General features: G+C 43.6%; 47 protein-coding genes, 1 pseudogene and 1 riboswitch (2 of these 49 running past the window's edge). Of the genes and pseudogenes, 14 read left to right on the top strand and 34 right to left on the bottom strand.

The features are described 5' to 3' along the window. The 3 genes in view from EV146_RS19375 to EV146_RS19365 are tightly spaced (each overlapping or abutting the next) and all read right to left on the bottom strand, a layout consistent with a single transcriptional unit that may run on beyond the window. Positions 1–135 carry the 5' end (the start) of a FecCD family ABC transporter permease gene (locus EV146_RS19375; protein WP_132009693.1) on the bottom strand. Its footprint begins 897 nt before the window's first position, so 135 of the gene's 1,032 nt are visible here — the first part of the coding sequence; it begins with the start codon at positions 133–135; its stop codon lies off the left edge, out of view. Continuing rightward, the gene (locus EV146_RS19370; RefSeq protein ID WP_132009691.1) at positions 132–1,172 is read right to left on the bottom strand and encodes a FecCD family ABC transporter permease; all 1,041 of its coding nucleotides are present in this window, start codon (positions 1,170–1,172) and stop codon (positions 132–134) included. Before EV146_RS19370 ends, EV146_RS19375 begins: the two co-directional genes overlap by 4 nt. Continuing rightward, positions 1,165–2,241, bottom strand: coding sequence for an iron-siderophore ABC transporter substrate-binding protein (locus EV146_RS19365; protein WP_132009689.1), 1,077 nt, complete (start codon positions 2,239–2,241; stop codon positions 1,165–1,167). The genes EV146_RS19370 and EV146_RS19365 overlap by 8 nt, the downstream gene beginning before the upstream one ends. A 738-nt stretch (positions 2,242–2,979) precedes the next feature. Here EV146_RS19365 and EV146_RS19360 point away from each other — a divergent pair. Then, positions 2,980–3,390 (top strand): IDEAL domain-containing protein, encoded by a 411-nt coding sequence (locus EV146_RS19360; protein WP_132009687.1) that lies wholly within the window; start codon positions 2,980–2,982, stop codon positions 3,388–3,390. Positions 3,391–3,436: 46 nt separating this feature from the next. Next, positions 3,437–3,598 (top strand): Fur-regulated basic protein FbpA, encoded by a 162-nt coding sequence (locus EV146_RS19355; protein ID WP_132009685.1) that lies wholly within the window; start codon positions 3,437–3,439, stop codon positions 3,596–3,598. Positions 3,599–3,720: 122 nt separating this feature from the next. Here the strand turns inward: EV146_RS19355 and EV146_RS19350 are convergent, their stop codons facing one another. After that, positions 3,721–6,876 (bottom strand): glycosyl hydrolase, encoded by a 3,156-nt coding sequence (locus tag EV146_RS19350; RefSeq protein ID WP_132009684.1) that lies wholly within the window; start codon positions 6,874–6,876, stop codon positions 3,721–3,723. A gap of 918 nt (positions 6,877–7,794) precedes the next feature. On the opposite strand from EV146_RS19350, the gene EV146_RS19345 reads away from it, so the two are divergent. Then, the gene (locus EV146_RS19345) at positions 7,795–8,244 is read left to right on the top strand and encodes an OsmC family protein (protein WP_132009683.1); all 450 of its coding nucleotides are present in this window, start codon (positions 7,795–7,797) and stop codon (positions 8,242–8,244) included. 35 nt (positions 8,245–8,279) lie between these two features. On the opposite strand, the gene EV146_RS19340 is transcribed toward EV146_RS19345, so the two are convergent. The 3 genes from EV146_RS19340 to EV146_RS19330 form a co-directional block, all read right to left on the bottom strand. Beyond that, positions 8,280–9,248: an MBL fold metallo-hydrolase gene (locus EV146_RS19340; RefSeq protein ID WP_132009682.1), complete on the bottom strand. Its 969-nt coding sequence runs from the start codon at positions 9,246–9,248 to the stop codon at positions 8,280–8,282. 189 nt (positions 9,249–9,437) lie between these two features. Further along, positions 9,438–9,560: an FbpB family small basic protein gene (locus tag EV146_RS19335; protein ID WP_121613469.1), complete on the bottom strand. Its 123-nt coding sequence runs from the start codon at positions 9,558–9,560 to the stop codon at positions 9,438–9,440. 197 nt (positions 9,561–9,757) lie between these two features. Beyond that, a riboswitch (glycine riboswitch) is annotated at positions 9,758–9,859 on the bottom strand. Positions 9,860–9,948: 89 nt separating this feature from the next. After that, positions 9,949–10,797 (bottom strand): histidinol-phosphatase, encoded by an 849-nt coding sequence (locus tag EV146_RS19330; protein ID WP_241993970.1) that lies wholly within the window; start codon positions 10,795–10,797, stop codon positions 9,949–9,951. 178 nt (positions 10,798–10,975) lie between these two features. On the opposite strand from EV146_RS19330, the gene EV146_RS19325 reads away from it, so the two are divergent. Then, complete coding sequence (locus EV146_RS19325; RefSeq protein ID WP_132009680.1) at positions 10,976–12,289, top strand: DUF3238 domain-containing protein; 1,314 nt, start codon at positions 10,976–10,978, stop codon at positions 12,287–12,289. 38 nt (positions 12,290–12,327) lie between these two features. Here the strand turns inward: EV146_RS19325 and EV146_RS19320 are convergent, their stop codons facing one another. Further along, on the bottom strand, positions 12,328–13,476 hold the full coding sequence (locus tag EV146_RS19320) for an MGDG synthase family glycosyltransferase (RefSeq protein ID WP_132009679.1): 1,149 nt from the start codon (positions 13,474–13,476) through the stop codon (positions 12,328–12,330). A gap of 127 nt (positions 13,477–13,603) precedes the next feature. On the opposite strand from EV146_RS19320, the gene EV146_RS19315 reads away from it, so the two are divergent. After that, positions 13,604–14,455: a metallophosphoesterase gene (locus tag EV146_RS19315; protein ID WP_132009677.1), complete on the top strand. Its 852-nt coding sequence runs from the start codon at positions 13,604–13,606 to the stop codon at positions 14,453–14,455. Between the two features lie 57 nt (positions 14,456–14,512). Here the strand turns inward: EV146_RS19315 and EV146_RS19310 are convergent, their stop codons facing one another. From EV146_RS19310 to treP, 6 genes are all read right to left on the bottom strand, one after another. After that, on the bottom strand, positions 14,513–15,055 hold the full coding sequence (locus EV146_RS19310; protein WP_132009675.1) for a YkoP family protein: 543 nt from the start codon (positions 15,053–15,055) through the stop codon (positions 14,513–14,515). A gap of 182 nt (positions 15,056–15,237) precedes the next feature. After that, a complete protein-coding gene (gene treR / locus EV146_RS19305) occupies positions 15,238–15,954 on the bottom strand; it encodes a trehalose operon repressor (RefSeq protein WP_132009673.1) in 717 nt (238 codons plus the stop codon). Between the two features lie 144 nt (positions 15,955–16,098). Next, positions 16,099–17,784, bottom strand: coding sequence for an alpha,alpha-phosphotrehalase (gene treC, locus EV146_RS19300; protein WP_132009671.1), 1,686 nt, complete (start codon positions 17,782–17,784; stop codon positions 16,099–16,101). A gap of 180 nt (positions 17,785–17,964) precedes the next feature. Continuing rightward, on the bottom strand, positions 17,965–19,653 hold the full coding sequence (locus EV146_RS19295) for a glycoside hydrolase family 13 protein (protein WP_132009669.1): 1,689 nt from the start codon (positions 19,651–19,653) through the stop codon (positions 17,965–17,967). A 17-nt stretch (positions 19,654–19,670) separates the two neighbouring features. After that, complete coding sequence (locus tag EV146_RS27160) at positions 19,671–19,814, bottom strand: hypothetical protein (protein ID WP_158287145.1); 144 nt, start codon at positions 19,812–19,814, stop codon at positions 19,671–19,673. A gap of 102 nt (positions 19,815–19,916) precedes the next feature. Beyond that, on the bottom strand, positions 19,917–21,320 hold the full coding sequence (gene treP / locus EV146_RS19290) for a PTS system trehalose-specific EIIBC component (RefSeq protein WP_132009666.1): 1,404 nt from the start codon (positions 21,318–21,320) through the stop codon (positions 19,917–19,919). Positions 21,321–22,017: 697 nt separating this feature from the next. Between treP and EV146_RS27935 the strand changes: the two are divergent. Further along, positions 22,018–22,289 (top strand): annotated as a pseudogene (locus tag EV146_RS27935) (transposase); the annotation flags it as partial. Between the two features lie 190 nt (positions 22,290–22,479). Here EV146_RS27935 and EV146_RS19280 read toward each other — a convergent pair. Then, positions 22,480–23,853 carry an MDR family MFS transporter gene (locus tag EV146_RS19280; RefSeq protein WP_132009663.1) on the bottom strand — a complete coding sequence of 458 codons (1,374 nt, stop codon included), beginning with the start codon at positions 23,851–23,853 and terminating at the stop codon, positions 22,480–22,482. Positions 23,854–24,143: 290 nt separating this feature from the next. Between EV146_RS19280 and EV146_RS19275 the strand changes: the two genes are divergently transcribed. After that, a complete protein-coding gene (locus tag EV146_RS19275) occupies positions 24,144–24,608 on the top strand; it encodes a CBS domain-containing protein (RefSeq protein WP_121613479.1) in 465 nt (154 codons plus the stop codon). Between the two features lie 480 nt (positions 24,609–25,088). Here the strand turns inward: EV146_RS19275 and EV146_RS19265 are convergent, their stop codons facing one another. The 6 genes from EV146_RS19265 to EV146_RS19240 all read right to left on the bottom strand — a co-directional run bounded on the left by EV146_RS19265 (position 25,089) and on the right by EV146_RS19240 (position 32,562). Continuing rightward, positions 25,089–26,078 (bottom strand): pectinesterase family protein, encoded by a 990-nt coding sequence (locus EV146_RS19265; RefSeq protein WP_132009657.1) that lies wholly within the window; start codon positions 26,076–26,078, stop codon positions 25,089–25,091. Positions 26,079–26,087: 9 nt separating this feature from the next. Further along, positions 26,088–26,996: a dienelactone hydrolase family protein gene (locus EV146_RS19260; protein WP_132009654.1), complete on the bottom strand. Its 909-nt coding sequence runs from the start codon at positions 26,994–26,996 to the stop codon at positions 26,088–26,090. 21 nt (positions 26,997–27,017) lie between these two features. Next, complete coding sequence (locus EV146_RS19255; protein WP_132009651.1) at positions 27,018–28,382, bottom strand: glycoside hydrolase family 28 protein; 1,365 nt, start codon at positions 28,380–28,382, stop codon at positions 27,018–27,020. 1,033 nt (positions 28,383–29,415) lie between these two features. Further along, positions 29,416–30,936 (bottom strand): extracellular solute-binding protein, encoded by a 1,521-nt coding sequence (locus tag EV146_RS19250; protein WP_132009766.1) that lies wholly within the window; start codon positions 30,934–30,936, stop codon positions 29,416–29,418. 61 nt (positions 30,937–30,997) lie between these two features. Then, entirely contained in the window at positions 30,998–31,648 is a 651-nt protein-coding gene (locus EV146_RS19245) for a YesL family protein (protein ID WP_132009648.1), read from the bottom strand. 32 nt (positions 31,649–31,680) lie between these two features. Further along, positions 31,681–32,562, bottom strand: a complete 882-nt coding sequence (locus EV146_RS19240) for an ABC transporter permease (RefSeq protein ID WP_132009763.1) — start codon at positions 32,560–32,562, stop codon at positions 31,681–31,683. A 422-nt stretch (positions 32,563–32,984) separates the two neighbouring features. Here EV146_RS19240 and EV146_RS19235 point away from each other — a divergent pair, with 422 nt between their 5' ends. Further along, the gene (locus EV146_RS19235; RefSeq protein ID WP_121613484.1) at positions 32,985–33,854 is read left to right on the top strand and encodes a carbohydrate ABC transporter permease; all 870 of its coding nucleotides are present in this window, start codon (positions 32,985–32,987) and stop codon (positions 33,852–33,854) included. Between the two features lie 431 nt (positions 33,855–34,285). Beyond that, positions 34,286–34,936 carry a DUF1801 domain-containing protein gene (locus EV146_RS19230; RefSeq protein WP_132009645.1) on the top strand — a complete coding sequence of 217 codons (651 nt, stop codon included), beginning with the start codon at positions 34,286–34,288 and terminating at the stop codon, positions 34,934–34,936. A gap of 343 nt (positions 34,937–35,279) precedes the next feature. Here EV146_RS19230 and EV146_RS19225 read toward each other — a convergent pair whose 3' ends face one another. From EV146_RS19225 to EV146_RS19200, 6 genes are all read right to left on the bottom strand, one after another. Next, complete coding sequence (locus EV146_RS19225) at positions 35,280–37,562, bottom strand: helix-turn-helix domain-containing protein (protein ID WP_132009642.1); 2,283 nt, start codon at positions 37,560–37,562, stop codon at positions 35,280–35,282. Between the two features lie 306 nt (positions 37,563–37,868). Further along, positions 37,869–38,555 (bottom strand): rhamnogalacturonan acetylesterase, encoded by a 687-nt coding sequence (locus EV146_RS19220; RefSeq protein ID WP_132009639.1) that lies wholly within the window; start codon positions 38,553–38,555, stop codon positions 37,869–37,871. A gap of 99 nt (positions 38,556–38,654) precedes the next feature. Beyond that, positions 38,655–40,169, bottom strand: coding sequence for an extracellular solute-binding protein (locus EV146_RS19215; RefSeq protein ID WP_132009636.1), 1,515 nt, complete (start codon positions 40,167–40,169; stop codon positions 38,655–38,657). A 345-nt stretch (positions 40,170–40,514) separates the two neighbouring features. Further along, positions 40,515–42,800 (bottom strand): Ig-like domain-containing protein, encoded by a 2,286-nt coding sequence (locus EV146_RS19210; RefSeq protein ID WP_241993969.1) that lies wholly within the window; start codon positions 42,798–42,800, stop codon positions 40,515–40,517. 306 nt (positions 42,801–43,106) lie between these two features. Next, positions 43,107–44,234, bottom strand: a complete 1,128-nt coding sequence (locus EV146_RS19205) for a glycoside hydrolase family 88/105 protein (RefSeq protein WP_132009633.1) — start codon at positions 44,232–44,234, stop codon at positions 43,107–43,109. Positions 44,235–44,252: 18 nt separating this feature from the next. Then, positions 44,253–45,953 carry a glycoside hydrolase family 43 protein gene (locus EV146_RS19200; protein WP_338419222.1) on the bottom strand — a complete coding sequence of 567 codons (1,701 nt, stop codon included), beginning with the start codon at positions 45,951–45,953 and terminating at the stop codon, positions 44,253–44,255. 385 nt (positions 45,954–46,338) lie between these two features. Here EV146_RS19200 and EV146_RS19195 point away from each other — a divergent pair, with 385 nt between their 5' ends. The 3 genes from EV146_RS19195 (at position 46,339) to EV146_RS27150 (ending at position 48,162) form a co-directional block, all read left to right on the top strand. Beyond that, positions 46,339–47,124, top strand: a complete 786-nt coding sequence (locus EV146_RS19195; protein ID WP_132009757.1) for an alpha/beta hydrolase — start codon at positions 46,339–46,341, stop codon at positions 47,122–47,124. A gap of 161 nt (positions 47,125–47,285) precedes the next feature. After that, positions 47,286–47,531, top strand: a complete 246-nt coding sequence (locus EV146_RS27155) for a hypothetical protein (protein ID WP_158287144.1) — start codon at positions 47,286–47,288, stop codon at positions 47,529–47,531. Between the two features lie 364 nt (positions 47,532–47,895). Then, positions 47,896–48,162, top strand: coding sequence for a hypothetical protein (locus EV146_RS27150; RefSeq protein ID WP_158287143.1), 267 nt, complete (start codon positions 47,896–47,898; stop codon positions 48,160–48,162). Positions 48,163–48,233: 71 nt separating this feature from the next. Here the strand turns inward: EV146_RS27150 and EV146_RS19190 are convergent, their stop codons facing one another. The 3 genes from EV146_RS19190 to fdhD all read right to left on the bottom strand — a co-directional run bounded on the left by EV146_RS19190 (position 48,234) and on the right by fdhD (position 51,374). Then, the gene (locus tag EV146_RS19190; protein WP_132009630.1) at positions 48,234–48,998 is read right to left on the bottom strand and encodes an NAD-dependent epimerase/dehydratase family protein; all 765 of its coding nucleotides are present in this window, start codon (positions 48,996–48,998) and stop codon (positions 48,234–48,236) included. Positions 48,999–49,158: 160 nt separating this feature from the next. Next, positions 49,159–50,427: an erythromycin esterase family protein gene (locus tag EV146_RS19185; protein WP_132009627.1), complete on the bottom strand. Its 1,269-nt coding sequence runs from the start codon at positions 50,425–50,427 to the stop codon at positions 49,159–49,161. Between the two features lie 149 nt (positions 50,428–50,576). Beyond that, positions 50,577–51,374, bottom strand: coding sequence for a formate dehydrogenase accessory sulfurtransferase FdhD (gene fdhD / locus EV146_RS19180; RefSeq protein ID WP_132009624.1), 798 nt, complete (start codon positions 51,372–51,374; stop codon positions 50,577–50,579). 652 nt (positions 51,375–52,026) lie between these two features. On the opposite strand from fdhD, the gene fdhF reads away from it, so the two are divergent. After that, positions 52,027–54,951, top strand: coding sequence for a formate dehydrogenase subunit alpha (fdhF, locus tag EV146_RS19175; RefSeq protein WP_132009755.1), 2,925 nt, complete (start codon positions 52,027–52,029; stop codon positions 54,949–54,951). A 15-nt stretch (positions 54,952–54,966) separates the two neighbouring features. Further along, positions 54,967–55,452 (top strand): helical membrane plugin domain-containing protein, encoded by a 486-nt coding sequence (locus EV146_RS19170; protein WP_132009621.1) that lies wholly within the window; start codon positions 54,967–54,969, stop codon positions 55,450–55,452. 93 nt (positions 55,453–55,545) lie between these two features. Here EV146_RS19170 and EV146_RS19165 read toward each other — a convergent pair whose 3' ends face one another. The 4 genes from EV146_RS19165 to EV146_RS19150 form a co-directional block, all read right to left on the bottom strand. Then, positions 55,546–55,806 carry a hypothetical protein gene (locus EV146_RS19165; RefSeq protein WP_181215939.1) on the bottom strand — a complete coding sequence of 87 codons (261 nt, stop codon included), beginning with the start codon at positions 55,804–55,806 and terminating at the stop codon, positions 55,546–55,548. A 29-nt stretch (positions 55,807–55,835) separates the two neighbouring features. Then, the gene (locus tag EV146_RS19160) at positions 55,836–56,150 is read right to left on the bottom strand and encodes a DUF3892 domain-containing protein (RefSeq protein ID WP_132009615.1); all 315 of its coding nucleotides are present in this window, start codon (positions 56,148–56,150) and stop codon (positions 55,836–55,838) included. Positions 56,151–56,266: 116 nt separating this feature from the next. Further along, positions 56,267–57,169, bottom strand: a complete 903-nt coding sequence (locus EV146_RS19155; protein WP_241993968.1) for a superoxide dismutase — start codon at positions 57,167–57,169, stop codon at positions 56,267–56,269. A gap of 146 nt (positions 57,170–57,315) precedes the next feature. Then, positions 57,316–57,671 carry the 3' end of a rhamnogalacturonan acetylesterase gene (locus EV146_RS19150; RefSeq protein WP_132009752.1) on the bottom strand. It continues 364 nt past the right edge of the window, so the window shows 356 of its 720 coding nt (coding positions 365–720); its start codon lies beyond the right edge, outside the window — the gene reads right to left on this strand; the stop codon is at positions 57,316–57,318.

Here is a 57,671-nt window from a genome sequence, read left to right as displayed (position 1 = left end):
GATGGTGCTCCCCAGTAACAGCATGGCACCGCAAAGAATAAATGAAAGGACCGCAAGAAAGCCGGTGACCAGGACCCATCGGCGCTGCCTTTGACGTCTTCCTGCCATAATAAATTCAAGAGATTCATTTATCATAATGAACCTACTTTCGATCTCATCGCTAAGATTATGAGGATTGGAGCCCCAATGAACGCGGTCACTACGCCGACTTCAAGCTCTCCTGGGCTTCCGATGAGCCTGCCGCATACATCAGATACAGTTAATATCATGGCTCCTGAAATAGCTGACATCGGAATCACAAAACGCAAGTCGGGACCAAGAATAAGGCGTATTACATGCGTTGCCAAAAGCCCAACAAAACCAATTGGCCCTGCCAAAGCAGTAGTTGCACCACATAAAACCACAGCCCCAAGCGCCGCAAGAAGCCTTAAGATTCCTGTCCGAACGCCCAGTCCGGTCGCAACATCGTCTCCCAATGCCAGTGCATTTAGCGCTGGGGCTGTAATCACCGCGATCAGGATTCCGATGATCAGAAACGGAATGAACGTCGCAATTGCACTCCAGGTTCCCGAACCGACGCTTCCCACCTGCCAAAACCGGAATTGATCCATGACATAAGAGCGGGGAATCATGATGGCAGTCACCAGAGAAGCCAGGGCTGCACTTGTGGCCGCACCCGCTAAAACAAGCTTAATGGGGGTGGCACCACCACGCCCCATTGAGCCGATTCCAAAAACGAACACTGCCGTAACTGCAGCCCCGACTAAAGCTAGCCATATATACTCATTGCCAGTACTTATATTGAAAAACGCAATTCCGCAAACAACAAACAATGAAGCCCCGGTGTTAACGCCCAGGATACTCGGATCGGCAATAGGATTGCGCGTGACCGCTTGCATAAGTGCTCCGGATACTCCGAGTGCCGCTCCGCAAAATAAACTGAAAACGGTGCGTGGAATCCGGTTGCGCACCACATTTACCTCATAGGAGTCTATGTTTCTATGAAATAAACCGTCTATCAATCCATTAAACCCCACCACACGGGAACCCAAGGCCAGAGATGCAATCACACATATGCCGAGAAAGGCAAAACATATGACTAGTATCATCCTGAAATTTTTTGGAATATGCAGGCTCTGCTGACTGTTTTTAGTGACCGATGAACTATTCATTTAACTTGTCAATAGCTCCTCCTATTAATTCTAGGTATTCATCAATGGTATAAGCGATTGAAAGTGGATTTGGATTTCCAGAAGCGGCCAATGGTGTACCGTTACCGATAAACACAACAGACCCTCTCTCGATTGCAGGAATTTTACCAAGCAAAGGATCAGCTTTTACGGCCTGGTACAAGCTGTCATCCCCGTAGCCAATAATGATATCCGCATCATAAAGGCTGTCCGCATTCTCAGCACTTAATTCCATTGAATAGCTATTTGGATCGGTAATCTGATTTTTAATACTGTCTGGATAAATCATTCCCAGCTCGGTCAAAAATTCACCGCGAGGGTCTGCAGGTGTATAAATATTAAATTTAGACATATCTTTAGCTGAAAAGTTGACCCAGGCTACTTTTTTACCTTTTATTTCTGGATATTTACTAGCTTTATCCTGAATTAGTTTTTCCGTGTCCTTAATGAGCTGTTCTCCCTCCGCTTTCATGCCCATACCTGTTGCATTATAAAGGACTTGCTCACGCCATGTGGTTAACCAAGGACTAGTCTGATAGGGCACAACCGGAGCAATTTGACTAAGGACATCGTAATCTTCCTGAGTTATACCGGAGTATGCTGCAAGAATAACATCTGGGTTTGCATCGGAAATGGCCTCAAAATCAAGTCCATCCGTATCCTGGAATACATTCGGTTTATCTGCGCCAAGCTCCTTAAGCTTTTCTGCTGTCCAAGGCAAAAGTCCGCTGTCATCCTGAACGCCGTAATTAGCGGCCGAGAAGCCAACAGGTACAACTCCAAGAGCAAGAGCAACATCGTGATTCGCCCATTGAATGGTGGCCACCCGTTCAGGCTTGCTTTCAATTACCGTTTCGCCAAAAGCGTGATTAATTGTAATTGGAAACTCAGATGCTCCCTCTTTGGAATCACCACTTTCCGTTTTAGAAGGTTCTTTCGAAGTTGAGGCAGTTGTTGAATTTGACTGCTGGCCAGAACAACCAACTAGTGAAATCATAAGCACTGCCAAAATAAAAATTGCTAATAGTGAAAATTTTTGTTTTACAAGCATTTGTATGACCTTCCTTAATATGTATTTACTGATAATGATTATCAATATCATTAATTTACATTCTCATATACCGCGCTGTCAATAAAATAATTAATGTGATGCAGCAAAGGAAGTTGAGAGTGTATATTTAACTGCTCATTTTGAAGTTATAAAAATGGTGCCAGAACCATTGCTAGCTTCGTGGATGCCACCTGTCACCCAATTAAATCTAAACGATGTAATTCAGTAAAAAAACCTTTGCCCCATAAGGTTGGATTCCATTCTCCCAAATTTATCTCCCCTATCGTATGCTCTCACTCTCCCTGCCCTTTGCCATACCTTCTGTGTTCTAGCATTCTTATATATCCTTTCATCTATACAACTTCAATTGATAATCTTTTTCAATTAGACTTGACCGTGATAAACATTTTCAATTACAATCAGATTATTGATAATGATTCTCATTATTAATTGTTGATCGTCAACTGAACTTCATTTACATAAAGAAGACAAAAATATGGAGCGATACTTGAGATGACGATACTCGTGATATGTGACTGGTGTGGGTATATCAACGAAAAAAAGGTAGAGAATGATGATGAAAATTATCATTCCGCCTGCCCTTGCTGTAATTTGGACGTTGTAGAAATACATGAGAATTAGCGTTTGAGAAAAAAGGATAAGACGTTGGGGAGCTAAAAGTAATTAAATACAAACTCAAAAACATTGCATTACTCTTTTTTATGAGGAGGTAAAAGCGTGATTCAGTATTTCATCGCAAAAGAAACTTTTACACATCAAATTGACTGTTTTTGTCCAGGCAATATCCATACAACTGCCTTAACGATTAACAAAATGGATATAATTGAAGTCACTAATGAACAAAGCTTCACTTTTTATAATGGGTGGTATGTTCAAGCTATAATCAATAACCAGGGACATTTCTATATAGCTCTTGAAGATTTGGAACGATATTTTGCCATAGGAAGGCTTGTAACTGGCTTTGACTTAGAATTGAGATTAAACTATTTGCGATTTCAAATCGATCAAGCTCTAGAAATAAATGATGAAGAGTTATTTTTTAATACTACAAGCCAATTAAAAGAATCTAGTGAACTTAAGAAGAAATTAGAGGACTATTTAATGATCGCAGACATAAATCATGTTTAAACCATCCTCAGGTGCCCAACATCACATAATTGTAGGAGAGAAATAAATGAAGAATATTTCAGACAGAGTGACAGGTAACAAAAAACAGCTAATCATTCAGCAGCTACTAAACCTGGAATTTTATAAATCATCTGATGATCGTCAGTTATATGAGTTAACATTTCATGAATTAAGACAAGAATATAATAATTATATAAATAAAAAGTAAAGATGAATGAAGTTTCATTCGCAGGAAGTGTCGGTGTTTTTTTATTTGCATTAAACAAAAACTATATATAACAAAAGGAATCCCAAAAGAAAGTAGATTACGGGATTCCTTTTGTGGGATTATTAGTTATCGGTCAATGTTACCTCATCTACATATACCTCCGCAGTTCCGTTTCCGCTCGTTGGTTCTACTTTTATTCCAACCGAATTTACGGATCCTAAACTCCAGGCAGGATCTAGGGTAATCATGAGTGTTTTGAATTCTGAAGAGTCGACAGCTACCACGCCACTATCATGCCATTCCCAATTCGACCCTGTTTTAATGTAAAGGCGCACATTTGCAGTACCTGAAGATAACTTTACCTTTGCACTAATCCTGTCTACTGCTGAAAAATCAGCATCCTGTACTTTTGTGAGTTCGAAGCCGCCAGCCTTTGTTAAATCAAAACTGGATGCAAGCGACTTCGAACCGCTCGTTGCTGCAGAGCTTGTAACAGATGGAATAGCTGCATTTGCCTGATTCTGTTCAACTCCCCATCCTTGAACATCACTTTCGAAATCATATAGAATTCCAGGGTGTTCCGGGGTGCTTCCTGATCCTGTCCCTCCGTTTGGTACGCCTCCTGTCCCATCATTTATGGCTTTAATGTCATCGAGGTAAAGGCTGCTGCTCAATGTTGCTCCGTCCACGGAGTTCACATAAATAGCGAAATCCTGCACGTTTTTCAAAGAAATTTTGTTCAGTGTTTTGCCTATATTCGCAGTATCCCAAGGTGCAACCTTGAATTCGCTGAAATGGATTTCTTCCCAATGAGGTGTTGTTCCCTCCAAAGATGGATACGCTTCATAGGAAATGCCGTCTACACGCAGCTGCACAACCATTTTTTGCTTTTTCCCGTCTGGTACGAGCCAGAACTTCAGCTTGTTCGCTCCAGACCAGTCTACACCGCCAAGTGATTTTGTAATCCCGGCGTATCCTGATCCGCCGAGGGTATAGTCAAACTTCAGTCCATACATGCCGCCGCTCTCATTTGATCCGTTCAATGAAACAGCGGTTGCATCGCCGCCCGCATGTACCCATTTCGTGCCCAATGCTGCATTGTCGCCTTGATAAGCTTCAAAATCATCGACCAGTGAAGGATCCTGGGACGCTTCAGCATAAGTACTAAGGAATTCAATATTGTCTACATAAACTGCCCCATCAAAACCTAAACCATTTCCAACTAACGAAAGGGCAAAACTGGTTGCTGACGATGATTTAGCCGGGTCATTCAAATCAATTGTTACAGGGTATTTTACAAATTCAGCCCCTTCTAAAGTAACACTTTCAAGATCAGATAATTTTTCTTCAGTAGCTGCCAAACCATACTTTGTATCCCAGTCTGGAGGAAGCATCACAAGCCCGCGAATGGAGGCGTCAGTATTTTGACCGGCAGCTGACGCTGGCAGAAGGATATCAAATTTTACTCGTTTTACATCTGAAAGATTAACCGCTTCGGAAATCGCCGGCAACTCCAATTTTAATTCTTGCCAAGTATCTTCGTGGTTTAATCCCTGTACATTAATCTTAAGTTTTCCATCTTCTCCTAATACTGTGTGGCTAAGAGTTGATGTTATGGATTCCGGATACGTTCCATTATTTTTTGCGCCTTCCATATCACGGTCAAAGGTCAGTTTTTTAATAGATATTTCCGGAACCTTAACAAAGATTTTTACTGACTGCTCTTGTACAGCTCCATCAGCACTGTATGATTTTACCGTTATATCTGCTGATTTCCCGTTGAACTCAGCTGCCGGAAACCATTGAGCAGAGTAATAACCATCCGAATCCAGGGACATTGGTACTTCTTTTTGAGAAACAGGGTCAATATATACTACCTTGTCAGTCTTCTGGTTCAGCACCCTTGCCCTGATGGTTGTTTCAGCAGCCGTCACAGTTGAGCTTGCTGTTGGAGAAACCACATGCATGAAAGGAGATTCTTTATCTGCTTTAACCTTATAGTTGTATACTCCTTCTACTTCATTTAAGAAAGACGTATACGGATCATTGTAAAAATCTGCGAAATCCGGCAATAGTTCATGGTCACCTAATCCATTTGGCGCATCATTATAAGGAACAAATAGGTTTCCGTTTAATGCAAAGTTAGCCCAAGTCTGCATATAAGAAATTCGCTTGGCGTCTGGGTCTGCTTTGATTGCATCTATTAATCTTGTAAACCATTTAAGATCTCCGTTGCCCGTTGTCTTCATCCCCTGCGGACTATAGCCAAACTCAGAAAAAGTGGCGATCTTCCCTTTGCTGTCTGCCAGACGTGAAATCATGCCTAAATCATTAACTAAGTTTTTCAGGAATGATTCTGTGCCTGGATTGGCTTGGTTATCATATTGGTCCATTCCGAGAATATCCACATAATCATCGCCAGGGTAAGTAGTTAGATAGCTATCTTCATTTCCTCCAAAGGTTCCATTTGGTGAATACACATACAGGAAGTTATGGACATTCTTTTTGTCTCTTAAATACTCTACAGTGTAGCGGTAAAGTTCAACATACTGGCTCGTAGTGGTTGTTTTGGCGCCCCACCAGAACCAGCCTCCATTTTGTTCATGGAATGGCCTAAAAAGAACCGGGATCAACTCTCCATCATCGTCTTTTAAACCGTTCGCAAAGTTAGCGATATGATCGAGGAACGCATTGAACTCAGCATGTTTAGACCCGCCTGGCAGGATATTCTCAACAACAGATCCACCAGTATCATTAAAGCTGCCGCCTGTTACGAAGTTTGGAAAATGAGTGCTGAGGGCTATTATACCGCCATGTTCATGTGCCTCTTTCATCGACTTTGCGAGATTGGCACTGCTTTGAACCGGGTCATTGGCAACGCCAGGCTTTTCCTTCCCTTCCAGGCTTAAGGTATCCCAGCCAAACACAGCTGGATAGTCCCCAACGGAGTTTTTCACTTCTGACTCAAATGCTCCGGAACCGGTAAGCGTCAGCCCTTCATCCGTCGCGTGCTGATGGCCAAACAAAACATGTTTTCCGCGAATGTCCTGGAGATACGCAAATAGTGATTTTGTGTTTTTAGTCGCCTTAGCATCAACAAAGTTTTCCAGACGTTTTTTAGCTTGTCCTTTAGCAACTGGCTTAGTTTTATTAACATGACTAGAGCCATTAGACTTTGCATTTTCCGAAGGTGCCGCCTGTGCAGGTATCACAGGGAGTAAAGGCAAGACTAGAGTTGAAGCCATAATAGAATGTAATAGAATACGATTTTTCTTCATAGGTTCCTCCTCATGAAATGATCAAAATATATACTTAATCGTTAAATAAAAATAATATAACTTTTCATCACCTCATTAATGAATATAAATATTTAAAAACGCTTACATTTTGCTATATTTTTATTATATAGACAATCAACCTGGAAAATATCAGTCTAATTACCCAATTTTAGTTAATAAAATTTATTTTATTAACTAAGATACTAATTTATATTAGGTAAATATTTTATAACCTTAGTTAATAAAAGTTTGCAGGTTAGCATTAGGTTATAATTCCCAAACTCAACCCTCGGCTTAATACTTAAATTTAGCAATGTAATTATTTAATGTCTTAAATAAAAGCTGACAAATATTAAATACTTTAGTAGGGATGCAAGGGAAATAGCAGTTGAAGGTACTAAAAGAGGCGGCTGTCTCTGTCTGATAAAAGTCTTCTCTGTTGGGAACATTTGTTATGACAAAAGCCAACACATTGAAAGACCAGCTTTGCCAGCTGATTTTTATGTGTCCGGCAGTGCTGTCTTACACGCGGAAATCCCTATTATCTTGGGCACTGAGAAGCTTAACTTCCGTATTCGGCATGTAAAAGGGAATGACTTCCCACCATCTCCTCTCCAGACTGTTGTGAGGTTTGTACCCTCAGAACTAAATAATGTATGTAAGAAGTAACGTTTCGAACTTCTGCTTCTACTCCTTTCGAGTGTCTTCAATCTAGGTGCTAAAGTTAAAGTACATATCCCTTGCGTCATAGCTGCCAGGCACGCCTTTGACAAGACAATAGTTCTCTAGCACCACGTCCATCCCGGTCATCTTGTACCAAAGACAGTTTCTGCTATCAACGTTGTAGAAGAGCTGTTCATTTGAACTCTGTCTAAAATCCATTAAACTGGAGTGGACAATAAAAAAGGAGGAGCTAATTTGGCAGAACATCATTTTCACCTTAAAGCAAACTGGCCCGGTCTTCGAAATGACGTGGGCGAGATTTCAGCCGGCAATTTAAAAACGAAAATCTCGATACCGCCGGAAATGGATGGGCCAGGGATTGGAACCAATCCTGACGAGATGCTCCTTGGAGCGGCCGCAACCTGCTATATTATTACATTGGCGGCCATGATGGAACGAAGCGGTTTGGAGAAGGACGCTCTGACCATGGAATCTGTTGGCATTGTCGATGTAACAAATGGCGTGATTACCTATAAAAGGATTATCCATAGCCCCCACATCCTTCTTAAATCAAACGCAACAGAACGCGACAAGAACCTTGCAAAAAGACTGGCGGAAAAAGCTGAAGCATCCTGCATGATCAGCCGCGCTGTAAAAGGAAATGTAGACATTGAGCTGCAATGCAGGATTGAAATCAGTTCATAAAAAAATAAATGGGGCGGACCCGCTCCATTTATCGGTTAATTTGCTCGGTAATATAGGATTCCGTCGTGGTTTTCTGCAGTAATTTCATTCCTGTCCAGGAGCAGATCCAGCAGCCCGATGGCATCAGAGATAAACACCCCCATCGCTGTCTCCGCTTTCTTCCCATATAATTCATTTATCAGTTCATACCCGGTTTTTTTATTCCTTTGGAGCTTCCCTTTTACTCTGGCTGCCCGCTTATTTATTTTATTCAATGTCTCGTGAATCTTCAGGGGTAATTGCAGAATTGGCTCACCATGGCCTGAAAGGGTGACATCAACAGGAAGCTTGAGCAGTTTTTTGAGGCTTTCTATATACTGAATCAAGGGTTTTGACCGTTCCTCCCCGGAATGCTGAGGAGCTTCCAGAAAAACTCCTGCCGGTGAATGACCGATCAGATGATCGCCGCAAATCAAAACCCTTTCCTCACTATGATAAAGGGAGATATGGCTTTGTGCATGGCCTTTCGTCTCGACAGCCTGCCACCCTTTTAATCCTTCAACCATATCCCCATCTTTCAATTCTTTTTCGATATTGATTCTTCGCAGGCGCGACTTATCATAGTCTTTCATTGCAGCCAGCCTGCAAGCTTCCTCTTCAGGCAGGCCGAACTCTTTATAAAAATGTTCAAAGAACTTCCTGCTGTTTTTAAAAAATGTTTGATCCTGTGACAAAAATGCCCTGCAATTCCCATGAGCGTAGACGGGGACAGGATGGTTATCAAGAATATAGTCCAGCAAACCGATATGATCTCCATGGTGATGGGTCAGGATGATTTGTTCGATATCCCGGATGGATAACCCTTCTTTTCTTAAAGTCTCCCTAAACTCAGTCCAGGATTTTTCTAATTTCCTGCCAGCATCAATCAAGGTGAGCTTATCTCCAAAAATGAGATAGACATTTACGGGGCCCACAGGCCAATCGGTGGGCAGTTCAATTCTCTTTATTTTTTTATGAAAGTCCATCTATTTTCCACTCCGTTCCAAATCGACCCTAAAAATTGATGAATGAATACTCATTCAAATCCATGCACATCACTTGCCTAGTTATTATTGAATTCGATGAGCGTTTGATAAAACCCTTCTGTCAAGAAGCAGGCTGCAGTTGAAGTCCACAAAAAAAAGAAGCTAATATGATTAGCTCCTTTTACACGTTTATTTCGCCTTTTCGTATTTTGCTTCCAGACGCCTTTCAATTTTATCCAGCTGATCTTTGTCTCTAAGAAGCTCTTCTTTATTCTTTCTAATTAAGTCTGCAAATGATACTTTCTTCTTCATGGCTATTTCATCCTTCTCCCAGTTGTATTTTTACAAGTCTGCGATTGCTGGACTGCACCTGAGTTATCAATAAAAAGGACAGGCAACGGCAGCTTGCATGGCTACCCGTCCCTGTCCTTTACCTGTGAGTTTTTACTCTAAGAATTGTTAGAGATTTCCCGTTGGTGTCGTATTTCCATACGCTCTTTCCAGAGATGCGTCCGGCTGTAGTCTGTTTACCTGAAAGATTGATTCCAAGGGTTTTTTTGAAATGTGCTCCATCGGTGGCCTGCTACTGTGCTCTCTCCTACAACCATCAAACGCTTTTTAAAAAATTTATATTTTTAGAATAATCTTTAAAGACAGAAATGTCAATTATTAAATTCTGGCAGCTCCTGATTCTCCACCTTTAAAGAGGCACAATCACTCGTTCTTTGTTCCTGAAGTAGCACCACTCTTTGAAGCCAATTTCCTTCAAACGTTTTTTAACGAGATTGAATTCGTCCCCCACCCGGTATGGGTCATGTGCGTCCGAACCGAATGTAAGCTTGACTCCGTAATGTTTCGCCAATTCCAGGATATCATCTGAAGGGTACCAACCCCCTACATCCTTCGTCTTCCCGGAAGTATTAATCTCAATGGCCAGCTCATTTTCCCCAATGATCTTCAACGTTTGCTCGACCGCTTTTGTCTGAATGCTGGAGAAGGACGGATAGAAGCCTTTCATCGCGTCTATATGGCCCAGGATCTGAAACATGCCGCTCCTTGCTGATTCCTCAATCAGTTGATAATAGGTTTCCTTGGTTTTCACCTTTTGCTCTTCTGTCATTCCTTTCCAGCGCCTTTTGTTAAAAATGCTGACACCATCCACCTGATGGACAGAACCGATAATATAGTCAAACGGGTAACGTTCAAAACAGGTTCGATACTTATCAACGTGCTCAGGGAAAAAATCGGACTCGATTCCAAGCAGGACTTCAATTTTCCCGCTGTAAGCCTGCTTGAGCTCCAGAACTTCCTTTACATATAAAGGAAACTCGCTTTTCGCCATAGCTATTTTGGGGAAGGCCTGATCTTCTTCATAGGAAAAATACGGGGAGTGGTCCGCGATTCCAATCACACTCAATCCGTTTTCAATGGCAGCCTCAATATAATCACGAATTTTTCCCCGCGCATGACCGCAGCGTTCATGATGAGTATGCAAGTCAAACTTTACTCCATTCTGATCTCTCGTCATCCAATCACCTCTATGTTTCATTCTTCCCTTAAGATAACCGTTCCTGCCCAAATAAATCACCTAAAAGGCCTCCGTAGGCAAGGGACTTTTTCAAATTCTCCATGGATAAAAGGAAAATAATGCGTGTGTGCCCTCTCAACAAACTGGGTATAGCAAAAGAAACACGATTGGAAAGCTGGCAAAGAAAGAGGTGTCGAGATTGGAGAAATCATTTACATTTCCAGCCATTCAGCGAAAAAAGCTTGCCCGATTCTCCCTGGTTACGCTGTTCGCGGGAGCCGCTGTTGTAAAATTTGCGAAACATAAGCGACGGACAGCCTTGCCTGCCCCATCGTTTGTCATGGAAAAGGTTGAGCAAAATACGAAGCAAATTGCTCTAGCATGGCCTGATGCTGGGGGACCTTACCAAGTATTCAGAGGGCATAAACTAGTTTATTCGGGCATGGAGCCCGGAATGATTGATCAGGACCTTACACCCGGGACACTTTATACGTATACAATTGAAAGATTAGGAATGGATTCAGAGGTTCTTGAAAGGATGAAGGTTCAGACATCGACCGCTGTTGAGGAGAAAAGAGCGGAAAACATTCTTCTCGACTTAATTACGACCACCATCATCACAATAAACCAAGTGATTCTGGAATGGGAACCTATAGAGGGAATAAAGGAATATACGATTTTCCGCAATGGAATTCCCATTGGAAAAGTGAATCGGTGTACTTTCATCGATCAAAGCATCGAAGATCATGTGGAATATACCTATTCGATAAAAGCCAAAAGGCCCTTGCAGGATTCTGAGCAGGAAGTGAGCGAGGGAAAGTCACTGGTAGCCGGACTGGTTGGCACGCTAAAAAAGGGTTCTTCCAGAGACCAGGCTGCTAAAGAAGAGTTTTGGATCAGCAAGAAAATCCCCCCTATAAACCAGCTTCTGCATCCTTCCAGTGAGACAAAGCAGGAGACATCAAAACAGCTCCGCTATACGACATTCCTTCCGGAAAAGTGGATTAAAAATCCAAATGTCGTTTCAGCGGATCATTATTTTCAAGGAGACGACCGGGAATTTGATCCAGAATCGGACACTTTCCGAACACGTGCGGATGTTTATTTGAAGATAGGCGAAGATGAAAATACAGTGGAATTGCAAAAGCATGTAGGGGAAACAAAAGCCTACAACTGGTACAGGGAATTTATCGAAAGCGACAAGGCCTCTGATGAACTCATCAGGCTTGATAAGGTCCTCACAACCGAGGAAAGTACATCGTTCGTGCTGTCCCACTCTGTTAAGAATCCGGTTGTGCTGTCACCAGCGATTGATTACGAGGTTCACGTGACCTTTTATCATAATGGAGCAGTGGATATCGCAGGGATTCATGACCAGTCACCCAATCACGAGGTTTATTTAAAAGAAGGAAACCAAGACTGGGAGATCCTGCATCAGGCAGAAAGCAAGGGGCTGGAAATGCTTGCTCCGCCTACTGCCAACCAGCTATGGCGTTACACCACCCTTGTTTAATTAAACGGAAAAGCGGTCTACCGCTTTTCCGTTTTTATTTAACCGTTATCCGGCGTATGAAACTCTCGGTTCAATAAGCCCCCAAGGATTTCTGCGGGCTCTTCCCGGCACAGCTGACTGTGGAAGTTTGAGACTTGGCTTTGATACCGCTCCATCTCATTTTCATTTTGCAGGATGGATTGAATTTGTTCATGAATGTTCTCTTTATTCAGCTGAAAAACCACTCCTAATTCATTTAGCTGCTGGAGATTGATGACCTCCTGCCCCGGCAGGGCTTCGTGGATGAAGATCGGTTTCCGCTTACAAAGGCACTCGCTAATGGTCACTCCCCCCGGCTTGGTGACCACGGCATCGATTTCATCATAGAGCTTGTTCATTTCGTCTTTGCAGCTGATATAGGCTAATGGGGTGATATTTTCATGTTTCAGCTTTTTCAGCTGGTCATATAGCCCTCTGTTTTTCCCGCAGAGTATGTAATAATGCAATTTTCCTTCTGTTGGTGTTTCCGTAATTTTTCGGACGAGATTCCCTACTCCGCCAGCCCCCATGCTTCCTCCTGCAACCAGAACGGAAAACGAAGTGGAAGTTTTATTCTTTGGAGGCTCCATCAGTTTGGTGATTTTGGAGTGAACCGGAATTCCGGTGATATAAATATTCTGTTCACTGACTCCTTTATTTTTCAGGAATGTTTTCATGCCTTCGGTAGGCACAAAATGGAAATCGATTTGATCTACTCCCCAAAAACGATGGATAAAGTAATCGGTATAGACATTGATGGCAGGTACCTTTAATTCATTCCTTTTTTTCAGGACATTAACCATATAGGCTGGCAATGCATGTGTACAGATGATTAAATCAGGGTTTTTCTCGGAAATCAGTTTTCTCATGAATGGCAGGAATAAAAACTCATATAGATAGAACCGTTTGTCTTCCTGAGGGTTTTTATAAACAGAATGTTGATAAAGTGCATGATAAATACCCGGTAAAGCATGTATCCATTTAAGGTAAATCCTTGAAACGAAGGATTCCATTCTCCCATAGCTATAACCAAGAATATCGACCTTCTCGCACTGTGTGTGCGGATGCCGCTTCCCTAGCTCTTCGAGGAGTGCCTCGGCCGCCTGATGGTGACCGGAAGGAATTTGTAAAAAGGGCAGGAATAAAACTGACTTAGCCTGATTTTTCATGGTACACCTCACTGTGCCGTTAGTCGGAAAACCTGATCCACCAAGCAAGAGAGTAAGCTGCCAACAATTGCTTGTAAAAGGGGCGGCATTTTCCATGTATAATTTAATCAGGAAAGGAGTGACCTGATTGAATATTTTATTTTGGTCTGTTTTATTGGTCCTCATTTATTTCGGCTTGAAGAAGGCCTATAAAAACACAAAAGATATCGCATTAAACCGATTAAGCATTGAGAACGAATATACAAAAGAGCACAGCCCAAAATTATCAATTCTTCACCTTTCAGACCTTCATCTAGAGAATATCTCCATCACACCAGAAGAGCTTTACACAAAGCTGAAGGATGAACACATCGACCTGATTGCCTTAACAGGCGATTTTCTTGACCGCAAGCGCACAATCCCAAAACTTGTCCCTTATTTAGCTGTTCTCAATCAGCTAAAAGCTCCATACGGCATGTTCGCTGTTCTGGGCAACCATGATTATGTTCTTCGGCCAGATGATCTGAACACTTTGATTGAGACACTTGAAAACGCCAGCTGCAAAGTTCTCATCAATCAGCATGAACCGATTTTGGTCAGAGGACAATTGGTGAATATCATAGGCATAGATGATTTCAGCACTTCCCGGAGTGACCTTAAGTCTTCCTACCATGGAATCCAGCATGGAATCAATTTAGTATTAACCCACGATCCTACGATTGTCCTCGATATGAAACATCATCATTTTGATTATTTGCTTGCCGGGCACTTCCACGGAGGTCAAATTTGTTATCCGAAAGCTTACCACCTGGCCAAAATGGGAAAGCTTGCACGAATGAATAAAATAAAAGGCTCCCATACCCAGGATGGAAAAAAATATTATATTAATGAGGGACTGGGCCAGACCGGAGTGAACGTCCGTATCGGAAGCCGACCGGAAATCACCATTCATGAACTGAGTCTCGCTTCTGCCCAAATTAAATCCGGAAAAGCGATTTAAGGTATTTAGACGAAAAGCTGTTATCTTTAACAGCTTTTTTTACATATGGATAACCCGCTATTCCTTGTACAATTCCGATAATGTTTCTGCTGACATGAATAAATAGGTGGGAGCCTGTTTAAAGGCGTGCCCTGAACGATGACTTGATAGGATCCAGATTGGGAGCAAAGTGATCCATTTATACCATTTATAAACGGGATGGCCAATATCGCACACTTCAAAACCCAGGCGTTCGCAGCCTTTATTGAGCATGGTGATTCCAATGATTCCTTTTATCTGATCTGAACATCTGTGGTTTCTTATATAGGATTCCACACCTGGCAGCGACTTTTGCACATGGCTGTATATTCTTCTTGCTTTCCTCAGGTCGCTTTTTATGTTTTTTAATTCATTAAGCAGTCTGACATTGTGAAGATGAATCTTGACCATGATGTCATTTTTATTAATTTCAGCCCCGTCAGACAGGATTATTTTCTTCCCTTTATATCTTGTCAGCCGAATTCGGAAAATATTGTCTTCGCCGTTCAGATAGGTTAGACGAGTGAAGGAATAATAAAGGGGGTCAAGTAAACTCCAAATTGAAAGTACATAACTCCTCATGCATCTGTTGCCCTCGCTTTTATCTAATTTATAAACTTAATATATCCATTCCTTTGCCTTAACATCGATTTTTTCAGACCGGCAAAAATTTGAATAAAAAACAAAAAAAGGATTTCCCAAAGCTTTGTTTCAGCTCTGAAAAATCCTTCAGATAAAATGAGATCATGGCCTCGAAGAAGTTCTTAGTGGCCTCTCCTGGCAAAATCCACAAACCGGAATTTATCCAGCCGGTGCCGGGATTCCGTGTATTGAAATAAACTGGCGTCCTCCAAATAGACAAAGTTCTTTACGACTACCACATGATTATAGTCTTGCAGATCGATATACCGGCAGTCCTCTTCAGTCGGTTCTTCGACGTAAATTTCTTTCTTTGCAAAACTGATTTTCAGCTGCAGGTCCTCTTCCAGATATTCATAAATCGACCCTTCACAAATCTCCTTTGTCAGGATGGGCACATACTTCTTGTTAAAGTAATCTTTATCGAGAATGATCCGCTCCCCATCCATTTCGCGGGAACGGAGCACCTTCCAGACGGAGTCTTTTCCTGTTACGCTCAAATGCTTCTGTAAATAATCATCAGGTTTAATCAGTTCAAATTCATTTACAATCGTTTTCCAGGGCTTCCCCATTTTCTGGGCTAATTCCTTGAAGCTCACCAGGCCGGAAATGGGAAAATCAAATTTGGTCATGTCCAATACAAAAGATCCTTTGCCCCTGACCTTTTGAATATAGCCATTCTGCGAAAGCATGGTTAAAGCTTTTCGGACCGTTTCGCGGGAAGTGTCATATTGCTCCACTAAATCATTTTCCGATGGAAGTTTCGTATTGGGCTTCAGGGTTCCGTTTTTGATCTGTTCAACCATTTCCTCGTAAATTGTTAAATATTTATTATTCTTCATGTTTTATCACACCATCTATCATCGCTAAAATTGCTTTATACGTCTTATTCCACTTAAACAAAAGGCCAACGTGAACGTGACACGTCGGCCGTATATCTATCTTTATTTTACAGATAAAACTGGAAACAAGTCAAAAGCTGAATTCTACTTTTTAAAATGATACACAACCGATTCGAAAGGACGAAGTGTGATTCTCTCGGAGTACTGGCCGGAATCAGGATAGTTGGAAAGCAGCAGCTCGCTGGTCATCCCTGTCACATCAACTTCCCCAGGCCGTTCAAAGACTGTTTCTTTGCCGTAGTAATTATTAATCACAACCAGCTTCTCGTTCTCCCCATTTCGCACATAGGCAAATAGTTCTGGATGCTCCTCTAAAATCAGCTGATAATCCCCATAGGTGATAATATCGTATTGTTTTCGCAGCTGAATCAGCTTTTGATAATGGTAGAAAACCGAATTTGGATCTTTCAAAGCACTCTGGACATTGATTTCAGGATAATTGGCTGAAACAGGAATCCATGGAGTTCCAGAGGTAAAACCTGCATGGGCCTGGTCATTCCACTGAACAGGTGTACGGGAATTGTCACGGGATTTATGTTTAAGGATCTCAAGGATCTCTTCTTGACTCATTCCCTCTGCCTGCTTGATTTTATAAATATTCAAAGACTCGACATCCCGGTAATCATCGATGGTGTCAAACTTCGGATTGGTCATGCCAATTTCTTCCCCTTGATAAATATAAGGGGTGCCCTGCATCATATGCATGGAGGTTGCCAGCATTTTGGCCGATTCATGATGATATGTGCCATCATCTCCGTAGCGGGAGACGATCCGCGGCTGGTCATGGTTGCACCAGAACAGAGCGTTCCATCCCCCGCCCTTATGCATTTCAAGCTGCCAAAGGGAAAGGATCCGTTTTAATGCCAGGAAGTCAAAGTCTGCAACTGACCACTTTTCTCCGTTTGGATAATCGACTTTTAAATGATGGAAATTGAACGTCATGCTTAGCTCGTTCCGTTCCGGATTCGAGTACTTGATGCAATGGTCTATGGTAGTGGAGGACATTTCCCCTACCGTCATAGCGTCATGCTTTGAAAAGACCTCCTTGTTGGTTTCCTGAAGGAACTCATGTACTCTTGGCCCGTCCGTATAAAACTTTCTGCCGTCCCCGGGAGGGATGGATCCATCGTCATCCGGGAAATCCTGGTCCTTTGAGATCAGATTGATGACATCGAGGCGGAAGCCATCGACACCCTTCTTAAACCAAAAATTCATCATTTCATAGATCTTCTGGCGCAGCTCCTCGTTTTCCCAGTTCAGATCAGCCTGTGTAACATCAAACAAATGCAGATAGTACTGGCCAGTTTTCTCATCGTATTCCCAGGCAGAACCGCCAAATTTAGATTCCCAGTTTGTCGGTGCACTTCCGTCTTCTTTACCGTCACGCCAGATATAATAGTCCCTGTACGGGTTATCCTTTGAAGATGATGCCTGTTTGAACCACTCGTGTTCTGTTGAGGTATGATTCACGACAATATCCATGATGATTTTGATTCCGCGCTTATGCCCTTCCTCGAGCAGCATGTCGAAATCCTCCATTGTGCCGTACTCTTCATGGATGGAATAATAATCGCTAATGTCATATCCATTGTCCCGCTGAGGCGACTTGTATATCGGTGTGAGCCAGATGACGTCCACACCCAATTCCTTCAGATAGTCCAGTTTCTCGATAATTCCCGGCAAATCTCCAATGCCAGTTCCTTTTGTATCATAGAAGCTCTTTGGATAGATTTGATAGACAACTGCTTTTTTCCACCAAGGTTGCTGCATGTGCTGATCCCACCATTTCTTTTTATATTGGACTGTTACTCATAATTGTTTTTACAGATCCCGCTAAAACCGATCACCAGGCACGTGACTCCTGCTTGAGAAACGGGGTAAAGGGAAACCCCGCGGCAAGCGCTGGGGGACCCCCGGACCCGCCTCGAGTACAAAAATCAGCAGGCAAGTTTAACAGGAACTCTTTATTAGATAAACTCTTGTTTCATATGGAGCCAGATTGATTGTCCCCAACTTATCTGACTGATTGTTTTCGTAATTGGTTATTAACAATTCTGCCGAGCTGTTTGGAAGGTGATCCGGCCATTCGAACTCTGTTTCATTTCCGTAAAAATTACAGATCACCAGCAAGGTGTCACCATTCAGGGTACGTTTATAGACAAATAGCTCCGGATGGGCTTCTAACAGCAGTTCATACCTTCCATACACAATGATTTCATGTGTTTTCCGGAGCTGAATGAGCTTTCGGTAATAATGGTAGACCGAGCCTGGGTCCTTTTGAGCGTCTTCTGCATTTACATCCTTGTAGTTAGGATTTACTTTTATCCACGGTGTTCCGCTTGTGAAACCGGCATTCGGGCTTCCATCCCATAGCATGGGAGTCCTGGAGTTGTCCCGCCCCTTTACATAGATGCTTTCCATGATTTGTTCCTCGGGGGCACCTTCTTCTTTCTGCTCCTGATAAAAATTCATAATTTCAATATCCCGGTAATCCTCGATATCACCAAAACGAATGTTGGTCATGCCAATTTCTTCGCCCTGATACACATAGGGAGTGCCTTTCATCATATGGAGCAAAGTTGCCAGCATTTTGGCCGATGCAACCCTGTAAGTCTTGTCATCGCCGAACCTGGAAACAGCCCGGGGCTGATCATGGTTGTTGAAGTACAGACTGTTCCAGCCTTTTTCCTCCAGTGCAATTTGCCACTTCGTCAAGTTTTCTTTTAAGTCAATCAAGTTCAGCGGTTTTAAATCCCATTTTCCATTTGGCCCATTATCGAGGCCCATATGTTCAAACTGAAACACCATGTTCAGCTCATTACGCTCGTCGGACGTATAATCCTGGGCAAGTTCCGGAGTAACCCCGGGCATTTCGCCGACCGTCATGACATCATAGCTTGAGAGGGCTTCGCTGTTCATTTCCTGGAGGTAGTCATGAATATGGAGGCCATTTCGGTAAAACTGGCTGCCAGATGCGTATTTTTTGCCCGGTTTAGGCACTCCATCAAGGAATTCATCCGGCTTCGAAATAAAATTGATGACATCCATCCGGAACCCGTCAATCCCCTTATCAAGCCACCATTTCATCATTTTATAGACTTCCTGCCGCAGTTTCGGGTTTCTCCAATTAAGATCCGGCTGTTTTTTTGAAAAGAGGTGCAAATAATATTCACCCGTTGCTTCATCGTATTCCCATGCCGAACCGCCAAAATTGGAATACCAGTTGGTAGGCTCTTTTCCTTCCTTGCCCTCCCGCCAAATGTAGTAATCCCGATACGGGTTATCCTTTGATTTTCGTGCTTCAGCAAACCATGGGTGTTCATCTGAACTGTGGTTAACCACCAGATCCATGATCAGCTTCATTCCGCGTTTATGTACTTCGTCAAGAAGCTCTTCCCAGTCAGCCATTGTCCCAAATTCATCCATAATATCCTGATAGTCGCTGATATCATAGCCATTATCATCATTGGGCGATTTATAGACAGGAGAAAGCCAGATCACATCAATCCCTAAATTTTTCAGATAATCAAGCCGGGAGATGATTCCTTGCAGATCGCCGATGCCATCCCCATTGCTGTCCATAAAGCTTCTGGGGTAAATCTGATAAACGACACTTTCTTTCCACCATGTTTTATCCATTGCCTTTCCACTCCTGTTCAGCAGCTTATTTTCTTTTCCAGTGCAAGAGGAATGCCTGCTTTTAACAGGAGCTCCCATCTTAAGCTTCCCTTGCTCCTGGAGACCAGCATTCTTACTGTATAGTTTCCATGTACCCAAAAAGCAAGATACGATACCATCATGGGCTAGGCTTATGCCTATTTTGCCCCAATGGTATCGTCCTGTTTTTTTATTTTCAGCAGTTGTGTGCCGGCTCGCCCGCTGGCACACCATCATGAGTGCTGTTACTTCGCTTTGCGCATTTTACCTAATAAGAATGTCAGGACGAACGGAACCACAAGTGTGATTGCCATCCCGATAAAGAACGCTCCCCAGTTTTGAGGGAAGATGGACAAGAAGCCCGGCAGACCGCCCACACCAATGGATGGAGCTTTTACACCCTGTACAGAAATCAGAGCTCCTGCCAGGGCAGACCCAATGATCGCAGAGATAAAGGCAAAGCGGTAGCGCAGGTTTACCCCGAACATCGCTGGTTCTGTTACTCCCAGGTAAGCAGAGACTGCTGATGTGACAGAAAGGCTTTTCAATTTTTCATCTTTTAACAGGAACATCATGGCCAGTGCGGCACTTCCCTGAGCGATGTTGGAAAGAGCGACCATTGGCCATAGGAAGGTTCCGCCCGTGCTTCCGATCAGCTGGAGGTCAACCGCCAGGAACGTATGGTGCATCCCTGTAATAACAAGCGGTGCATAAAGTCCGCCATAGATCAATCCACCAAGGATTGGAGCAAATCCAAAAATATTGACGACTGCATCTGTGATGACATTTCCGATGGCAAATGTGATTGGTCCAATCGCGATAAAGGAAAGAAGGCCTGTCACCAGCAGGGCAATTGGAGCCACAAGCAATAGCTGGAAGGCATCCGGAATCATTCTCTTCAAGAATTTTTCAATGCTTGCCAGTACATAAGATGCAAGCAGGACCGGCAAGACCTGACCCTGGTATCCAACCTTTTGCACTTCTAATCCAAACAGGTTCCAGGTTGGAATTTCTTCGGCTGAACCATAGCCCCATGCATTTAATAGATCCGGGTGGACAAGCATTAATCCCAGGACAATACCAAGCAATGGGCTTCCGCCAAATCGGTTAACGGCAGACCAGCCTATTAAACCAGGCAAGAACACAAACGCTGTATTGGCAATCAAGTTAATGATGCTGGCAACGTCTTTCCATTGAGGGTAGACATCGACAAGCGCTTTTTCATCGAAGAATATCCCGGGTCCAGTAAGGATATTGTTAATCCCCATCAGCAAACCGGCTGTCACGATCGCTGGAAGGATCGGGATAAAAATATCGGCCAGCGTTTTAATCGCACGCTGCAAAGGGTTTAGTTTCTTAGCTGCCTCATCTTTAACATCCTGCTTGGAGGATTCCCCGATGCCAGTCATGGCAACCATTTCCTTATAGACTTTATCAACCGTTCCCTGTCCGATGACGACCTGATACTGTCCATTGGCAGAGAAGGATCCTTTGACAAGATCAATACTTTCCAATGCATCCTTGTCTACCTTGCCTTCATCCCTAAGGGCAAAGCGCAAGCGGGTGACGCAATGGGTGGCTCCAGCGATATTTTCTTTGCCGCCGACAGCCTGAACAATTTGTTCAACAGATTCTTTATTTATGCTCATTTATTAAACCCCCTGTTACCGTTTACAATTTTGATATAAAATGACACGTTTCCTCCTCTTCCTCTCCGCCGTTTATAAGGCTTTCTATTACCATTTGTTCACGGTTACATTTTTATCCTGTTATCAGGGATTTCCGCACCCCATTAACAGGTCTTAAACGTTTACAAATGAAACAGCAAAAGGTAAAGGTTGAAATGACAAGGAGTAACTTGTCTATGCAAGCTACAACTTGTATATACACATATTATCTTGCCTATACAAGTTTGTCAACAATAAAGTTGCTATATTTTTTTGTAATTTCTTCGTTATTGCTTGTACCCTTTCCAGCTAAAAAAAACACAATATTTGCCAAAAGAAAAACTGCAGCATAAAAAAACACGATCTCCTAACAGGAAACCGTGCCAGACTTTAGACAAACTCTCGATGAAAATTGAGGTTGTCACAGTCTTTTTTTATTATGTCTGGTTGTAAAAATGAGCTGTTGACTTCCGTTCCAGGCGTTTCGCTTTCCGCGGGGCGGGCGGTAAGCCTCCTCGACGCTGCTGCTCCTGCGGGGTCTAACCTGTCCCGCTGATCTCGCAGGAGTCTTCACGCCTTCCACTCCAATCAACAGGGTTCTAATAGTGAATGTTGCAGTAACACCAAACTAAAATAAAATGGAAATATAAAACGCTGGAGGCGATGAAGATGCTTTCAGAAAAAATTCCATCAAAAGGCGGTCACCCGTCATATATCAAGGGTATGTGGAAGAAGCAGGCCGCCTGAGGCATAAACAAGAAGTAAAAAACATCTATTCGAAACGGAAGGAAACCATCGAGCGGATATTCGCAGATGCAAAAGAAAGCATGAAATGCATTGGAAAACTCTAAGGGACTTAAAAAATTGTTGATGCAGGCGATGCTCTCTTTCGCTGCCTTGAACCTGAAAAAGACGGCCAATTGGAAATGGAGAGGTCCGATAATGGCCTAGGAGCCTGAAATGAGGATCATTATACAAGAGGTAAAAACACAATAAAATCAAAAAGAGGTTCGGAATGAGACTATTCCGAACCCATTTTGTCGACAAACTGACACGATCTCCTAACAGGAGAACGTGCTCTCGACCTACTATGAAACTTATTTTACAAGGTGCTATAGAACCTCTTGACCGGCACTGCACCTTATTGGATCGATAGCTCATTTCCCTTTTTCTTCAACAGGAAAGCGGCGGTAAGGCTTGCAGCCAGAGCCAGTAAAACAAGCATGATAAATACGGTATGCAAGCTGGTTTCAAGGGCTTTGCCGCTCAGCTCATCGCTCAGCCATAAACCAGAAACGGCGATTCCGATTGCCTGTCCCAGGTTTCGCATCAGATTATTCGACCCCATGGCAGCCCCTCGCATATTCCAGTCCACTGCTGACTGGACCGCCACTGTAAAGGAAGTTAGTGCGAGTCCAAAACCAAACCCCAATACAGCGGTGATGAACATCATCCATGGAATGGTCGTGCCTGTCTGGAATGTAACCAGCCCGAGACAGCCAGCCACAATGATGACAATCCCGATTAGCGACACCTTGCCAATGGAGGTTTTCGCCAGCAATCTCCCTGACAGCACCGCTCCAAAGGGCCAGGTAAGGGACATTGGCAGCATGGCAATCCCCGAAAACGTAGCGTTTAAATTTGTTACGCCTTGCACCCATAACGGAATATAAAACGTCACTGTCACCAGTATAAATCCAAGCAAAAATCCGGCGATATTCGCTACGGTAATAAAACGAATCTTAAACAGCGAAAGCGGAAGCATTGGCTCTTTTCCTTTCGCTTCAATCCATATAAACAGGCCAAGTCCTGCAACCGTTACGATGAATAACGTCAGAATGCTGCCGGTTACCTGATTTTCTTCCTTAAGTAATGTCAAGGCATACAAAAATGCGGTCATGCTGACAGCAAAGGTGAAAATACCTGCATAATCAATGGTTTGCTTTTTCTTTTCAATCTGTTCATGCAAAGAGACCCACAATAAACAAAGGGCAACGATGCCAAACGGCAGATTCATAAAGAAAATCCAGTGCCATGATATGGTGTCCACAATAAAACCGCCGACAAGCGGGCCAACAATGCCTGAAATTCCCCACACAGAGCTGATCCAGCCCTGAACTTTTGCCCGCTGCTCATACGTGAACACATCCCCGATAATGGTAAAAGGGATGGTCGTCAGCGCACCTGCACCAATCCCTTGAATCGCCCGAAAAATGACAAGCTGTTCCATCGATTGAGAAAATCCGGAAAGGGTGGAGCCGATTAAAAAAATGACAACACCGATCACAAACATCATTTTTCTGCCAAACAAATCCGCCAATTTGCCAAATACTGGTGTACTTATGACCGTCGTTAACAGATACACCGAAATGACCCAGGTATACAATTGACTTCCGCCAAGATCTTCCACTATTTTGGGCATAGCTGTGCTGACAATTGTTCCTTCGATTGCGGTAAGGAAGGTCGCAATCAATAAGGAGAATATTACATATTTCTGTTTTGTTTCACCTTTCATTCTCTCTCTCCTTATCCATGTTCCTTTAGGTTCCAATATTTGCTGGTAAATGGAATATCTACTATTGTATTATAATTCCCATATCCACTTTAGCTTCATGCTCCCTTTTAGTCAACGATTCTCTATTGCAAGCCCTGACGGAATAAAAGAAAGAAGGAAGGAAACAAAAGCTGAATTGGAGTTCATCTTCCATTGACTTCCCATTCTAAAAGTGAAATACTTGAATCGGAGTTCATATATTGGAGTTGCCTTTTAAACTCTTATATTATTCACTAAAGAGGTGGTCAGTCATGAAGGTCAAGGATTTTATGATCAAGGATGTTGTCAAAGCGAAACCGAATGAGAGCATCAAAGATGTAATGAGCAGGCTGGTTGAAAAGAAAATTGGCGGTCTGCCGATCTGCAGTGAAGACGGCAAACTTTTGGGGATGGTATCCGACGGAGATATTTTGCGTGCCATCAAGCCCATTGACAGCCGCATTTATAGTTATCTTCTTTATATGGCCTTTGATGAAGGACAAAGCCTGGAAACGAGATTAGACAACCTGGCGGAGACGGAAATCATCAATATTGCCAAAACCAGGGGAATCATCTCCGTTTCCGAGAACGAAGATATGGAAAAGGCAGTCTCTCTCTTAGCAGAACACCATTTCAAGAAGCTCCCTGTCATTGACCATAACAGGCATGTAGTAGGTGTGATCAGCCGAGGAGATGTCATCAGAAAAATCCAATCCTCTATTATAAAAGAATACTAGAATCAAACAAGGGTGCCGTTTGGGCACCCTTCAGACTGTAGACAATTACGAGGTTGTTTACAGTTTTTTTTATTTGTTTGCGGGAAAAACGCGGCTGTTGATTTCCGTTCCAGGCGCTTCGCTTTCCTCGGGGCTGGCGCTGTGCCTCCTTATCCCACGCTCTTGCGGGGTCACACCTGTCCAACTGAGCCCGCAGGAGTCTGCGCGCCTTCCACTCCAATCAACAGGGTTTACAATGCCAATGTGGAGTATCACCAAGCTTATTCTAAAGATACCTCTCAAGGTGGTGTAGAATCCAGAAGTATTCAACCACAAATCAAGCGCCACCTCCCATTGTTAGCTCATTGTACAGAAAGCCGGGAACAAAAAGGGTTCGGAATGGGACCATTCCGAACCCCTTTTGGGCACCCTTTTCTTTTCATTATGGATTAAGACCGACTTCCCTTAATCAGCGAAAGCCCATTCACAGGCTGAACTTGATTACCCGTCCTGGGTGACTTCCTCCCAAATGGAAGGCCAATTCTCATCTTCTCCCAATACGTTTTTAAGGGTATACTCCCTGGCCTCTTTCTCCGTCAGCACTTTTGCCCATGGCACTCTGTTCTCCATGGATCCTCCTGGTCCCCTGCTGTTGAACTCCCCATAAAAGACTGTTTTTTCGGCATGCAGCTTTTCCCAGTTATGCCAGCCTTCCGGTTTAATATGCTCACCCATCCAACAATTGATAAATACGGTTTTTGCATAATCCCGCCATGGCCTGCCTAGGTAGACCGTATGGGCTGCAGCACTGCTCGTTAACCTGCAGTCCAAAAAGACATATCCGTATTTTTCTTCAGCCGGGGTGGATGCCGCCGTAATATATCCATTGATTTCCCTTGACTGGTCCAGGCTGTGTATCTCGCATTGCTGGAAGACAGAGGCTGCGGATCCGAAAATAAAATCCACATCTCCTTCCAGATAACAGTTCCTGAAATAGCTTCTTCCCATCTTTTTTTCCAGACCATCCCTGGGTCCGCCAAAGCGATTTCCTTCTATTGGCTTTGGCGGCAGCGGGGCAGTGAACAAAGTGTCCTGACTTCCTAAAAACGAGCAATTGTGGAATTCCACCATGTCTGCGTCCACATATAGTGCTACTGCCTGCCCGACAACGGTCCCGCTGCCAGCATTGTTTTCAAAGGTGATATTTTTGGCGAGGAAGCTGTCTCCAGTGATAATGGTGCTGTATGAACCAAATGTCCCCATTTTCTCTCCATTGTCCATTAACTTCCTGGCATAATCATCGAATGTAATTTTCACTTTCGTACGGTCTGTTCCGATTAAAGAAATAAAGGGTTTGTGGATTTCAAGCTTTTCTTTATACACACCATCCTTGATGTAAATAACAACTCTCTTTTTATTGTCATCCGGTATGGTATCGATCGCTTCCTGAACACTGGTAAATTGTCCGCTTCCATCTTGAGCTACAATCATAAAATCACCCTATAAATTAGTTTGAAGGAATCTGCAGGCTTCCGCTCTCATGCCAGCTGTTTCAATGTGGCCGCAGTGATAGCGGACCATCTTCCAGTTCTCGGGCACCCCGGCCTCTGCATATTCCTTTGTCAATTCCTCATCAATGATTCCAAGCCCGGCATAAGGGGTCAGTTTATCATGATTACCTACCAGACTAAGATGGGACCGCGGGACTATCAGCTTTTGAATATCCGCCGTGGAAAAGTATTTTAATAAACCGGGAACATAGGAGTAAAAACCATGATGGTCCAGCCCTCCTTTTTGAATCAAGGATTCAGCCTCCACCTGGGCGGCGATATCAATGCAAACTTTGATTCGATCATCAAGGGCTGAGAGCCACCATGCCATCAAACCACCCATCGACATTCCCAATGTGGCAACCCTTGACGGATCAACCTCCTCCCTTGACATTACATAGTCAAGTGCCGTAATACTGTCAAACAACATTCTGCCCCACATGACTTGGCCTTTCCAAAGCAATTCCTTGAATATCTCGCTTTCTGCCCTGCCCCGTCTCTCGCCAAACCCAATCATGTCCATACAAAGGACACCATAGCCCATGGCAGTCAATTGTTCCGCATAAGACGGGTTTTGAAGATAATCACTGCTTTGGATCAGCTCTGTTTTCCCGATATGATAATTTCCTCCATGGGAATGGTTGAACAGCACTACCGGCAATTTTCCATCTGTTTCTTTCGGGCGGGCAAAATACGCCGGAATCTGTTCGTCTCCCTCTCCGCTTAACAAAAGGACCTCAAGCAAGTAGTCCCCTTTATCATGTACAGCCAATGGCTTTGCAGCAGGAATCTGGTTCCTTTCGGGCAAATCTCCTAATAAATTTAATAACTTCCGGCGTTTTGTTTCCTGGGATTCCATTTTGATTTCTCCTTTTGGCATTTAGATCTGATGAACGGATGTTACGTTCTTAAAGACCGCGATCGATTCCTCTACTGTCCGCGGCTGTTTGGAGCGGCAGCCGGCCAGTTCGATATCTTTACCATTTTCAATATAAAAAGCCGGTCCTTCATGATTGCTTACTGTTACTCGATTAAACGAGATATCGGTGACATTGCAGCAGAAAAAGCCGCGCTGTTTCATGGGTTCAAGCTCAGCCATCATCGCCGGCATTCCAGGTTCTGCGTCCTCCGCCATGGCGACCGAAATATGATCAAAGGTGATATCTTCCACATACATTTCGGCGAGTCCATATAAAAAGCCGGCGGCTGCACTGACTTCACGGGCAGTAATATTGGAAAAATGAATTCTTCTGAAGGCTGGCGTCTCTTCCGTCACAGGGTAAGGATTTTTGTCATAGACATATTTGTCTTTTCCCCGCGGGCCGCAGAAATAATATAAATTGGCGATAAAAGGACAGATGACTCCTTTCATGACAATATTGTTTACTCGAATGTCCTCAATGACCCCGCCGCGGCCCCGTCTTGATTTTAAGCGGATGCCCCGGTCTGTTCCTTCAAAGACACAGTTGCTGACGGTCACATTTCGGATGTCCCCGCTCATTTCACTTCCAAGGACAACGCCGCCATGGCCGTGAATCATCGTACAGTTGGTAATCGTAATATTTTCACAGGGAACCCGCCTGGCCGTATCTTCAGTTCCCGATTTAATGGCAATACAATCATCGCCCACATCAATATGGCAGTCTGAAATGCGTACATTCCGGCAGGATTCCGGGTCAATTCCGTCTGTGTTTGGCGAATCGGCCGGATTTTCAATCGCAATATTATGGATCGTTACATCTTCACAAAGAATGGGATTCACGGTCCAGCTAGGTGAATTGACCATTTTTACTCCGGAAATCAGGACATGCTTACACGTATCAAAGCTCACCAGTTTCGGCCTGGGATATTGATTTTGTTTGTTGCGAAACAAGTCCCACCAAAATTGTCCATTTCCATCAAGGATTCCATGTCCTGTCACGGAAATATTTTCGCTGTCCTCCGCATAGATGCAGGAAGCATAAACCTCCCTTTTCACACCTTCCCAGCGGGAATGTACAACAGGATATTCATTGACGTCCGTACTAAAGGACAGTACCGCGCCAGCCTCCAAATACAAGTTCACATTGCTTTTTAAAATAACCGCTCCTGTCAGAAAACGGCCGGCCGGAACATAAACCGTTCCTCCGCCTTTTTCCGCACACCTTTTTATCGCTTCCGAGATGGCTGCTGTATTGATTGTCCTTCCATCATTTACAGCACCAAACTGCCGAATATCATATGTACTTGATGCAAGAGTTTCCATGTAATGACCTCCTCTATTTTATATTTCGCTATTTTTCGGCTATTGAGCGAAGAGTTTCTGGCTGATAGATTTTAAGGCTTGTAACTAGTATTTCGGGAAAATCAGATCTTTCTCCTGCCTGAAATGTTAACGTTTGCATTTTTATGTTTCATTTTTATCTGCTTTACCTGCTCTCGATAATGAGGAGAGGTGTCAAGCTTTATTATGATGACGGTTTTCTTCACAATTCTCGTTAGTTTCGGCTTCATGAAGACTAGTTTTCTCGGAAATCCCTCTGAGTTCGGTCTTCATTGGCTTTATGAAGACTAGTTTTCTCGGAAATCCCTCTTAGTTCGGTCTTCATCGGCTTCATGAAGACTAGTTTCCTCGCAAATCCCTCTTAGTTCGGTCTTCATTGACTTCATGAAGACTAGTCTCCTCGCAAATCCCTCTTAGTTCGGTCTTCATCGGCTTCATGAAGACTAGCTTTCTCGCAAATCCCTCTTAGTTGGGTCTTCATCGGCTTTATGAACACTAGCTTTCTCGCAAATCCCTCTTAGTTCGGTCTTCATTGACTTCATGAAGACTAGTTTCCTCGCAAATCCCTCTTAGTTCGGTCTTCATCGGCTTTATGAAGACTAGTTTCCTCGCAACTCTCTCTGAATTAGTCTTCATCGGCTTTATGAGAACTAGTTTTCTCGCACATCACACTGAATTCCGTCTTCATCCGCTCTATGCAGGATTGTTTTCCTCGCAGAACCTCCCAGAGTTTCGTCCTCAGCCTCTCAATTGCAATGATCTCTCTCGGCTTTTTACTAGTTGGTTTGCCTAATCAAGTTCAAACCTGCATGTTAAAAACTGGTTATTCACCTTCATTTATTTTACCTTTTTCTGAATCTCTAAAACCATACCTAGCTTTGCCAGAGGGGGAATTCCTCCGCTGATTTACCGTATGGTTTCACGTCAAAGGAACATTTTTAACAGAAGCAGCCCTTTCCTTTTACCTTCTTATTAAAGAATAAAAGTGAAAGGGCGATCTGCTTATCTGCTAAAATTACTTATTAGCCTTTTCATAGGCAGCCTCGAATTCTTCTCTCATGCTGTCTCCGCCGGATTTCTTCCATTTTTCAACCTCTGCATCAAATCCCTTTTCATCAATGTCCCCCATAATATACTTGATGGTGGCATCGATGATGATTTTTTCAAGCTCGGTTCCCCGTTCGCTGGCTGTTTGTGATTCTAGCGGAACGGTTGGATCAAGAACGGCAAAATCAGCATTTTCTTTAATTTGTTCATTGACAAGCTGCTTATCAGGGTCTCCGTCAATAATATTGTGGGTAATTTCGCTTGGTCTTGAGCTGGAGAATGGCTGGACATCCTGCTGCCATTTTTCATTATCAAGAATTTTAAACTCGCCGTTTTCGCCAACCTCATAATGCTCCCCTTCAATTCCGCCTGTCATCAGCATAAATACTTCTTCATCAATTAAATCATTCACAAACTGGAGAAGGCGTTTTAATTCAGCCTCCGTTTTGACTTCTGATTTTGGAAATGCCATCAAGCCGCCGATTCCGCTGTTTTCGGACCAGATATGGTATTCACCGTCCGGGCTCTTGATTTTGTTGACTGGGACGATTTCCATCTCATTTTGAATTCCTTGAGCAAGGTTCTTCAAACCGGTAATTCCTACTAGGCCAGTAAAAATTCCGGTTTTTCCTTGTGCGAATTTTTCCATCTGGTCATTTTTCGGTGTGACGGCAAAATCTTTATCCACATAGCCGTTTTCGTACAATTTCCTCGAATACTCCATTGTATCTTTATATGCCTGTGTTTCGAATTCCGCTGTAAACTTGCCGTTCTCATCTACAGCCCAGCCGTTTGGCGTTCCAAAATAAGAACTTAAAGTTTTAAAGTTTCCGTACCTTAGTTCGTTCCGGTCACCAAATCCAACTGTATCGTCCTTGCCATTTCCGTCAGGGTCGCCTTCCGTGAACGCCTTGGCCACTTCATACAGTTCGTCCAGGGTGGTTGGAGCTTTTAATCCCAGCTTGTCCAGCCAATCCTTACGAAGGAGGAGTCCAGAACGTGCAAGGTCTTTTTGGAATGGAACACCATACAGCTTGCCTTCAATCGACGCAGCCGTTCGCATTTCTTCAGAAATCAGCTTTAAATTATCATAATCATCGAGGTATTCCCCGACCTCCCAAAACATCCCTGCTTTTAAAGATTGCCTGACCGAGGAATTTGTCAGCATAGTCAAGGAAATGATGTCTGAAAGCTCGCCCGATGCCAGGGCTGCGGTAATCCTTTCTTCTTTTGATGCATCCGGCACCCAATTAAATTTGATATTAGAGTTCGTTTCCTCCTCAATTTTCTTCAGAATGGTATCTGTCGGCGTAGACGGGGTATGCAGAATGGCTGTCCAGCTGACATCCACCTTTGAGTTAGGGTCAAATTTTTCTGTTTCGCTGCTGGCTTTTTCGCCGCCGCTTGAACAGGCTGCCAGCAGAAGCTGTGAAGCGATTAAAGCACTTAATGCTGCTACTTTTCTTTTATTCTTTTTCATTTTCTTCATCATTCTCTTCATCCCCTTTTAATTGTTTGTTTTTAAGCAATCATTTTAAGAAGGCAGGCGTTTAAACCTTACCACCTCCTTTAATGAGGCTGTCATTTACTTTTACATCGTGTATTCCAGCCTGGATTTCGATTCTCTTAAACACTTGATTCGCCATCCACATGGTCATATAGCTTCCGATACTGATGCCAAAAAAGGTAAGCACTCCCGGAACGTGGTATAAAAGATAATAAACAGCTCCCAGGGCAGCAAAAAGAGTTAATGTATACTGCAAATAAGAAAGTCCAAATAAAACGGAACACTTTACTTTCAGAACCGGACTTTTCCAGTCATAGTGAACAAGGATGGGAAAAATGTAAAACAGGGAGACGGCATAGAGAAAACAAATGACCATCAGCAGCCCTTTAAGTGCCTGCGACTGTACATAGATCAGGTCAACATACAAGATCATCCCGCATGCCAGATAAAACAGGCCAGCCCCCAGCGATTCTTTAAAGCCGGAACGATAGGCATTGAAATACGTTTTGAATATGGGCAGGTCCTTATTCCCGCGAACCCACTGCCTCATAACCGTAAACATGGCATAAGTCGCCGGCCCGAAACCGAATATAATCAACCCGAGGAGAGTGAACACCACCCATAAAACCTGAATATAAACCAGCATTAGAATCATCTTGCAAATCTCATTAAACAGCTCACCAACCCGATCCATCGCGGCCTCTCCTTTGTTAACGTTTTCATTATTTAATACAATCCATCTTCTCCGAATTTTTTAGCCAGTTTGTTTGCTCCTATGACCAATATCAATCCAACAAGCCCTTTGAATAACCCGACAGCGGTACTGTAGCTTAGCTGTCCGTTTTTCAGCCCGGCAGTATAGACGTAAGTATCAAAGATTTCCATTGCTTCACGATTTAGCGAGTTTAATAGGAGATATACATGTTCAAAACCAAGGTCCAGGGTTTGACCGATTTTTAAAATTAACAGAATGATGATGACTGGACGGATGGCCGGCAGTGTGACATGCCATATTTGTCTCAAACGATTGGCGCCGTCCATTTTTGCAGCCTCATATAATTGAGGATCCACAGCTGTTACCGCTGCTAAATAAATGATCGTGGACCAGCCCATTTCCTTCCATACAATCTGCAAAATATACATGGCACGTGTCCAGCTTCCATCGGTAAGGAAACCAATCTTTTCCCCGCCAGCTTTGGCAATCATTTCGTTTATTAGCCCTCCATCGACTGTTAAGAAGACGTATGAAATCGAAACGATGATGACCCAGGACATAAAATGCGGGATATAAATCACCGTCTGGACGGCATTTTTAAACATTTTCACCCTTACTTCATTTAACATGAGAGCCAGAATAATCGGGATTGGAAAAAAGATAAATAGATTTAAAGCAAATAAAAAGAGCGTATTCGATAACAACATAAAGAAGGTAGGTTCTGTAAACAACCTTATAAAGTGCTTAAACCCTGCCCATGGACTCCCGGTAATCCCCAAAAAAGGCTGATAGTCCTGAAAGGCAATCATAAGCCCGCCCATAGGAAAATACTTAAAAATAATAAAGTACAAAAGGCCAGGTGCGATCATGAGATACAAATACTTGTTCTTCATTAATCTGGCTAAACTATTTTTCCTGGTTTCTTTCAATGTTTTCTGATCCAGAGCTGGCGGAACTCCTTTAGGATCTTTGGCAACAACAACGGTTTCTCTCACCAAGAATACCCCCTACGATTTTACTCATGAATTTTCCTGTACATTTATAAGGTAAAAAAGTTTTGGAATAACGTCTATAATCATTCTGTCAGGTGATGAGAATAAGGGGGAAACAAGCTGTTTTGGACCGGAATCTAACGAAATGATTACGCTTTCATAAAGTGAGCATCCTTGCATATTCTCTCCCTTTCACCCTGTTTTTACTGGCATAATCATCTTTACTGAGCCTATTAAACGAGATGGAAAAATGATTATAGACGCTCCATTTTGCCCATTGATATATTGGAAACAAGAAATAAATACAACCGGAGGGATTATCCATGCACGAAAATACTTTAGGGAATCGTATTTTTAACTTTATTAATTATACGATATTGCTGATCATTGCGTTAGCCTGTCTCATTCCTTTCCTGAACGTCATCTCCAGTTCCTTTGCGACAACCCAGGAGGTCGTTTCAAAAGATTTTATCCTGTTTCCTACTACTTTTACTTTGGCCGCCTATGAATATATCTTTTCAACTCCTACGATTTTTAAAAGCTTTGCTGTTTCCATAGGTGTTACAGGAGTTGGAACCCTGGTTAGCATGGTTCTGACCTCATTGATGGCCTACGGGCTCTCACGCAAGTACTTACATGGAAGAAGAGCGATCAACTTCATCGTCGTATTTACGATGCTATTCAGCGGCGGTATGATTCCCACTTATCTCGTAGTAAAAAACCTGGGCTTGATCAATACTTACTGGGCATTGATTCTCCCGGTTGCCATCAGTGCCTTTAACCTGATCATTATGAGAAACTTCTTTCAGGCGATTCCTGATAGCCTCGAGGAATCCGCAAAGGTAGATGGCTGCAATGATTTAATGATCTTTTTTAAAATCATTCTTCCATTGTCCCTGCCATCCATCGCGACGATCTCGTTATTTTACGCCGTTGCCTACTGGAACGAATACACGAATGCCATCCTTTACCTGAATGATTCAGGCAAATGGCCAATCCAGGTCCTGCTGCGCCAAATCGTCATTGTATCCAGCGGGATGCAGGCAGATAATACAGCCGTCGAGATTGTCCCGCCTGCCCAGACCATCAAGATGGCGGTCATCACCGTTGCCACTCTGCCCATGCTGATCGTCTATCCATTCCTGCAGAAGTACTTTGTCAAAGGTGCATTTGTAGGGTCTGTAAAGGCTTAATTAAAGATCGTTTGAGTATACTGTTAGAGCCAACTGTCTTGCAAATGGAGAAATGGTGTGCCAACTGAAATCAGTTTGGCACGCCATTTTTCATTTTAGGTTTCTTCATTGGGACGGTCCTTGTTTAATCGGCGTTTAGCTGAACAACCAGATGTCTTTGTGTGTTTTTTGCAGAATATAACATGGGACAAGATGAGAAAAAACAGGTACATTTTAAAAACGGACATTTACTTTTATATCCGCTAGGAAGTAATATTGTGGCATAGATGTTGGGTGGCAGCACAGCGATCAGTCACATTTTGGATCACTTCTTGAGGGAGATTAAGACTAGCTTTCAAGCGGGCATGGGAAAGATTTATGGTTGATCAATATTCAAGTAATGCCAAAAATGTGTGAAGACTGTCAGCTGATGAAAAAAGAGGTGTATCTTCATGACAAATAGCGGAACGAAACTTAAAGTTGATGAATTTTTAAGCAATGCCAAAGAGTGGAAGGAAGAATATAAGAAGTTAAGAGAGATTGTTCTTGACTGCGAGCTGACGGAAGATTTTAAGTGGATGCATCCTTGTTATACGTTTGGGAATAAAAACATCGTTTTAATTCATGGCTTTAAAGAATATTGTGCGCTTCTGTTTCACAAAGGTGCCCTGCTGCAGGATCCTCGGGGCATCCTAATCCAGCAAACGGAGAATGTACAGTCAGCGCGCCAGATTCGTTTCACAAATGTTGAAGAAATAGCTGAAATGGAAAACATCCTGAAAGCCTATATTTTGGAAGCCATTGAAGTTGAAAAAGCCGGTTTGAAAGTGAATGTTAAAAAAGATATCGAATTCACCATTCCTGAAGAACTTCAAACTAAATTCGATGAAATCCCTGCATTGAAAACTGCTTTTGAAGCATTGACGCCGGGACGGCAACGAGCATACATTTATCATTTTTCCCAGCCCAAACAATCCAAGACCCGAGTGGCAAGGATTGAAAAATGCATGCAGCGAATTCTCAATGGAAAAGGATTAAATGATTGCACTTGTGGCCACTCCCAAAAGATGCCCTCCTGTGACGGCTCTCACAAGTACATTTAGTAAGGAAATAAGGGAATTACATAAGCTATTCCCTTACTTTACCTACATTCGAACTCCCTTTTTGCTTGCAGGTTTAAAACTAAAAGAAGGCTCCTTAGAGTATAAACAAACGCCCGTGTCACAGGCTTCTGCAATATAAAAGGCTGTACGAATGCCTGTTCATTTGCTTCACCAGGTAACTGGAGGGGCGGTTGCCTGTCTATCAGCCTTTTTTGCCGGCTGGTTCCCGAACACCTGCCTCATTCGGATACCGATAAAAAAGTAGCGGCAATAAATTGCACGCTACTCTTGGTCTTTCCCATTTTATTTAGCTCTTTTTCAAGGGTTCCCTCCCGCAATGGATCTACCCCTTGATACTTAAATAATTTTCACGTTGAAGCTCCCGGTATTTTCCGGGGGTAGTGCCTTCTATTTTACGGAAGGATCGGATAAAGTTCTGCGAGTTGTTATACTGCAGTTTTTCCGAGATTTCTTTCACGGACATATTTGTTTCGGTGAGCCATTTCTTTGCCATTTCAAAACGGTAAAGAGACAGATATTCGCTAAAGGACTGTTTGAATTCCTTTTTAAAGATGCTGCTCAGATAATTTTTATTATAATGAAGCCGTGATGCGAGAAGGTCCAATGATAAGTCAGTATCGTATTCATTTTGGATAATGTGAATCATTTTTTCGGATATGCTCTTGTATTGAGAATCCGTTCTTTCCGTTACGGTGTCGATCATCGGATAAACCATTCTATTCTTGACAAACAACTCTATTTCTTCTGAAGTTTTCATTTCGGAGATGGCTTGATAGATTGTTTTATGGTCTTCCATTACCAGGGTATCCATTCCCATTACCTGCCGAAGACTCATCAGATCATTCAGGAATCTCATGATATTGACTTCCAGCTCATGCGGGTTCTGATTATGCTTGAAGAGGTCTGCAAGCAGCTGATGAAGAGTTTCCTTCGCCTTTTCACTTTCCCCGAGCTTAATACAATCGAACAGCTGATTTTCAAGCATTTTAGGAAAATAGGTTTTGATTTCGCTATTATTAATAATTTCGGATACACTTTCATAAAAAATGATCGATTCTTTGCCGATTTTGAGCCGGTATTTCAGAGCTTCAATTCCCTGCGCCAAGGCTTCGCTTGTTTCAGTCAGCTGGTCAAACGGGCGGCTGACCCCAATGCTGATGGATAAGTTAAAGATTTCCTTGACTGTTTTCTGGATGCTTTCGGCATATTGATTGATCAGCAGTTGATGCTGATCGTAGTTTTTATCAGGACATATGAATATCGTCGCCTGTGTTTTTGAATCGATCACGGTTGGAGTCAGCTGTTTCTCTGCGTCAATCACCTCGGAAACAATCTGGTTAACTGAAAATAACAGCAAGTCCTTGTCTTTTCTGGTATACTCCCTGCTGTCCAACTGGTCGAATTGGATGGCGAGGACATAAAGACTTCCCCAATCCCTCGTATATTGATGGTCCTTTAACTCCTCTGCTATCTCCCGTTCATTCATGCGCCCATGGAAGAGATGCAGCATGAATAGGGTCTTTAACTGTTCATGCTGGGAGGTAACAATCGTTTCAAGGGACTGATTTTTTTCCATTACCTCACGGACAGAATTTCCGATCAGCTCAAACTCGTCTTTCATTCCGTCTTTTGGCATTTTGGGGATGATATATTTCTGAAGCTCCCGGATGGGCTTCGAAAAATAATCGGAACTCACATAGGCAATGATGATCATGACCACCAGCATAAAGACACTCATGAGAACAGTGCTTATTATGGTTGGTTTCATTGCCTGGGAAAACTCCGTACTGCTTATTTTTGAAACATAGATCCAGCCGTTATAGCCTGATCTTGAATAAGCAACTTTATATTTCTCATCTTCACTTTTCACATCAAAGATGCCGGTTTGTTCACGGTGCCCATTTAACAGCGTTTCCACTGTTTTTTTATGGATGCCGCTTTCCGCTTTATCACCAGATTTACTTTGGAACAGAAGCGTGCCATCCTGACTGTAGATGAACATGGGGCTCGTTTCAGAATGTTTATAGATCAGGCTTGACAACGATTTGATTGGAATATCAATAATCAGGATCCCATTTCTCTGAGATTGATAGAATGGAGTTTGCTTAACCAGCTTGAGGCTGCTCCCATCTTCTTTGTCTTTCAGCCAGGTCGAAGGGTTTGGCAGTGAAAGATATTTTGAAGTGATTTCATTTCTTTTAGCGGGCGTAAGCTTTTTTAATCCATGCTTGTCAATGATCCAGTTTCCTTTTAAACTGACAAGGTCCACTGTCGTACGGCTGGGACCAAATGAAGAAATATAGTTTAATTGCTTATCGATTACCCGGTAGGCAGGAAACTCTCTGGCGGTGAGCGACTGATTGATATACGTTTTAAACGGTGTATCATGAATATAGGAATTAAAAGAATAGTCCAGGGCCTGCAGCTTTTGTTCCAGTGTATTCATCGTCTGAACAACATTTTCCTGTTTTTCAAGAGTGATTTTCTCTTCAAAAGACTCTTTTGTAAAAAGAAAGGCAAATCCATTAAATAACATCATGGCAAGAGTGCCAACTATAACAAAAGGAATAAAAATGCGGTAAAAGTACTTTGGTTTCTGCTTCACTTATGTCCCCCTTCCTTCATTTCGTTTTAAAACGCTTACATTATTTATAATTTATTAAATATTGTAACATATTGTCAACATGCCTAATGGCATATAATCACAAATTTAGTTGATTATGTTCCTATAAACCCTTTTGCAGACTAAAATATAAGATAATGATTATCTCTTAATCTGCTGATTATTTAGGGAATAAGCTTGATTACAGTGGAAAAAGGATGCCGTTTTGGTCACAGCATCCTTTTCTATTAAGGCATTGATTTTTGAGGTTCATTCCATAAAATTTAAAAAAAGATACAATGCAGAATCTTAAACCAGCCAACTTTTTATTGGCAAATCACTTTCTTTTAACGCCTTGGCAATTAATTCTGCCACCGCTTCCGCCCCTCTTTCATTAAAATGGGTGTTGTCCTCAATTCCGTCCGGATAGTTGTCAGATTCCCCGGGAGCTAGATGCAAATAATATTTCTTCGATTCTTCCTTGCCGGCCGCATCCATAAATTCACGGGTCATTTTATGGACATCCAGCAGAAGCACTTCATTTTTCCCGGCAAAATCGATCATGGCCTTGGGGTACTCCCCAACCGACATCGAATCAGCTTTGTTATCTGAATCAAACATACGCCGAGTCACGGAAGTCAATAAGATCGGTGTTGCCTGCTTTTGGACGGCGACCTCCACAAACTCCTTTAAATTCTCCTGATAATCTCCGTACGGCTGTGTTCCTCGTTCAGGATCTTCTATTTTCTGGTCGTTGTGGCCAAATTGAATCAACAAAAAGTCACCTGGTTTGATGCTCTTCTCTATATGAGCTAAATGACCTTGATGAATAAACGATTTTGTACTTCTTCCGTTGAGTGCGCGATTCTCAATGACCACATTCCTTATAAAATACTGCTGGAATACTTCACCCCACCCTGTTTCCGGGCGCTTATCGCTGGTTTTCCCTGCAGCCGTGGAGTCACCGGTTAGATAAATGGTTATTTTTTTATCCATGATACTCTGCTCCTTCTGCCATTCATTCTGGGCCCGCTAGGCATATAAAGACAGGCTGGTTAAAGGAAGCACCCTTCCTTTAACCAGTGAAACCTATCCTTACTTTTCGGCCTTTTTGTAAGCTTCCTCATACTCTGTCCGCATGCTGTCCCCGCCTGATTTCTTCCATTTCTCCACTTCTTCATCAAACTGCTTTTCATCCATTTCGCCCATTATATATTTGATTGTGGCGTCAATGATCAGTTTTTCGAGCTCGGTTCCCCGTTCGCTCGCCGTTGGAGATTCGAGCGGGAAAGTAGGGTCAAATACGGCGAATTCTGCATTTTCCTTGATTTGCTCTTTCATCAGCTGTTTATTGGGATCTGCTTCTTTCAGCTGATGCTTTTGATCACTTGGCCTTGAGCTCGCAAAAGGCTGGACGTCCTGCTGCCACGCATCATTATCCAGTATTTTATACGCCCCATTTTCGTCAAATTCATAGTGTTTGCCTTCGATCCCGCCTGTCATCAGCATGAATACTTCCTTATCCATCAAATCATTCACAAACTGGAGCACGCGCTTTAACTCCGCCTCCGTTTTCACCTCAGATTTTGGAAAGGCCAGCAAGCCGCCGATTCCGCTGTCCTCTGACCAAATATGATATTCTCCATCAGGACCCTTAATTTTATTGACTGGAATAATCTCCATTTCATTCTGGATTCCTTCAGCCAAGTTCATTAAGCCTGTCAGGCCAACCAGCCCTGTAAAAATGCCTGTTCTCCCCTGGGCGAATTTATCCATCTGGTCATTTTTGGGTGTTACGGCAAAGTCTTTATCCAGATAGCCGTTTTTATATAATTTTCTTGAATACTCCATTGTATCTTTATAGGCCTGTGTTTCAAATTCAGCTGTGAATTTTCCATTTTCATCCACTGCCCATCCATTTGGTGTTCCGAAATAGGAGCTTAATGTTTTGAAGCTGCCGTATTTCAGCTCATTGCGGTCCCCAAAGCCAACGGTATCATCTTTTCCATTTCCATCAGGATCATCTTCCGTAAAAGCTCGGGCAACTTCATAAACCTCATCAAGAGTGGCTGGCGGCTTTAACCCCAGGTTGTCAAGCCAGTCTTTGCGGAACAGCAGGCCTGAGCGGGCAATATCTTTTTGAAATGGCACTCCGTACAGCTTGCCCTCAATTGAGGCTGCCGCCCTTGTTTCCTCCGTTATTTCCTTTAAGTTGTCGTAATCATCCAAATATTTTTCCACTTCCCAGAACATCCCTGATTTTAATGATTGCCTGATGGAAGAATTGGAAAGCAAATTTAGGGAAACAATGTCTGTCAATTCTCCCGAGGCAAGTGCCGCTGTCATTCGCTCTTCCTGAGAAGCAGCTGGGACCCAATTGAACTGGATGTCAGCGTTTGTTGCCTCTTCAATTTTATCCAATACCACATCTGTTGGAGCAGAAGGTGTATGGAGCATGGCCATCCAGGATACTTCCAGTTTGGAACTAGGATCATATTTTTGCGATTCGGAGCTGGCCTTCTCACTGTCACTTGAACAGGCCGCCAGCAGAAGCTGGGATGCTATAAGCACATTCAAGACTGCTGCCTTTCCATATTTCTTCTTATTCATTGCGAATCCCCTTTACCATTTTTAATTGTTCAGCCTGCTGATTTTAGTTTTACTTCGCCAGCGGCCTTTGTCTTAAGAATTTGTTATCAGTACGATTGCTTAAGTAAAAAATTGAAGGTTAAAATCAAGAACCTTCTGCATGATTTTAATGGATAACGTCCACCGTCTTTAAATGACAATACTGGATCAATCAAGGTTAACCCTGCTGGCAGTCAAGATCTCACGAAGTGCTGCCCTTTAATCGATTGAGCGTCCTTTATTGAAAATATGGGCAATCAGAACCGTTTATTTTCCAAAGCCGTCTGGTAAAGTCCAGACAGCCAACTAGAATCAGGATAGGGCAGTTTACTTTTCCTTCAGGCTGATGTGTGTGAAGAGTGCTGTGTTATAGTGATTGAGCTGGCTAGTATTTTTCGCCCCATCTACTGCAAAACCAATATAAATTTCCTTGCCCATCTTAATATCTTTGCTCCCGACTTCTGTCCATGTTTTACCATCCTCGGAAGCGTAGCCTGTGATCGTGCTGCCGGTTTTTGAGATTTTCAGCCAATAAGGAAGGGTGGTTCCTTTAATGGATGGGACCCCAATATCCTCTGGGCGGTCGTTCTCCCCCGGTGCCAAAATGGCCTCTCCTTCCTTTGTTCTGGCCGAGAAGTGGACCGAGTATGGTGTAGCCTGCTTATCGGCTTTCACAACCGAGGTACTGATCATGGCTGCAGCTGCATCGTCCTCAAGACTTTTCCGAATCATCAAGCCAGAGATGGCGTTGTTGTCAACTTGGGTCAGTGAGTCGATTCTTGCCGTGAGTTCTGCATCTCCTTTTAATTTCTTGAAGGCAAAGTGGAAGGAGTCGGTTTTCTGGTCGATTCTGCCTGAGCCTTTGACGGTCAATCCATCGTTGTTTCTGTACGCGGCACCTTTGATCGGAACATTTCCAATATCTTTTGACGTCCAATCACCTGTCTGTTTTGCGGCATTTACATGGATTGGCATAGAAGTCGTCTGTGTTTCGTTCCCATTTTTATCGATGGCTTTTGCCGAAACAAACCAAGTACCATCCGGTGCATTCTTCCAGACAAAGTGAAATGGCTTCTCCAGGGATTCACCTATTTTTTTATCATTCTGGTAATATTCCACCTTGGCAATCTCACTTTTATCCTTCAGCTTTACTTTCATATGGATAGAAGAGCCTGCCGTATAAATGTTGTTCAACCTCGGAGACACCAGTTCGACCTCGGGATTGACAGCTTCCTTGTTTATATCAACGAGGGAATTTAAATAGACTTCCAGATTCGAATAGCCGGAATCGGTAATGACCTTGCCGTCTTCCTTGTTGGCTGGATTCAGGCCCATCTTTTCTTCCCATTGATCCGGCATCCCGTCATGGTCAGAATCTGCAGGTGCTTCCCCGGATTTTAAGTTAGGATATCCGCCTGTTTCCCATTCATTATTAATGAACCTGCCTGTGCCATTTTTCACGTCATTGACGATCCTGGCATCCACCGCATCTCTATGGGGATAGACTGCCCCTGCTTTTTTCAGGACTTCCTCATACGCTGCCTCAGCGGGCTTAATGTTCAGTGTATCATGTCCCAGCACCCCAAAAGGAGTATCAGAGAAGTATGTGCCATTCTTAATCTCTTCTGTTCCTAATGTATTGTCCTCTGAAACATCCTCGTTTCCATACATATAGTTGCCGGAGATATAAAACCAGCTGGATCTTCCGGATTGTCCGGGGCTGACTATCCGTTTTTTGATGGCCTCATGGGTAGCTGGGCCTGGCTTGTAATAATTATTGATAACATTGTTTTCCTGGTCATTTCCTCCATACGTCGAATTAAAGCCCCAATTGTAAATGACATTGTTGACCATATCTGTACTTGAAACGGAGTGCACCTTGTTTCCTGTATTCCCAAGTGCCGGCAGCCTGCTAGTATGGCTGGCAATCAGGTTATTGGCAAAGGTAGCATTTTCTCCGCCCCAGATTCCTCCATACCCATGCCTGCCTTTTACATGTCCTGAAATATACAAGCTTTCACTGATGATGCTCCACTGAAGTGTCGTATTTTCATTTCTGTAGAAAGAAAGTGTTTCATCTACCGACCAGCTTGTAGAAATGTGGTCAATGATGGCATTTTTAACGTCACGGCCACCGAAAGCATCGGGTTCTGCCTCAATATTTTCACTTCCAGGTCTGAATCTCAGATACCGGACAATGATATTTTCAGAACCAGAGATGTCCGTCCCAAAACCTGCGACAGCAATTCCGTCACCAGGGGCTGTCTGGCCGGCGATTGTTACGTTTTTCTGGTTGATCTTTAACGGCTGCTTTAGATGGATGGTGCCGGAAAGTTTAAAAACAATCGTCCGGTTTCCCCGGCTGACAGCATCTCTCAGGGAACCCTTGATTGGGAGTTCTTCCGGGCCATAATCCTCAAGTGTCGTTACTTCATAAACGTCATGCCCGCGGCCGCCGCTTGCGTACATTCCCCCTCCCTCAGCTCCGGGAAAGGCCAGTACCCTGCTGGTTTCCTCGGCCGCATCCGCTTGCCGGGGAATCGCTGCTGTTTCAAACAGCCCCATGAATAACACACTTGCCGCAAGTATCACCGAAATACTTTTCCATTTCAAAACCTCGTCCTCCTTTACCGTGTTTTCATTCGTTAATAGCGCTTTCATTTCGTGACGCTGTCAAAACTTGCAGGCAACCGCAACAAAATGCAGCGTTATTCCTAGAAAAGCTTTCATTTCCTGATACAAAGACAATCCCAGCCCAAATAAAATGGAAACGCCCGTTGAATCCTCTGGTGGTTAATGACGTTCCCGACCTAAAAAGTGCCTCTTGCCTTGTTTGATTTTTTATTCCTCTGTTTTCTGCAGGCTATTTATTAGTTATAACAGCCGGGCGTTGCTTCCCGGCTATGGGACGTCTTCTACTTACTTTGCCTGACTGATCTTTTCCATTTCAGCTGCCGCCAGTATGAACGCCCCGACTCCTTTTAAATCGTTGGTAATAATGGGTTCGCTAATGTAATATTCAAAGGTGCCATCCCTTTTATCCGGTCCGCCCAGTCCGGCGACCTGGCAATTTTTATTCAGGTTGACCAACCCTTCGCTGGTGACGGTAATAAATTCTTCGATCACTCCATCAAAGACTTTTTGAGCGGTTTCCAGCCACTCTTTGCCCAGCAGCTCCTGCCTGAACCCTTTGGCCATGGCATATAAAATCATGCAGGAGGCCGAAGCTTCAAGGTAATTTCCTTTCCGCTCCCCTTGATCAAGTACCTGGTACCACACATTAGATTCCTTATCCTGGACATTTTTCAGGGCACCCAGGACTTCCTTAAGGAGGGAAATGAGCCTGCTTCTGTCTTTATGGTTTTCTGGAAGGAAATCCAGCGTATCCACAAGCCCCATTACAAACCAGCCCATGGACCGGCCCCAGAAATTTTTGGACAAACCTGTTTCCGGATTGCACCAATGCTGGACTTTCTTTTCGTCAAATGCATGGTAAAGCAGTCCCGTCTCATGGTCTTTTGTATTTTTGGCACAGATTAAAAACTGACTTGCAACGTCATCGAATTCCTCTTCCTGTCCGAATTCTTTTATATATTCGGCGTAAAACGGCGATCCCATATACAGACCATCCAGCCAGATTTGCCACGGATATACTTTTTTATGCCAAAAAGCTCCTTCTGATGTGCGTGGATGGGACTGCAGCTGGCTGCGCAGCCTGTCGATGGCCTTTTTGTATTTTTCCTCGCCTGTTTCCCGGTATAAAGTGATCAGTACTTTGCCATTATTGATATGGTCGATATTAAAGGCATTGATGTCATATTCGCGGATGTTCCCCTCGTCATCAACAAAAGCATCCATATTCTTTTTCATGTATTCAAGGTATTTAGGGTTTCCGGTGATTTTCCAGACCGATTCAAATCCTTTTAGAACAACGCCATAATCATACGACCATTTGTCATTGTACACACCCTCGCATAGCAATGGCCTCCGTTCCATCACTGAATCGGCCATTCTCTGCGACCAGCTGCTCGTTTTCGTTTCAATCATGTTTGATCCTCCTCCTTTTTATTTGGCTTTGTATGAGAAATAGTCAAAATCGGCATGCTTTTTCGTGCCCTGCAAATCCTGGACAGCGATTCCGACATAGTTTCCGGTAAATCCATTCCCTTCATCGGAAAGATGGGAAATCGAGATTGGCACCCCCATTTCCTTCCACTCGCCATTTTCACAGGAGTGGGAAAATTTCACGGAGTCTTCTTCAAGCAACGCCTTTAGTCTGCATGGTGAGGTTCCTTCTACTGGAATTTTCATATTAAGATGCTCAAACTCTCCCCAGGCACATTTCATGATATCGAGTATCTTGCCTTTTTCCTCATCCCTTGAAAGATAAAAATAGACATAGTTATCGGTATTGTAATAGAGTACTAGTCCGGCCATTTGCAGAAAATGGTCCGGTTCAAATTCAATAGATGTTTCCACCTCACAGGACAGGTGCTGCTGTCTCCGGGCAATTAGGTGCTGATCGGTCAAGGAATGCAGAGATTCACCGCCCCGAATCCGTAAATAGTCCTTTCTCTCTGTTAATGTGCACCAGGATTCGTCGGGTGCAGAGCGCAGTGTATTCCACGTCTTATGTAATTCTTCTCCCCTGAAATGATCGTGTTCATTGTTGTCCGCTGGGAAAGGATGCTCCGGCAAGGCTGGTGCAATGACTTCCGTTTCCGGCTCAATTCCCCCGTGTTCAAGCCGGAGCCAGCCATCCTCGGTCCATTTGACACGCTGGAGGGCCGTTTCCCTCCCTAAAATGGAATACTCACCCTTAACCGGGCGACTGCACAGATGAGCCATATACCATTCACCTGTCTGGGTGCAAACGATACTGCCATGGCCGGCCTTTTGCAGCGTCAGCTTTTTATCGTGGACAGAAGTCATCATGGGGTTCTGTGGGTCCACTTCATAAGGACCGGTGATTTTTCGGGACCGCGCCACAGTGACAGCATGTGTCCACCCAGTTCCCCCTTCTGCCGTGACAAGATAATAATAGCCATTCTGTTTATAGATGTGGGGAGCCTCGGTTTTTCTTAAATCCGTTCCGTCGAAAATCTTATAGATGGGACCAGTCAGCTTGTTCTCTTCCGGTGAGTATTCCTGCATCACAATCCCGGCGGATTTGTTCCTGCCCTCAATCCGATAATCCCACTGGATGTTTAAAAACCATTTTCGGCCATCTTCATCATGAAACAGGGATGGGTCGAAGCTGCCGCTGTTCATAAAGACAGGTTCCGACCACGGTCCCATAATATCCGTCGAGGTCATAAGGTAGTTATGGGCATCCTTAAAGGGATATTTGCTTCGTTTCATATCAGTAAATACAAAATAGAAGATCCCATCATGGCAGCTTAATGCAGGAGCCCACACACTTCCAGAATCGGGATTTCCGGCAAAATTCACATTGGTCAGGATATTGGTAAGATGCCTCCAGTTCCGCAAATCCTTCGAATGGTAAACCGGTGCACCTGGGTACCACTCAAAAGTGGAAGTGACAAGATAATAATCCTCTCCATTGCGAACCATGCACGGATCCGGATTAAAGCCAGGCAAGATGGGATTAATGATCATTGATTGGTTTTGGTTTTCCATTATCATTCTCCTTTCAAGCTTGTTTTCAATTAAGTAGTCTAGTAAAAGAACATGACGATGTGGTGGTAGGGCGATAGCCGCTGTTGGTCCATGCGATGCTTTTTTATAGGCAGCTTCATTACTCATTCTCCGATCCGTTTACCAGATGCAGGGAATCACTGTACAACTTAAAGGTAAAGAATTTATCGCATAACGTCTACAATCATTGTGTCAGGAAGCCCGATGGTATTGGAAGTAAAGCGCTTTCCACCTATAACCTGATAAGATGATTACACATTGAACAAGTGAGCATGACTGAATCTGGCCATTAACAACGTCGGGGTCTGACCCGCTTTAGTACTTTAACGAAACGCACGGTGCCTGACCCACTTTAGCACTTTACTGAACTGCATGGCGCCTTCCCCCGGCAGGAAGATATGAAATATTGAATATCATGTAATCGAATGATTATACCCGTGCGACAGGATTATCGATATAATCAGGATAGTTCAATTACATAGGAGGTTTCATGATGACTTATCTTTTATGGCCGCAACATGCCAATGGCCCCAGGCAGGAATTTTCGCCTACATTAACCCCCTACCTGGCGGAACGAAACGACAAGCACAGTGCGATCATTGTCTGCCCGGGCGGAGGGTACCATCGCAGGGCCCAGCATGAAGGCGAGCCGGTCGCTAGATGGTTGAACTCTTTGGGAATTTCCGCTTTTGTTCTCGATTACCGGGTATCTCCCAACCGGCACCCTGCCCCGCTGTCGGATTGCCAGCGAGCGATCCGCTTTGTTAAGCATCATTCAGAACAATGGAATATTGATAAATATAAAGTTGGCATTCTTGGTTTTTCTGCGGGTGGCCATCTCGCTGCTTCAGCCTCGACCCTCCATCGCCTGAGATTCTATGAAGCCAGTGATCTGATTGATCAGGAAAGTGCCCGGCCGGACCTTGCCATCCTTTGTTATCCAGTCATTTCCTTAATGGATCATTTCCATGAAGGATCCCTGCATAACCTGCTAGGAGAATATCCACCCGATCAGCTGCGGGCTGCGTTATCGAACGAAAAAAATGTTACCGATTCTACACCGCCCACATTTCTATGGCACACTGCAGATGACGCATCCGTGCCAGTTGAAAACAGCCTGATGTATGCCCAGGCTTTAAGTAAAAAGAAGATACCATTCGAAATGCATATCTTTCCAAGCGGACGCCACGGGTTGGGACTTGCGGAGGATGATTCTGCAGTAAGCAAATGGTCAGATTTGTGTGAAACCTGGCTGGCTTCACAAGGATTTGGGGAATAAAGGGGACGTTTGCCGCGTCCTTTTTTTTAAATAATTTGCTACCTGGTAAGGCGAAGTGGAAGGTAATTTGGAAATAATACGTTAAGGTACTTTCTAAAAATGAATCTCGGAAAATAAGAGGAGTTGTTTGAAAAATAGAGAGGATTGTTTGGCAAATAAATGTGGCTGGGTGGAACATAAATCCTGGATTTTGGAAAATAAGACCCCTCTTTTGGAAAATAAAAATTCAGTTCGACCTCTTACAATGGCTCTATAAAAATAAATTGCTGGTTTTGGAAAATAAAGTGCCTGGCTTGGAAAATAAATTCGGCTGGGTGGAACATAAATCCTGGATTTTGGAAAATAAGACCTCTCTTTTGGAAAATAAAAATTCAGTTCAACCTCTTACAATGTCTCTTAAAAAATAAATTGCTGGTTTTGAAAAATATAAGGCCTGGCTTGGAAAATAAATACGGCTGATTGGAACATAAATCCCGGGTCTTGGAAAATAAGACCCCTCTTTTGGAAAATAAAAATTCAGTTCGACCTCTTACAATGTCTCTTAAAAAAATAAATTGCTGGTTTTGAAAAATATAATGCCTGGCTTGGAAAATAAATGTGTCTCTTTGGAACATAAATCCTGGATCTTGGAAAATAAGACCTCTCTTTTGGAAAATAAAAATTCAGTTTGACTTCTCTCAATGGCTCTAAAAAAATAAATTGCTGACTTTGAAAAATATAATGCCTGGCTTGGAAAATAAATGTGTCTCTTTGGAACATAAATCCTGAATCTTGGAAAATATGATCCCTTCTTTGAAAAATAAAAATCAGTCCGATCTCTTACAACGACTCTTAAAAAATAAATTGCTGGTTTTGAAAAATATAGTACCTGGCTTGGAAAATAAATTCGGCTGGGTGGAACATAAATCTGAAATCTTGGAAAATAAGACCCCTCTTTTGAAAAATAAAAATTCAGTTCGACCCCTTACAATGTCTCCCGAAAATATTGAACCTACATGGCAACTAAATCCTCCATTTTTCGAATCTCTCAATAAATAAGATCCCACCTCGAATTCAACCCTCAGCCCTTCTAAAAAAAGATGCCCGCTATTAGGGGCATCCGTTCCTCATTATTCTTCTCCCTTTTTGAGCACATCCATGGCATTTTCTTTGGATACAAACCCCAGCTCTTTCCAGGCCGTCTCTGTTGACCACGGTTTTCCCGGATTATCCGACACTCCGTAGTAGGTTCCGTATTTGACCGTAGATTGGAGAGCGAGATCAAAGAGCTGGACTGTATCTGCATGGGATAACAATGTACGGTGCAGCCGGTCCTCTTCCCTGACGGTTTTCAGCTCGTCCGGCTGGACGCTCCCGATTCGCAAGTTGATGATGGACAGGTTGTTATCTTCTTCCCGGGCAAGGATATGTCCGATATTTTCGGAAGCCAGTTTTAATACCCCGTACAGGCCCCTGGAATAGGGATAGTCATTCGTATTAATTTCCCGGCCCAGAGAAGAGAAGCCATTGTTTTCATAATAATCGGTGGTATGGTTGCTGCTGGCGAATACGACCTTAGGGATTCCTAATTCAATCGCCGCACGGAAAGTATAGAAAGTTGCCATAAAATGGACCTGGGTCATTTTATGGAACTCCTCTACTTCCTTTAAATCATTGTCGGTTTTAACAGTTAGCAAGTGGATAAGGGCCTCCGAATCTTTCGGAATGCTGTTCAGAAGCATTTCGTAATTCGTGGCATCCACTTCAATAAAATCGTCGCCATGGGCCGGGGCTTTTTTATCAAGGATGGCAATTTCGTATTTATTCCTTAATCCGTTGCATAACACGCTGCCAATTGTTCCAGCGCCGCCTATTATGGTTATTTTCTTTTTCATAAAGACTCCTCCATAAATCGTTCTGAAATCGATTACAGCCAATACGTAAATTTACCCTTCCTTTTCAAAAAAATACATAAAAATCCTTTTTTTCTAAAAATCCCCCGACCAAGAGCAGAAAACAGCCAGTGCGGTTAAGCCGGCACTGGCATCTTTATTCCTATTCAGCATCTTTAATGGTCAAGGGAGATAGCGCCCTGGTTTCATCAATAAATAAAAAGGCATCGTATCGCTGGGACATTCTCGATGGAACATAGTTTCCGAGGTGTTCGAACTCCGGGTTATAAACAACTCCAATGGCGCGATGCCCTAGCACATCGGCAAATTCAGAGGAGTTTTCTTCATTAAAGATAAGATATTTATTAAAGGGCCCGGCCTTGTGCAAAAGATCTTCCCAGCTCCCTGCTTCTGCTTCAGGCACCGGTAGCGCTTCCACTGCACTCCCCCACTCACGTGAAGCAATGACGGTTCCCCGATGCGTGCCAAATCCAGCTGCAAATACTCTGCTTCCGTAATCTTCCCTCAGCAGCTGCCCGACATTGACAAGTCCTTCCTCGGCCATGTCTGTGGCACGAGCATCACCGATATGGGTATTATGCTCCCAGATAATGGCTTTGGCCCCTTCCCCATGAGCTGTCATGAGGCTCTCGAGGGCGGTCACCATATGGGTATCCCGAATATTCCAGTCTTCTGGCCCCTGGTTAGCCATCGCCCTGTAGTACCTTTCAGCATTCAGCATGACTAGGCTGTTGATTTCCACATTCAGGTCTGTTTCTTCCCTGCTCTCCAGCTTTCGGTTTTTTTGCAGTTCAACCAGTACCCTGATCACTTCTTCATTGCAGTCTTCTCCGTAATAAGTCGCCGAAATAGCGTAATTTTCTGGCCTGCGGTCAAAAGGTTCAAAGCAGGAAAATGCCTTCTTTGCTGCTTCCACACTTTCAGGTGACACCTTCTCCAGCTGCTGGATGACTTCATCCATTGACTCCCACAGACTATAGACGTCCAGGCCGTAAAAACCGACCTGCTGTTGATTTTCCTGATTATATTCCTTGAGCCACTTTACCAGATCCAACACTTCTTCATTGGCCCACATCCAGGTGGGCCAGCGGTTGAAATCTTTTAGGGCCTCCAGCGCCGTTCCATCCCGGTACCCCTTTATATACTCATTCACGGTAAAGCAGGAAGGCCAGTCACCCTCTACCGCTACAAACGAAAAACCTTTTTCTTTAATAAGCTTCTTCGTCAATTCTGCGCGGATCGTATAAAATTCTGATGTCCCGTGGGATGCCTCCCCCAGTAAAACAAAATCAGCATTTCCCGCTGCTTCAACGATTTTATCCAAATCTTCATAGGAATCAAATCGGACAGCATGCTCTTTGATTGACTGTAGTACTCTTTCTTTGTTCGCCACAGTTAGCCTCCTCTGCATTCACTATTTTTCCTATTTTACCCGGCTGGGGAAAGTTGAAGGTTGGAAAATTATAGTTAATCCAAAGCATAGAGCAGTTTTCGAAAGCTTCCGGATTTTAAAAGGTTAAAGGCAGTCAACAATATCCTTACAGATTTAAACAGCCACAATCAAGATGGGATTTGAATTCGCTCGGGGCAAGTATATACATTTAACGACTGATTCCGGATAAATCCAACGGTAGTAATCTGCAATTCTTCTGCCAATTTTAACGCTAATTCTGTCGGGGCGGATTTTGTCAGCACCATTTCACAGCCGATTTTTGCCACCTTGAGTAAAATTTCCGATGAAAGCCGGCCGCTGAACACTAAAATCTTATCACCAATGGAAATATTGTTTTTTAAACAATGACCATAAATCTTATCAAGTGCATTATGTCTTCCGATATCCATTCTGCTTAACACAATCCCATCGGCATCGCAAAGAGCGGCATTATGGACACCGCCAGTCTGATGAAAGGTTTCTGCTGAGATCTGCATCTCATTCATCAACCGGAAACAATCATCAATGGAGATCTTTACACGCTTCTTGTTCATTTTTTTGGCAGTAAGTGCATCATTGACGAAGACGAAACCCTGCCTGCTCATTCCGCAGCAGGAGGTAAGGTAACGTTTATTTTGGAAATTACGGGAAAGAACATTTGCTTTTTCCGTTTTTATATGGACAAATCCGCTTTTCTCCTGAACCCATAGATCCTCAATATCCTGGTACTTTTTGATGATTCCTTCAGAGGCTAAATAACCTATGACCATCTCATCTATATGCTCAGGGGTACAGACCATCGTAACAAATTCCTGCCCATTGATTTTCACCGTAACCGGGTATTCTATTACAATACTGTCTTCGGTTCGCTCCGTATGGCCGTTGCGAAAACGGAGAATTTCCCGGCTTACTTCTATTGGTGCCATCGTCATACTCCCCTTTTAGGTGATCATTTGATTAAACATACAGGGACCTGTAAAAAGGTGGACCAGCCTCGCACCCACTAGCGCCTTCGTCTCTTTTAGAGGCTGGAACTTCCTGAAATATTTGCTGTATGGCCCATTTCTTATCCACTTTAGTATTTGCAAGGAATAATTAAGTGGATGTTAGATTTCCATTTAACGTCGGGACAGCCTAATTTCTACAATAACGTTTTGTATCCGTTCAATCCCTTGCCAGTCGAATGTGCCGGCTATGGATTATGTCATAGAATTCCCGTATGTTCTTGACATCCCGTTATCCCTCCAGTTCAGCCATTAGCTTTGTTTTATTGTTGTTTCTCCCTTATCAGTTTTTAAATAAAAGTATTTCCAATTAAAACAGGTAAAAGTGGCTTCGTGTAAATTGACAGAAAATTTCATATTGTTAATTTTAAATGAAAACGCTATAATTACAATATTTAAGATTGATAATATTTGGGATCGGTATTTTAGCGAGATGTAAATGAACTATTCCACCATGAAGCTTTCCACCGTCTATCAGGGTGTCTGTCTTCAGGGTGTTTTTTTATTTTTTAAAGGGGGAGCAAGACCCATGAGCAATAGTCTGGTTCAAATGTTAAAAACCGTTTCAAAAAACATGATTGACATAACCATTGATGGCCAAAGGTATAAAGCCGAGGAAGGCTCAACGATCTTGCAGGTTATTAACCAGGTTGGGATTCAGCACCCTCAAATCTGTTATCTGCCTGAAGTGGACCCGATCCAAACCTGCGATACTTGTATCGTCGAAGCTGATGGAAAACTTGTGCGCTCCTGTTCTACTGGAATTAAAAATAGCATGGACATTCAATTAAACTCGGCCGGTGCTAAGGCTGCACAAGCCGAAGCAATGGATCGCATCCTGGAAAACCACCTGTTGTACTGTACAGTTTGTGACAATAATAACGGCGACTGCAAGCTGCATAATACTGCGCAGCTAATGGAAATCGAGCATCAGAAGTATCCTTATGCACCAAAAGCGGATGCAAGCGAAGTGGATATGTCCCACCCGTTTTACCGTTATGACCCGAATCAGTGCATTGCCTGCGGCCAGTGTGTGGAGGTCTGCCAAAACCTCCAAGTGAATGAAACGTTGTCGATTGACTGGGAAGCCCAAAGGCCCCTCGTGCTTTGGGATAAGGGTTCTGCCATCAATGAGTCTTCCTGTGTAAGCTGCGGCCAATGTGTCACTGTTTGCCCATGCAATGCCCTGATGGAGAAGTCCATGCTTGGCGAAGCAGGTTTTTTGACCGGGCTGGAAGAAGAGATTATCACTCCAATGATCAATCTGGTAAAAGCGGTCGAGCCTGGCTACAGCGGCATTTTTGCTGTATCAGAAATGGAAGCCGCAATGCGAGATACCCGCTCCAAAAAAACAAAAACGGTCTGTACATTTTGCGGTGTTGGCTGCACCTTCGAGGTCTGGACAAAGGACCGGATAATCCTCAAGGTACAGCCTTCTGAGGGACCGGTAAATGCCATTTCCACTTGTGTGAAAGGAAAATTCGGTTGGGACTTCGTAAACTCGGAAGAACGGATTACAAAGCCCTTAATCCGGAAGAATGGTGTTTTTGTAGAATCGACATGGGACGAAGCCCTCCATTTAGTTGCTGATAAATTGGGCAGTACAAATGAGCAATATGGGAAAGGATCCGTCGGCTTCATTTCCTCCTCGAAAATCACCAATGAAGAAAATTATCTCATTCAAAAGTTGGCCCGCCAGGTATTTGAAACGAATAACGTGGACAATTGCTCACGATACTGCCAGTCACCGGCAACAGATGGTTTGTTCAGGACCGTCGGAATGGGCGGTGATTCCGGGACGATTAAAGATATTGCACAGGCCGGCCTTGTTATCATCATCGGTGCCAATCCCGCTGAAGGGCACCCTGTGTTGGCCTCGAGGGTTAAACGTGCCCATAAGCTTCGCGGGCAGAAGCTGATTGTGGCCGACCTTCGCAAAAATGAAATGGCCGAGCGGTCCGATATTTTTATCAGTCCAAAACAAGGGACAGATCAGGTATGGCTGATGGCTGTGACCAAATATATAATCGACCAAGGCTGGCATGATGAAAAATTTATCGAAGAAAATGTTCATTTCCTCGAGGATTTAAGGGAGGTTCTTGAAAACTACTCCCTTGAGTATGCCGAAACCATTACCGGGATTCCAAGAGGGACATTCATCCAGGTGGCAGAAATGATCCGTGATGCCGATGGAACCTGCATCCTGTGGGGAATGGGTGTTACCCAGAACACAGGCGGCTCCGATACTTCAGCTGCCATTTCCAACCTGCTGCTTGCGACAGGCAATTACCGCCGTCCAGGTGCTGGAGCCTACCCTCTCCGCGGACATAATAATGTCCAGGGAGCATGCGATATGGGAACACTTCCGGCCTGGCTGCCAGGCTACCAGCATATTACTGATGATGATGCACGGGCCAAATTCGAAAAAGCTTATGGTGTAAAAATTGATGGAAAACCTGGTCTGGATCACATTCAGATGCTAAAAGCGATTGAAAATGGTCACATGAAAGCCATGTATCTTGTAGGTGAAGATATGGCGCTTGTTGACGCCAACGCCAACCATGTGGATGAAGTATTATCAAGCCTCGAGTTCTTTGTTGTCCAGGATATTTTTATGTCTAGGACCGCTCAATACGCTGACGTAATTTTGCCTGCCGCCCCATCCCTTGAAAAGGAAGGAACGTTCACAAACACAGAGCGGCGCGTCCAAAGGCTGTACCAGGCCCTGCCAGCACTTGGGGATTCCAGGCCGGATTGGTGGATTGTCCAGGAAATCGCCAACCGTTTGGGAGCTAGTTGGAACTACAGCCATCCGGGCGATATTTTCGACGAAATGGCCGGCCTCTCTCCTCTTTTCAGCGGAGCAAATTACAAGAAGCTTGAAGGCTGGGGAAGCTTCCTCTGGGGAAGCAATGAAGGAGTGAGCACCCCGCTTCTTTATGTTGATGGCTTTAACTTCCCGGATAAAAAAGCCCGGTTTGCTTTATCGGATTGGGTTCGTCCGGCGAAATTTCCCGAGGAATATGACCTTCATATCAACAATGGCAGGATGCTGGAGCATTTCCATGAAGGCAATTTGACCAATAAATCCAAAGGGATCCAGGCGAAAGTGCCGGAAATTTTTGTTGAGGTGTCACCAGAACTGGCTCAAGACCGCGGGATACAAAATGGTTCGCTTGTCCGCCTAGTTTCTCCTTATGGGGCGGTTAAATTGAATGCACTAGTGACCGACCGTGTAAAAGCCAACGAGCTTTATCTGCCGATGAACTCGGTTGAAAAAGACTCTGCGATTAATTTCCTGACAGGGCCAGCTGTGGACCAGCGGACAAATACTCCAGCCTACAAACAAACGAAGGTCCGGTTGGATGTTTTACAAACAGACGGAAAAAATCCGCTGCCGAAAACCAATCATCGCAACAAAAAGCGGTATCCTCAAAATGGCGCAGAAGTCGAACGGAAATGGAAACGCCCTGGTTACGTTCACCTTACAACCAACTAAAGAGGAGGAATGTTGATGGCAGCCCCAATTACAACCATCCAAAAGCACATCCCGACAAAGGAAGAATTGCAGCAGCAAAAGCTTGAAGACTTAAAAGCTCTGCTGACCGAGAACGAGGAAACGCTGAGCAGCATCCTTAAAATCGCAGGCGAACTGAACGAGGCCGGTGTCCTGGATGCAGCAAACGCCATTCTGCAGGCAAAAGAAAAAATCGCCAAGATTGCCTTGGGCCATGTTACACGCGAACCTGTAACAAGTGTGATCAATCATCTTATGGGCGCAGCGGGTGTCCTGACAAGCCTTGATCCCGAGATGACATCAAAAGTCACAAGCAGTATAAAGACAGGGCTGGAGGAAGGAAATAAACATCTTGAAACAAACAGCAAAATTAACATATTGGACCTGTTAAAAGCTTTGCAGGACCCGGATATTAATCGGGCGGCAGGCTTTGGCCTCCACTTCCTCAAAGGGATGGGCAAAGGGCTAAAAGAAGATGAATAAAAAAGACGAGAGGAGTACCCGGGACGGCTGGGCACTCCTCTCTCTCATATTGGCTTTTATAAAACTGCGCACCTCAAAGTAAGGTTCTTGTCATTATGAATGGTAAAAGGATAATACCTTCTCAAAATCGGCTATTAAAATGTTCAGTTCCTCCTTGGATAAACGAACAGGCATCTGATCATACAGGGTGATAATCTGCCCATCCTCATCATCAAGGTTCTTTTTCAAATAGTCATATAAACCATGAAGCTGGTTTTCTTTCAATACCGACTCTGTATGGAAATTTTTAATTTTCTGCAGGGTAAACACATTGCTGGTTTCATCAAATTCACCTTCAATAATGGCGCCTTGCATATTCAAAGGCTTGCACCTCCACGAAATCATTAAAAGCCTGGCAGCTGATCAAGGTTATTCTCTTTGACCCCGTCCGGTTCACTGCGGATGATATCCCGGCCGTATTTATGAAAAACATCGACATGAGCGAGCAAGCCGGCCTTTGCTTCATCCAGGGCCGTTAAATAATCCAGCTCCCTTCCGCTCTCCGTTTTGAAAGCGATAATGTCACCATCATCATTTTTACGGACCGCCACGATTTTTTCTTTCCCATTCTGAGTCTCTTGTGCGGCCTCTGCCCTGGCCTGTCCTTCTGCCTGGTTCTTATACTCATTAAAGATTTGATTAAAGTCTTTTTGTTCCATTCCTTAAAACACCTCCAGAACATACGTTTAGTTTGTTCTGTTCCTGGAATTTTATGTAGCACGTTGTTTAGGGAATAAAACGATCCATCCGCCAGTACGGATGGATCACCTTCATGTTAGAACGGCTGCCACCTTAGCTTTTGTGCGGCCTGGAAACGCTGTTCAACTTCCTTCCAATTAACAATGTTCCACCAATTTTCAACATAGCGCGGCCTTTCATTCTTATACTGAAGATAATAGGCATGTTCCCAGACATCCAAAACAAGCAGAGGAACGACATCCCATTGAGTCAGGTTCTGATGCTTCTCGGCAGTCAGAATCTCAAGACGGTGGGAACGGGGAGCCCAGACAAGAATCGCCCATCCTACACCCTCAACATTTTTGGCAGCTTCAGAGAAATGCTTTTTAAATTTCTCAAAGCTTCCAAAAGCAACGTTAATCGACCTTCTAAGTTCCCCTCCTGGTTTTCCGCCGCCTTCCGGAGTCATGATGTTCCAAAATATCGTGTGCAAATAGTGGCCGGCTCCATGGAACGCGGCTTCTCTCTCCCAATGCTTAATAAGTCCAAAATCCCCTGTCTCCCGGGCCTTCTGCAATTCTTTTTCAGCTTTATTCAGTCCATCCACATAGCTCTGGTGATGTTTACGATGATGCAGTCTCATGATTTCCTCGGATATCACTGGCTCCAGGGCATTATAACGATATGGAAGCGGAGGCAGGCGGTGCCCTCCGATTGGGACCGTTTGCTCTCTTTCTTCTTCCGGAGAATTCGTTGGAAGGTCAGCACGTATAAAAAAACTGTTTAGCTCTTTATATAGGGATTCCGCGATATTGTACAGTTCAGAATCATTAAGTATCTCGTTTCCTGCTTCTCTTTTTAAGGAGAAAAAGTTCTCTTCCCATTGCTGGATCGCCTTTTCTTCATTGTCCCCCAGCAGCTGTTCCCGAATCGGAGCCCAATTGGCTTCCAGATCCCTGCACCAATCCCCCAAAGACTCTCTAAATGATTGCTCAGTCAATGCTATTCGCCTCCCCAGGATAAACATCTTTACAGCATATGATGGAAATGGGCGAATGCTTCATAAAAAAACATGTTTTTCCCTTCATATAAAAAAGAACCGCACCCAACATGAGTGCAGTCACGAAATCCTTCCTGATAGGACAGTTATTTAATGATATGATTCCTGAGAGGGAGAATGTCTAATTCTTCAATTCCTTCGATAACCAGATTGGCAATCGCTATTGCTCCTTCTTCCTGGAAATGAGTGTTATCCTTTGCCCCGTCGGGATAGTTGGGACTGCTTCCAGGTTCCAGCCAAAGGATCATCCTTTTGGTCTTTTCGGGCCCAAGCTCCTGGAACAATGCTCTGCTTTTACCTTCCAGGTCGATGACCGGCACATTCTCTTCCTTGCCCAACTCTTTCATGGCTGCTGGATACTCGCCATGTGAATTGATTGCTGCTCCATTCTCATTAAACCGCCTGCGTTCCACTGGAGTAATGAGAACCGGGATGGCTTTTT

It is taken from the genome of Mesobacillus foraminis, assembly GCF_004340465.1.
GTDB classification, from domain to species: domain Bacteria; phylum Bacillota; class Bacilli; order Bacillales; family Cytobacillaceae; genus Mesobacillus_B; species Mesobacillus_B foraminis.
The sequence above is the reverse complement of the archived record's forward strand: the minus strand, read 5'-3'. Positions and strand labels throughout refer to the sequence as shown.

Bases quoted from the DNA above. Each gene is read 5' to 3' on its own strand.
- EV146_RS19265 (WP_132009657.1), bottom strand. From the start codon at position 26,078: ATGATTGTAGCTCAAGATGGAAGCGGACAATTTACCAGTGTTCAGGAA.
- EV146_RS19245 (WP_132009648.1), bottom strand. From the start codon at position 31,648: ATGGATCGGGTTGGTGAGCTGTTTAATGAGATTTGCAAGATGATTCTA.
- EV146_RS19370 (WP_132009691.1), bottom strand. From the start codon at position 1,172: ATGAATAGTTCATCGGTCACTAAAAACAGTCAGCAGAGCCTGCATATT.
- EV146_RS19365 (WP_132009689.1), bottom strand. From the start codon at position 2,241: ATGCTTGTAAAACAAAAATTTTCACTATTAGCAATTTTTATTTTGGCA.
- EV146_RS19335 (WP_121613469.1), bottom strand. From the start codon at position 9,560: ATGAAGAAGAAAGTATCATTTGCAGACTTAATTAGAAAGAATAAAGAA.
- treP (WP_132009666.1), bottom strand. From the start codon at position 21,320: ATGAGCATAAATAAAGAATCTGTTGAACAAATTGTTCAGGCTGTCGGC.
- treC (WP_132009671.1), bottom strand. From the start codon at position 17,784: ATGCAGCAACCTTGGTGGAAAAAAGCAGTTGTCTATCAAATCTATCCA.
- EV146_RS19200 (WP_338419222.1), bottom strand. From the start codon at position 45,953: ATGAGTAATGAAGCTGCCTATAAAAAAGCATCGCATGGACCAACAGCG.
- fdhF (WP_132009755.1), top strand. From the start codon at position 52,027: ATGATTGACATAACCATTGATGGCCAAAGGTATAAAGCCGAGGAAGGC.
- EV146_RS19255 (WP_132009651.1), bottom strand. From the start codon at position 28,382: ATGGAAACTCTTGCATCAAGTACATATGATATTCGGCAGTTTGGTGCT.
- EV146_RS19310 (WP_132009675.1), bottom strand. From the start codon at position 15,055: ATGAGGAGTTATGTACTTTCAATTTGGAGTTTACTTGACCCCCTTTAT.
- EV146_RS19185 (WP_132009627.1), bottom strand. From the start codon at position 50,427: ATGCAGAGGAGGCTAACTGTGGCGAACAAAGAAAGAGTACTACAGTCA.
- EV146_RS19275 (WP_121613479.1), top strand. From the start codon at position 24,144: ATGAAGGTCAAGGATTTTATGATCAAGGATGTTGTCAAAGCGAAACCG.
- EV146_RS19260 (WP_132009654.1), bottom strand. From the start codon at position 26,996: ATGGAATCCCAGGAAACAAAACGCCGGAAGTTATTAAATTTATTAGGA.
- EV146_RS19280 (WP_132009663.1), bottom strand. From the start codon at position 23,853: ATGAAAGGTGAAACAAAACAGAAATATGTAATATTCTCCTTATTGATT.
- EV146_RS19250 (WP_132009766.1), bottom strand. From the start codon at position 30,936: ATGAAGAAAATGAAAAAGAATAAAAGAAAAGTAGCAGCATTAAGTGCT.
- EV146_RS19235 (WP_121613484.1), top strand. From the start codon at position 32,985: ATGCACGAAAATACTTTAGGGAATCGTATTTTTAACTTTATTAATTAT.
- EV146_RS27160 (WP_158287145.1), bottom strand. From the start codon at position 19,814: ATGATGGTATCGTATCTTGCTTTTTGGGTACATGGAAACTATACAGTA.
- EV146_RS19355 (WP_132009685.1), top strand. From the start codon at position 3,437: ATGAAGAATATTTCAGACAGAGTGACAGGTAACAAAAAACAGCTAATC.
- EV146_RS19170 (WP_132009621.1), top strand. From the start codon at position 54,967: ATGGCAGCCCCAATTACAACCATCCAAAAGCACATCCCGACAAAGGAA.
- EV146_RS19320 (WP_132009679.1), bottom strand. From the start codon at position 13,476: ATGAAAAATCAGGCTAAGTCAGTTTTATTCCTGCCCTTTTTACAAATT.
- EV146_RS19295 (WP_132009669.1), bottom strand. From the start codon at position 19,653: ATGGATAAAACATGGTGGAAAGAAAGTGTCGTTTATCAGATTTACCCC.
- EV146_RS19215 (WP_132009636.1), bottom strand. From the start codon at position 40,169: ATGAATAAGAAGAAATATGGAAAGGCAGCAGTCTTGAATGTGCTTATA.
- EV146_RS19195 (WP_132009757.1), top strand. From the start codon at position 46,339: ATGACTTATCTTTTATGGCCGCAACATGCCAATGGCCCCAGGCAGGAA.
- EV146_RS19350 (WP_132009684.1), bottom strand. From the start codon at position 6,876: ATGAAGAAAAATCGTATTCTATTACATTCTATTATGGCTTCAACTCTA.
- treR (WP_132009673.1), bottom strand. From the start codon at position 15,954: ATGAAGAATAATAAATATTTAACAATTTACGAGGAAATGGTTGAACAG.
- EV146_RS19230 (WP_132009645.1), top strand. From the start codon at position 34,286: ATGACAAATAGCGGAACGAAACTTAAAGTTGATGAATTTTTAAGCAAT.
- EV146_RS19220 (WP_132009639.1), bottom strand. From the start codon at position 38,555: ATGGATAAAAAAATAACCATTTATCTAACCGGTGACTCCACGGCTGCA.
- EV146_RS19190 (WP_132009630.1), bottom strand. From the start codon at position 48,998: ATGAAAAAGAAAATAACCATAATAGGCGGCGCTGGAACAATTGGCAGC.
- EV146_RS19205 (WP_132009633.1), bottom strand. From the start codon at position 44,234: ATGATTGAAACGAAAACGAGCAGCTGGTCGCAGAGAATGGCCGATTCA.
- EV146_RS19240 (WP_132009763.1), bottom strand. From the start codon at position 32,562: ATGAAGAACAAGTATTTGTATCTCATGATCGCACCTGGCCTTTTGTAC.
- EV146_RS19160 (WP_132009615.1), bottom strand. From the start codon at position 56,150: ATGGAACAAAAAGACTTTAATCAAATCTTTAATGAGTATAAGAACCAG.
- EV146_RS19340 (WP_132009682.1), bottom strand. From the start codon at position 9,248: ATGGACTTTCATAAAAAAATAAAGAGAATTGAACTGCCCACCGATTGG.
- fdhD (WP_132009624.1), bottom strand. From the start codon at position 51,374: ATGGCACCAATAGAAGTAAGCCGGGAAATTCTCCGTTTTCGCAACGGC.
- EV146_RS19165 (WP_181215939.1), bottom strand. From the start codon at position 55,806: ATGCAAGGCGCCATTATTGAAGGTGAATTTGATGAAACCAGCAATGTG.
- EV146_RS19330 (WP_241993970.1), bottom strand. From the start codon at position 10,797: ATGAAACATAGAGGTGATTGGATGACGAGAGATCAGAATGGAGTAAAG.